The following is a 55822-nucleotide window of genomic DNA, read 5'->3' as shown; positions in this document are numbered from 1 at the left end:
GAAACCCTGAAGAGAACCTCCATCCTCTCCCTGACGGATTCCTTTACCTGTCTCTGGGAGCGGACCGAGACGAAGCTCCCTATGGACATGGAGAGGGCCCCCGCGACCCCAACGATAAGACCGCTTATCCCCACCAGATGAGGGTTCCCCGGGTAGACCGCGGAGAGACCGGTAACAGCGCCGAGAATCTCGACGAGGCCGTCGTTCATGCCGAGGATCAGATCACGCGTGTTCTCAACGTGGAAGCGTTTCTCCTCCTCCCTGAAGAACTTCTCGTGCTCGAGTTCCTCCAGAACAATCCGTTTTAGGGATTCCCTCTCCTCCTCCGTGAGCTCTCCAGAGTAGGTCGTCAGGTATTTTAGGTACTTCTGAACGGCGCTGTTTTCTCCCATCTCGAGGAGGGAAGCCACGGCACCCGGTCCAAGAACCTTCCTGAGCAGTCTAACCCAGAAAACCGTGAGCCCTTTTACGGAAGGCCTTGGCACCTTTCCCCCGCGCCTCTTTACGAAATCGTGCCAGAACCGGGCATGGCTGGATTCCATGCGCGAGAGCCGCATAAACTCGTTCCTCACCTTCTCGTCCCGCTCAAACTTCGCAAGCTTCGCATAGAGTACCGAATCGGCGTACTCATCCCTGTAAAATTCCCGGGCGAGGGCTATCATATCCTTCATCCCCGCTCCCCCGAGATGGTTCGAGACGGAGGTTATAAAGTCATCCCCCCATGGCTTTGAGGACCTCCCGGAAGGGTGCGTCCGTCTTCAGGGCCGTGGGCGAGAAATGGGTCCTCGTGGCGCGGTAGCCGAGTTCCCTGAGGGTTTCAATGATCCCCTCCAGCCTGCCAACCTCGAGGCCGTTCCTTCTCGCGAGGGCGTGGGTGTCGTAGAGGAAGGGCACGTCCAGTTCCTCCACGAGGGTCTTGAGGAAGGGAAGGGTCTTTTTGTGGGACAGAACTTTATCACGGGCCCTTTTCAGCATTTCACGGGTGAAATCTTCGTCCTTCAGCGGACCGAGCCACAGGGGACCATGGGGCCCGGGTTTCCCCGGCAGCGTTCCGGTCAGGTATTCAAACTCCCCGCTGGCATCCTGCCACAGGTAGCCGAGGCTGGAAAGGCTCTCATCGGATTTTCTGGCACCGCTCTTGAGCTTTAGAAAAGCGCGGAAGTAGTGGTCCCGGTAATAGGCGAGCAGAACGTCCACACCGAGGTCGTATTTAGCGGCGTACCTGACGGCCGTTCCTATGAGGATCCTGAGACCTGCCTCGTGGCACAGCTCCCCCCTTATGGGCTCCGCAAGGTACTTCCTGCGGCAGGCGTTTCTGTAGGCCCCGCAGAGAACTCCGGCGTCGGTTGCCGTGAGGGCTACAACGCCCCTCCTCTTCACGCTCCTCAGGGCGTTATCGAGGAACCACACCGGCGATCCGAAGGGATCGATGTCTATGAAATCGAAGTACCGGAACTTCCCTGCCATGAGCCCGTTCGCATCGCCGAGATTCACCACGACCCTTTTCTCCCCGAGGAAGTGAACCCTTCCTTTCCCGGCCCAGCTTCCCTCCAGCCCGAGGTTCGTCCAGACGTTCTTCAGTATGAGGTTGAACGCTTCACCGCTTATGTCGTTGAGCCAGATCTCTTCAGCAGGGGTTTCGAGGGCGTAGCGGATTCCCCTTATGCCCGTCGCGGAGAAGGCATCGAGGACCCTTTTCGGCTCCAAGATATCAACGGCCAGAACGCTCAGGTCCCGGTTCAGGGCCATGACCGGGTTATAGAAAACGGGGGCGTCGTAAATTCTCTCAGCATCGGGAACAAGGATCTCCGCGAGGCCCTCCTTCAGCTTACGAAATCCCATCCTCCCACCGTGGGAAGGAGAGCTGAGGGGTTTAAAGGATTTACCCGCGGACCTAAAGGAACTGCTGCAGGTCGTCGTCTATCTCCAGCACCCTGCGGAGCTCCCGTATCTTAATGAAGTTGATCCTCTCCTGGAGCAGGGCAACGTCGCTCTTGTAGGGTGAGGCCTTCTGAATGAAGAGGGTGTTGTCGTCCAGAACGTAGGTGAACCTGCTCGCGCTGTCGTCTATCCAGACGAAGGGCTCATCCGGATGAAGTTCGCGCAGTGTGGCAAACTTCTCGAGCATGTCCCGGGTTCCGTTGAAGGTTATGACCTCATCGAACTCGTCGTACCAGTTGGTCTTCTTCATGAAGATGACCTTTCCCCCGGGGTAGGTGTGCTCACCCGAGAAGCTTATAACCCTCCTGCCGCGCCTCCTCAGTTCCTTAACCAGTTCTCTGGCAAAGGGCAGGTCCCTTATGTAGCGTGGCATCAGCTTGTAGTACTCATGGATCGTCCCCTGGGCGACGAGCTCGTGGATAACGGTAAGGTGCCTGTAGGTGAGCCTGCCCTTGATGAAGAGGAAGAGGGCCTGATAGTAATCGTCGTAGAGATCGCTCTCTATCACCGCGGGCAGGGTTTTCTCTATGGCTATCCTGAGGGCCTTTTCAACCGCCCCGGTGCTGTCCACGAGGGTGCCGTCAAAATCAAAAAGGTACACCGTCATCTCCGGTCCCGTGGTGTTTCCTCAGCGCGGTTTATATCCCTTCCGGCCCGGCCCCGAAAGGGTTTTATTGCACCCGGCTTAGTAGAACCGGTGATCGTATGAGGATCGAAAGACTTCGGGAATTCATAGCCGGGAAGGAACTCGACGGGGCACTCATAACGGGAAGGGAGAACCTGTTCTACTTTTCAGGGAGCGCCCCCGTCCTCGGCGGTTACCTCGTTGTCACCCCGGACGATGCCCTCTTCATCGTTCCAGAGCTCGAGTACGAGGAGGCAAGGGAAACCTCGAGGGTTCCCGTGGAGAAGTTCAAGACGGGAAAGGAACTCTACGAGAAGCTCTCCTCCCTCAACCTGAAAAAGCTCGGGATCGAGGGGAAAACAAGCTTTTCAACGCTTCAGACCCTCAGGGAGAAGGTGGGGGTGAGGGAGTTTACCTCCATAGACGAGGTCGTGAGGGACCTCAGGATAATAAAAGAACCCGAAGAGATCGAGGCCATAAAGGCCGCCTGCGAGATAGCCGACATGGCGATGATGGCGGCGCTCGAGGAGGTACGCGAGGGCAGGCGGGAGAGAGAAGTGGCGGCCAGAATGGAGTACGTAATGAAGATGAACGGGGCCGAGAAGCCGGCCTTCGACACGATAGTAGCGAGCGGTCCTCGTTCGGCCCTGCCCCACGGGATTGCCGGCGACAGAAGGATCGAACGGGGCGATCTGGTGGTCATAGACGAGGGGGCACTCTACAGGCACTACAACTCCGACATGACCAGAACGATAGTCGCCGGCAGTCCGAACGAGAAGCAAAAAGACATCTACTACGCCGTCCTCGAAGCCCAGAAAAAGGGCGTTGAGATGGCCAGACCCGGAGCTAAAGCAAAGGACGTTGACGGGGCCGTCAGGGAGGTCATAGCCGAATACGGCTACGGAGATTACTTCATCCACTCAACCGGGCACGGCGTTGGACTGGAGATCCACGAGTGGCCAAGGGTAAGCCAGCAGGACGATACGGAGCTCAGGCCGGGGATGGTGATAACCGTGGAACCCGGGATATACCTCCCCGGCTTCGGCGGGGTGAGGATAGAGGACACGGTACTGATCACAAGGGAAGGCCCGGTAAGGCTGACCAAAACTGAGAGGGAGCTCATCTGAGGACCTCTCCATGGGCGACCCGGGGGTGGAAGGGTGCAGATAATCCATCAGGACGTCAAGGAGGGCAGGGTGAAGGTCAGGGCGGAGACCCTCGACGATCTCTGGCACCTCTACCACATCATAGACCCCGGGGACAGGGTTTACGCCAAAACCCTCAGGAAAAAGGCCCAGCGCTCGGATTCCCTCAGGGCCGAGAAGGTGGAGGTCGTTCCCGTCTTCCTCGGGGTCAGGGCCGAGAAGGTGAACTTCCATAGGTTCGCCAACCAGCTGAGGGTTACGGGGCCGATAGTGTACGCCTCGAGGGAGGACGTTCCCCTCGGTAAGTACCACACCATAACCGTCGAGGAGGGAACGGTCGTAACGATAGAAAAGGAGCGCTGGAGGGAACACCATCTGGAAAGGCTCAGGGAGGCGGTTCAGGCATCCAGAAGGGCCCGCGTTATGGTGGTGGTCATCGACTACGGGGAGGCCGACATGGCCGTCATCAGGGCCTACGGCGTTGAGATGCTCAAGGGGATACGCCACAACCTCGGGGGGAAGATGTACGGCACCGACCGCGAGGGAGAGGAGAAGAGGTTCTTCCACGAGGTGGCAAGGGCCATAGAGGAGGTGATGGAGCGCGAGGGTATCGAGAGGGTCATCGTGGCGGGCCCCGGCTTCGTTAAGGAGGACTTCCACGCCTTCCTGCGGGAGAAGTACCCGGCGCTGGCAGGGAAGGTTGTGCTCGAGGACACCAGTGTAACCGGAAGAACGGGGATATACGAGGTTATCAGGCGCGGAACCGTTGAAAAGGTTTATCACGAGAACCGCGTGGCCAAAGAGGTCAGGCTCGTCGAGAAGGTGCTCGAGAACGTGGCGAAGAACAACGGTCTCTCTGCCTACGGTCTGAGAGAGGTCGAAGAGGCCGTTAACTACGGTGCGGTGGAGACGCTACTCGTCCTTGACGAGCTCCTCAAGGGTGAGAACAGGGAGAGGATCGAGGAGATAATGGAGGCCGTCAGGCATTCGAGGGGAGAGGTCGTCGTGGTAAGCTCGGAGCACGAAGGGGGGGAGAAGTTGAGGGCCCTCGGAGGGCTCGCGGCCCTCTTAAGGTTCAAAGTCCGGTGAAGGCCGGGCGTAGAGTTCAACGTAGGGGTCGCCCTCGAACCGGGGAAACGGCCTCTCCGAGCCGTCCTCCATCAAAAGACGCTCCCTTCCCTCCGTGAACTCCCCGATGTCGAAGGCCTCGATTCCGTTTTTACGCAGTTCCGCGATCAGGGGGGCCGAGTTTTCCGGAGGGGTTATGGCTATCAGCGTTCCACTCGAGGAAACGCTCCAGGGCTCGAGATCGTAAAACTCCAGAACCTTCCTGACGAGGGGATCGAGCTTTAATTCGGAGGCTTTTACCAGAAAGCCAAGGCCGGAGTTGTCCGCTATCTCGTGCAGGGCCGTTAGACCACCTTCGGTCGCGTCGTGCATTCCCCTGACGAAGGGTCTGGCCGTTAGCGCATCGGGAACCACGGTTTCAAGTCTGTACATGGATCTGAGTCTCGAAAGCTCCCCGGGTTTTAGGACTCTCCTAAGCTCTCCCCTGAAGTGGGAAGCCGAAACCGCGAACTCGAGGGCGACCTTAGCTGTGACAATTATCCTGTCGCCGGGCCTCGCGAGGGGAAGCTTCAGCTCCTCCTTTCTAACCGTCCCCATCGCGGTGGTCGTTGCGGTGGGCTCGTTAAGGGACGGGTAAACCCCCGTGTGGCCACCCACTATGGAGCTTCCGTACCTCCTGCACTCGGAGTTCAGCTCTTCCATGGTCCTCTTCAGAAAAGCCTCCGGAGTTCCCGGGGGAAGGAGGAGATCGACGACGAGCCACCGCGGCCTCGCACCGAAAACGGCAACGTCACCCGAGGCGAAGTGGTAGGTGAAGAAGCCAAAGCCCTCTTCGGGAACGCCGAGGGTCGGATCCGTGGCCACTATCAGGTAGTTCTCACCGTCGTATTCGAGAACCGCGGAGTCGAACCCTTCCCTCGGCCCGTAGATTATCCTCTCATCCTCCATCCCGAGGTTGGGCAGCACAACCTCCCTCAAAAGGTCGTTCCTCAACTTTCCGGGCGGGAGCTTCATTTTAAACCCTCCTGAAACGGGAAACGATCCTTTCCGCTTCCTCCAGCGTTTCGCCATCGCAGTTCCAGCACATGATCTCAAAACTCGGGACCCTGACGCTCATACGGACCTTTCTCCTCCGGGCGAGTCTGCTTATCTCGTGGTTAACCCTGTAGGAGAGGTCCATCAGTTCCACACTCACCGTCTCCTCCCCCTCTATGTACTGGAGGGGACAGCCCTCGCGCCACTGCCTCCTTCTGCCGTGTTCGTACATGCGGTAGGGCCTTACGCCGGCCTCTTCCGCGAGTTCCTCAACCTCCCGGGCGGTGTACCCTATCAGGGGCCTAAAGATCGGGAGGCCCATCTTCGGCAGCTCGCAGAGCCTCGGCTCCCTGCAGCGGTCGAGCAACGCGCCCACGACCTTGTCGTTAGCGTTGTCCCCCTTGGCGATGACCTCGAACCCGTTGTTGAGGGCGAACCACTTCGCGTTCCAGAGCATGACCCTCTTACAGTTTATACAGACGGGCCCCTTCCTCCCAACGGCCTCACGCAGAAGACCGTCGGTGATGTCTATGAGGAAATGGTCAACGCCGAGCCTTCGGGTGAAGCCCATTGCCCGGCTGAGGGGTTCCCTCCAGCTCCAGCGGTGAAAGAAGGTCAGGGCCGAAACGTCAAGCCCCGCCTCCCTAAGGAGGTACAGAGCGAGAGAGCTGTCCTTCCCCCCGGAGAAAAGGATGAGGACCCTCTTACGATGCAGTCCGGTTTTCTCCGAGAACTTCACTACCTCCTCAACGGCCCGTTCGATCATACGGGAAGCTTGGAGTGAGAGCTTAAAAACCTGAGCTCGAGGCCCCGGAGATGCCTTCGAACCGGGAACATTCTATATTCAAACTTTCAAGTCAAGTTAGGCTCACTAAAACTTTTTAAAGTTTTCATGCCATAGAACATTGAATTAGAATAACCTAACGGTGATGATCATGATAGTACCTTTAAGCACGATGAAACCCGGCGAGAGGGGGGTCGTCGTTAACATTCTCAAGGGAGAACTCGCCCGGCAGAGGCTCACCTCCATTGGCATCGTCCCGGGGGCGACGGTTCAGGTGCTCGAATCCTACCCGTGGGGTCCCGTGATAATCTCCACCGGCGGCGTTAGGGTCGCCGTGGGCAAGGGGCTCGCCAGCGGGGTCATGGTGAGGAAGTTATAGGAGTGAGGATTATGATGAAGGTGGTCGCACTCGCCGGCAACCCCAACGTTGGTAAAACCACCATCTTCAATTCCCTGACCGGGCTGAGACAGCACGTTGGTAACTGGCCCGGGGTGACGGTGGAGAAGAAGGAGGGCGTGATGGTTCACGGAGATGAGAAGTTTCTGGTGGTGGACCTCCCCGGGATATACTCCCTGACGGCACACTCCGTTGACGAGCTCGTTGCGAGGGACTTCCTCCTCGGGGGAAACGCCGACGTGGTTGTGGATGTTGTCGATTCAACCGCACTCATGAGGAACCTCTTCCTGACGATGGAGATCCTCGAGATGGGGCTGAAGAACGTCATAATAGCACTCAACAAGATCGATCTTGCGGAGAAGAGGGGGATCCGGATAGACGTCAAGAGGATGGAGGAACTGCTCGGCGTCCCGGTGGTTCCCCTCAACGCCAAGGAAGGGGTCGGCATAGAGGAACTGAAGGAGAAGATAGCCCTCATGGCCCACGGGAAGATCGAAACGCGCCCCCGGATCCCGACCTACGATCCCGAGGTCGAGAGGGAGATAGAACACGTAACCCTTGTCCTCAGGGACACCCCCCTTGCCGAGAGGTACAGCCTCCGCTGGCTCGCGGTGAAACTCCTTCAGCGTGATGGGGACGTCATGAAACTCGTTCTCAAACACCTCGGAAAGGAAAAGCTCGACGAGATAATGGGGCACATCTCGGAGGTTGAGGAACGCTACAAAAGGGCGATGGATCTTATCATAGCGAGCCAGAAGTACGAGTTCATAGACGGCCTCATGCACGGCTTTGTAAGGTATTCAAAGGAGCAGGGGAGGTCCTTCAGCGATCGGCTGGACAGCTTCCTCACGCACCCCGTCTACGGCCTGCTCGCACTCTTCGGGGTGTTCTACGTTATCTTCAAGTTCGTCTTCGTCCTTGGCCTGCCCCTTCAGGAGCTGCTGGATGACGCGTTCTCGGCCTTCGGTGAATGGCTGGCCCTCATGATCTCCAGTGAGATGCTCCGCGGTCTTATCGTCGATGGAATAATCGCTGGCGTCGGCTCTGTCCTGAGCTTCTTCCCCCTCGTGTTCCTCCTCTTCTTCGCCCTCTCCGTACTGGAGGACATCGGCTACATGGCGAGGGCGGCCGTGGTGATGGAGCGCATCATGAGGAAGTTCGGCCTCCCGGGGAAGGCCTTCATGCCCCTCATACTGGCCTTCGGCTGCAACGTTCCAGCGGTTATGGCGACGAGAACCCTCGAAGACGAGAGGGACAGGCTGGTCACCATGCTCGTTAACCCGCTCATCCCCTGCAGTGCCAGACTGAGCGTCATAAGCTTCATAGCCGGTGCGTTCTTTTCGAAAAATCAGGCCCTCGTGGCGGTCGGGATATACGCCATCGCGATCATGCTCGCACTCGCGGTGGCGTGGTTGCTCAGCAGGTTCGTCATTAAGGGGGAGGAGAGTCCCTTCGTCATAGAACTGCCCGAGTACCTGATACCATCGTGGAAAACGGTGACGATCCATTCATGGGAGCGGAGCAAGGAGTTCATCAAAAAGGCGGGAACGATAATCCTGCTCGGCTCGGTCATCGTATGGTACATGAGCGCCTACCCCGTTCCGATAGGCACCGGGGGGAGTTACGCCGAGAGGCTGGGGGCATTGTTCGAACCCTACATGAAACTTATGGGGCTTGACTGGAAGGCGGCTGTTAGCCTGCTCTTCGGTATCATAGCCAAGGAGAACGTGATATCGACCTACGGGATAATATACGGCAACACCGATGCGATGGTAGGAGCTATGACGCCTCTGCAGGCCTTCGTGCTGGCGCTCGTCACGACCCTCTACGTACCCTGCATAGCGACGATAGGGGCCATAAGGGCGGAGAGCAACTGGAAATGGGCGGCCTTCGCCGTCATCTACATGACGGCCCTCGCGAGCCTCGTGGGGATCGTCGTCTGGAACCTTGGAACCGCTCTGGGCTACTGAGGTGAAAACGTGCTTGAAAGGATACTCGAACTCATAAAAGCTGGAAAGAACGTCGACGAGATCTCCAGGGAGCTCTCCATATCCCGGGAAGAGGTGGAGGGTGCCTTGAAGATCCTCGAGAGCATGGGCTACGTCGAACGGGTTGAACTCGGAAGTCCGGCCTGCGAGACCTGCCCCCTCAAAAGCGTCTGCCCCGGTTCCTGTTTCAGGTTTAAGGGCAAGGTGTACGCTCCCCTGGAGTTTCACCCCGGGAGAAAGAAGGAAGGTGGCAAGGAGTAGGGAATATTTAATGGCCGTAAAATATATAAGTCCGGAGGCGCAGTGTTAAACGGTGATGTTATGAAGGCGGTTATTCTCGCCGGCGGTTTTGGAACGAGGTTAAGGCCGCTCTCCTCCACGAGACCTAAGCCAATGATCCCGGTCCTTGGAAAGCCCAACCTCCAGTACCTCCTCGAAAGGCTGGAGAAGGTGGAGGAAATCGACGAGGTCATCCTGTCCGTTCACTACATGCGCGGTGAGATAAGGGAGTTCATCGATGAGAAAATGGCGGACTATCCAAAGGGCTACGCTTCGTTAGCGACCCGATGCCCCTCGAAACGGGGGGAGCCCTGAAGAACGTCGAAGGGTACGTGGACGGGGATTTCCTCGTGATCTACGGTGACGTATTCACGAACTTCGACTTCGGGGAGCTGATAAAGGCCCACGGAGAAAAGGGCGGTCTGATAACCGTGGGCCTCACCAAGGTCTACGATCCGGAGCGCTACGGTGTCGCGGAGACGGACGAGGAGGGCAGAATAGTCCACTTCGAGGAGAAACCCCACAGGCCCGGAACCAACCTCGTGGATGCGGGAATCTACGTCGTGAACAGGAAGGTACTCGAGGAGATTCCCGCCGGAAAGGAGGTCTACTTCGAGCGTGAGATCCTTCCGAAGTACGTGGCGAAGGGGGAAGTCTACGGCTACAGGATCCCGCGCGATTACTACTGGGTTGACCTCGGAACGCCGGAGGACCTTTTCTACGCTCACCAGATAGCCCTCAACGAAATTGCCCGGGACGACGGTTACATGACCATAAAAGAGACGGCTCAGGTCCCCGAGGACGTTGAGATTCAGGGGCCGGTTTACATAGACGAAGGGGCAAAAATCGGACACGGCGTTAAGATAAAGGCCTACACCTACATCGGCCCCAACGTTATACTGGAAGACGGTGCCTACGTAAAACGGTCCATACTAACGGGCAACGACGTAGTTAAGGAGCGCGCCGAGCTCAAGGACGTTATCCTTGGGGAGGGCGTGGTAGTTGGAAGGAACGTCATACTAAAGGAAAACGCCGTCCTTGGCGACTACTCGAGGGTTAAGGACAACCTCGTCATATACGGCGCCAAGGTCCTGCCTTGGAAGAAGGTTGAGGAGTACGAGGCCTACATCAAAATAAAGCTGGATCCAACGAAGGTCAGGCCCGGCCTTACCCCCGAACGCTGTCCCCTCGGCCTGCCCGAGTGCATCTACACCAAGTTCAAGGCCATAGCGGGGGAGAAACCGCCCTGCGACGAGTGCATCGAGAACCAGTGGCTCTTTTGATCGGCTCTTTTGAGCCTTTTTTAATAATTCAGCCTCGGGTTGTACTCGAGGAGCATGAGGCCGTTTTTAAATATCCTTATGGTGCCGCTCTCGGAGAGGGTTATGGCCACCGCCTTCGTAAGCCGGGTTATGGCCGCGGCCGCTATGTGCCTGCTCCCGAGTCCCGCCGGAAGCATCAGCTCGCCCGGCTTCACCTCAGCCTCGAGGTACCTACCGGCTGCCACTATCCTTCCGTCATCCCTGACCACGAAGGCCCCGTCGAGCTGGGCGAACTCCTTTATGATCTCCTTACTGTTCCTGTCGAGGACGTTTATCCTGTGTCCCTTGAAGGGGTTGGGTATGAGCTGATGGGAGTGCCTGAGCACCCTCCTTGAATCCCCGAGGGTGAAGATCGTTCCAACGGAAAGACCCTCCCTGCCCTCGACGCTCAGCTCTATCGCTATATCAAGGAGCCTCTGAAGAACGTTCTGATTCTCGGCGAAAAAACCTTTCATGGCAGATATCCTGTTCTCAACGGTCTTTACTCCTATAAGCTCCGGAGTAACGTAAACGAAGGGATCCCCCTCGGCCAGTATTTCCTGCTCGATCAGAAAGGCCGAGATCAGGTTCAGGGCGTTGTTTATGTCGAGGCTTCTGGGAATGGAGACCCTCTTAACCCTCTCATCCTCAACATCGAAGGAAGATCCAACTATCACAACCGTAACGTCCACGTCCGGAACGTCCTCAGCCTTTAAATCCTCGAAGATAACGAGGGCCCTGCCGTTGATAGCTCTGACTATCTCCACGGCAGCCTTTATCAGAACGGAAAGCGTTTCCTCACCCATGACCATCGCCGTTGATTATTCCTCCACCTTATAAACCCTGCCCTCAAAAACGTTAAAAGAATCATCCCCTATTCCTTCCGGTGAGGACATGAAGGTGATAGTGGCCATCACGGGTGCGAGCGGTTCTATCTACGGCCTCAGGCTCATCCAGGTTCTGAAGGAGCTCGGCCATGAGGTCGTTACGATGGCCTCCAGAACGGGACTCAGGGTTACGAAGTACGAGACCGGTATGGATTTTCACCCCGATTACGGGGAGGACGATCTTTTCGCCCCCGTGGCCTCGGGCTCGAACCCCTTCGATGCCATGGTGGTGGCCCCGTGCTCGATGAAGACACTCGCCGCGATAGCGAACGGTTATGCAGATAACCTGATAACCCGAACGGCCGACGTGGCCCTGAAGGAGCGCAGAAAGCTCGTTCTGCTCGTCAGGGAGACCCCCCTGAACCTGATACACCTGAAGAACATGGTGAAGATCACCGAAGCGGGGGGTATAGTTATGCCAGCATCTCCGGGATTTTACATAAAACCCAAAACTTTGGACGATATGGTAAACTTTATAATCGGAAAGATCCTAGATACCATTGGAATCAACAACGATGTTTACCCCCGGTGGAGGAGTTAACATGACCCAGCTTGACGACCTCGATAGGGCCATCATCCGCGTCCTGAAGCAGGATGCGAGGTTAACCATCTCCCAGATAGCCCAGAAACTCGACAGGCCGGAATCGACGATCCATTTCAGGATTAAAAAACTGCAGGAGAAGGGGGTAATCGATAGGTACACCATAGTTCTCGGGGACAGCTTCAGGCCGAGGAACCTCGCCCTCGTCTACATACAGGCCGAGACCCCCGTGATCGAGGAGTTCCTCGAGAGGTACGTTAGGTACGTGATGAGAACCCTTTCCATGCTCCCGAACGTCATGGCCGTGGCCAGAAGCGGAAAGGACGGGGTGGTGGCGCTCATTGGGGAGGATTCCCCCGAAAGGTTAAACCGCTTCATCGACGAGACCATCAGAACCCTCCCAACGCTCAAAAGGGTCGAGGTTTTCGAGCTGGACGAGTTCGCGAAGGGAGGCGACCTTGCGGGCTTCCTCGTGGGGGTTTGAATGGAAATCGAAGTTAAGTTCCGCGTCAACTTCGAGGAGATCAGGAGGGCAATAGAGTCCTTAGGGGCAACTTTCGTGAGGGAAGAACTTCAGGAGGACCTCTACTTCTCGATCCCCCTCCCGGAACTCCTCAGGGTAAGGCGGATACGTAACCTCGACCGCTCTTTTCTAACCTACAAACGCATAAACGATCCGGGAAGGAACGAGGAGTTCGAAGAGATAGAGGTCGAAGTTTCGGACTTCGAGAAGACCCGCCTGATCCTTAAACGCCTCGGCTTCGGGGAGGAGCTATGGGTCCGGAAGAGGCGCCTCGTCTACAGGCTCGGGGAGGTCACCTTCGAGCTTAACGAGGTCGAAGGCCTCGGGGCCTTTCTCGACATAGAGGTGATCTCCGGGGATGCTGACGAAGCGAAGGGAAGGATATGGGATGTAGCCGGAAAACTCGGGCTCGGAAGGGAGGACGTTGAGCCGAGGCTCTACCGGGAGCTCCTCCGTGAGGCCGGGAAAAGGGTTAAATAATTCGACCACACAGAATTACACGGGGATCGCAATGGGATCCAACCGCGGACAGGGTTCCCTCGAGTACCTTTTCATGATAGCGGTCGCTCTGGTGATGGTTCTGGTAGAGTACTCGCCCTGAGCTACGCCAACCTGAGCGACGAATCACAGGTCATGGAATTCTCAAAGCTGGTGTGCAAATACGCGGAGGAGTACAACCTCTCCGAGGTTTACCTCGCCGACCTAAGCCTTCAGAGGATAGGTCTCGACCCTTGTGCCCAAAAAACGCCCGGCGAGGCGGCCGGAGAGACAGCAGACGGAGCGTCAGGTGAAGAAAATAAAATCTGCGGGCCGGCCCTTTTTCTCCTCCTGACCCTACTCGGCCCCTTCATCTCGCGGTGGCGACTATCCTGATTATATCGTTGAACTCAAGCTCATAATCCTCCCCAATCCTCCTGTGGGTTTTTGCGTTGACGGCGTAGAGGAAGGTCCTCCCGAGGTCGGTGTGGACCTTAAAAGCCAGATCCCTCGGCGTTGAACCCTTCTTCATTAGATAAACGTGGGGGAGAACGTTGCCGAAACCGTCGGTGAGCTTATGCTCGTCCTCAACGGGGTAGACCGGCACAAGGTTCAGGAGCTCGAAGGTTGCCCTGTTTATCACCTCCTGGACTCCCGTGGAGCCAAACCTTTCGAGGACCCTCTCCTTTATGAGTTGAAGGGCCTTCTCCTGCCTTCCGCTCAGGGGCTTTAGGATCCTGAAGTCGCTCGAACCCGGCACGTAGTCTATGAACCCGGCCTTTGCGGCCTTCCTCAGGGTCAGCTCCGCCGCTGCGCTCGTCGGGACGACTATGTATCCCCTGCTCTTCCCCTTCCTTATCAGGCGCTCTATCTGGGCGTCCGCAACAGCATCAGCCTTGTTGGCCGCTATTATTATCGGCTTGTTTATCTTCCTGAGCTCGCGAACGAAGGCGAACAGGTCCTCGTCGCTCCACCCGGTCGGATCATCTTTCAGACCGAGCCTGTGAATCGCCTCGAAGGCATCCTCCTCCGTAACGCCTATGCCCGTGAGCTGGTCGGCTATCGCCTGGGCGAGTTTCAGGCGCTGCAATCTTACGCGCTTTGCGAACTTCTCCCAGTTATTCCTCAGGATGCCGTATATCCAGTGCTCTATCTCCTTCTCGAGGAACTCTATGTCCTTCACGGGATCGTGGTGCTCAACGGGGTTTCCCTCTTCATCGGTTTTGCCGGTCGCATCCACCACGTGGATTAAAGCGGAGGCCATCCTCAGGTCATCGAGGAACTTATTACCGAGACCGCGCCCTTCGTGAGCCCCCGGCACGAGGCCCGCAACGTCTATCACCTTTATTGGAATCAGGGCCTTTCCGTCCCTGTATTCGTAGTTCTGCGGGTTCGGCCTGCAGCCGAGTTCCCTGCAGGGATGCTCGGTTATCACATAGCTCACGCCGACGTTGGCCTCAATGGTCGTGAAGGGGTAATTCGCAATCTGAACGTCGAGGAGCGTCGCGGCCGCAAAAAACGTCGATTTTCCAACGTTTGGCTTTCCAACGAGGCCTATCTCCATGACCACCACCGGGCTAATTTAAGGGGAGGGTTTTAAGGAGTTTCGGCGCTGAAGGGCAAGCTCCACGGCCCTCTCAGCCACCACATCAAGGGGATCGATGAGGGGGACGCTCAGGTCCCCGGGCCTCAGGACGACGCTTACCTCGGTACAGCCGGCTATGATACCATCGACACGCCTCTCGAGCCTTTTCGCAACCTTCAGTAGAAGCTCCCTCCCAAGCTCAAGGTTTCCGGCCTTTACGCCTTCGTATATCCCCCTCATCACGAGTTCCTGATCCTCCTTCCCGGGAACCGCCACCCCAACACCCCTCTCGAGGAGCGCGCGGTGATAGATGAGGCCCTTGATCGTTCCGTCGGTGGCGAGGAGACCGACCTTTTTCAGGCCCATGGCCTTCACGCGCTCCCCCGTTTCCTCCACCATGCTGACGAGGGGGATCCCGATGGCCTTCTGGATGGTATCGGCAAAGAAGTGGGCCGTGTTGCAGGGCATTATTATGAAATGGGCCCCCCATCTTTCGAGTTTTCTGGCGGAATCAACGAGCTCGGGCCTCGGATCCTCTCCCTTCCCGAGGATGAAGGCCGTCCTGTCGGGGATCTTGGGGTTGCTGTAGATCAACACCCTCGGGTGGTCCTGATCTCTCTTCGCCGGGGTTTTCTCAACTATTCTCCTGAAGAGCTCCACCGTCGCCATGGGGCCCATGCCACCGAGGATTCCGATCACCCTTTCGGACATTATCATTCCTCCAGCCACACCGAGTCGTCCCCGCGGTAGTTGAGCTTGACCACGAAGAGCCTGAAGGGTTCATCGCTCCCGTTGACGACCCAGTGAACGGTCTTTGGCTTTACGAGGAAGACATCACCGGGCTTCGCAACGTACTCAACCTCGCCTATCCCGAGCCGCGCCTCGCCGCCGATTATGCAGAACAGCTCGTACTGGTGGAGGTGATAGTGCTTCCCAACCCTCTGCCCCGGCTTCACCTCCACTATCTGGGCGTAGCTTCCCGGAGGCAGCTCTCCCTCGAAGAGGGGCAGCTTCCGGTAGGTTCCCCTGTCGATCATTTCCCTTACGGTTCCCCTCATCCGCAACCCCCTCGGGAGTTGTCCTTAGGGTTGAAAAGGTTTTTTATTTCGACGCCCATCGAAATGCCCAAAAAATTTTATAGTAACGCACCGAGGGAGGAAGGGGTGTTTTTCATGGAGGCACTGGAAAAGGCCCTCCGCTGGGCGGAGGAGAATCTGAAGGCAGACTATGTAGAACTCCGCTACGAGGACCTGAAGAAGACCACTCTGGGACTGAAGGACGGGGTTTTCACGAGCTTCACAGGAAAGCTCCAGAGGGGAGTCGCCATAAGGGTTCTTGCGGACGGCGCATGGGGGTTTGCCTCGACCAGCGAACTTGAGAACCTCGAGAAAAAGATCGAAGAGGCTTACAGACTGGCGAAGGCCGCTGCAGAAACCAGAAAGGAGAAAATAGAGCTGGCCGAGGTGAAGCCCGTCGAGGATTTCGTGAAGAGCAGGATGCGGATCAAACCGGGGGAGGTCGACGTCGGGGACAAGGTGCGCCACCTCCGGGAACTGGAGGGGCTCCTCAGGGAGGACGCCGCGGTTAAGAGCGTTCAGGTAAGGTACGAGGACGGGGCCGGGAAGAAGGTGCTCCTGACGAGCGAGGGAACGAGGATAGAGTGGGATTACAACTACCTCTATCAGGGAACCTACGTGACCGGAAAGGCCGACGGGAAGCTGGCAATGGCGAGGGACAGCATAGGGGCCGTTGACCACGGCTGGGAGCTGATGACGGATGTGGAGCCGAACGAGAAGGTCGCGGAGAGGATCCTGAGGAAGATGCACAGCCAGCTGAAGGGGGTGGCCCCGAAGCGCGGGGAGTTCCCGATAGTCGCTGGGCCGATAGTGGTGGGCATCATCGCCCACGAAGCACTCGGTCATCTGGCCGAAGCGGACCTGACGGTGAACTCACCCTTCAAGGACCTCATAGGGAAGGAGATAGCACCTGAATACGTCACCATGAGCGAGAGGCACGTCGAAGGCGGCTTCGGAAACGACAGATACGACGACGAGGGCGTTCCCGTCAGGGACATTCACATAATCGAGAACGGAATCCTGAAGGAGATAATGCTCAACCGCGAGTACGCCCACAGGTGGAACATGGAGCCAAACGGCCACGCGAGGGCCGAGAGCTACCACTACCCGCCCATAATCAGGATGAGGAACACTATCTTCGAGCCCGGTGACATGTCCTTCGAGGAGCTCATCGAGGACGTGAAGTTCGGTTACTACGTCGTGGACTTCCGCGGGGGACAGGCCCAGCTCAACAGCGCCTTTCAGGTCGGAATTCAGGAGGGGTACGTCATCAGGAACGGCGAGGTTGCGGAGCCCATAAGGGACACGTCCATAACCGGAGTTGCGATAGATGCCCTCAAGAAGATCTCCGGAGTCGGCAGGGACTTCGGCCTCGAGGTCGGTTTCTGCGGAAAGGGGCAGACGGCCTTCGTGAGCTCCGGCGGACCGCACATGCGCTTCGACGGGGGCATACTGATAGGGTGAGGTGGTGAAGATGGAGGAACTCCTGAGGTACGGCGAGAAGTTTTTCGACGAGGTTGAGATAGCCGTTTACCGTTCAAGGGAACTCAGCGCGAGCGTCGAGCTCAACGAGATCTCGATGGCCTCCACGGAGAGCGGGGCCGTGACAACGATCCGCGGGATAAAGGACAAAAAACTCGGTCTGGCCGTCGTTGACAGCGACGATCCCGGGAGGATCAGGGAGGCCATCGAGAGGGCTGCCAGAATGGCACGGCTCAACAGTCCGGACGAGAAGTGGGTTTCCCTTCCGGAGCCCGGGAAGTACCGCGAGGCGCCGGAGACGAACCCGGAACTGAAGGATGCATCTCCCGAAGAGCTCGTGGGGATGCTCGTTAATGCCGTAAAGCTCGTCCACGAGAAGGACCCCCATTCGGTGGTTGCCGGGGGAGAGGGCGGAGTATCGTGGAGGGAAAGCCTCGTGGTCAACTCGCACGGGGTTGAAGTTCACCAGGAGGGCGGTGCGGCGTTCCTCTTCCTCGAGCTCGTCGGGAGGAAAAACGGCTCCGTAACGCCGGGCATCTTCGATCTGGACGCGAGGAGGGACCTCAATCTGGACGTTGAGGGGCTCGTGGAAAGGGCAGTCCAAAAGGTCCGGTGGGCCTACAGCGTGAAACCGAGCGGGAACGAGGAGGTTCCCATAGTGCTCGGCCCGTGGGCGATCGCGGAACTCTTCAGCTACGCCCTCCTTCCGGCCTTCAGCGGTGAGAGGCTCGTAAAGGGAACGACGCCTCTGGCGAACAGGGTCGGGGAAAGGATAGCGGGCGAGGTGATAAACCTCTACGACGATCCCCTCCACGAGCTGGCCCTGAACCCGACGATAGGCGATGGAGAAGGAGTGCCGACGAGGAAGAACGTTCTGATCGAAAGGGGGACCTTCAGGGACTTCGTCTGGGACAACTACTGGGCCAAAGTGCACGAAAGGGAGAGCACGGGGAACGGAAAACGCGATCTGAGAAGCGGGGGTATAAACATAGGCTTCCACAACGTGGTGATCGAAAGCGGGAAGCGCCCCTTCGAGGAGATGATATCGGAAATCGAGCACGGCTACTTCGTGGACGGCTTTCAGGGGGCCCACTCGAGCAATCCCGACAACGGAAACTTCGCCGTGACCGCAAACCCCGCCTTCCTCATCGAGGACGGGGAAATCAAGGGCTCCAGCGTCTTCCTAATGGCGGGCAACGTTTACGAACTGCTCAAAGGGGCGAGCGAAGTCTCGAAGGAGCAGGTCGTGATACCCTTCATGACCACGATGGTGGCCCCCTTCGTAAGGTTCGAGAACGTGAAGATAGCCGGCAAGTGACTCCCCTTTAACTTTTTTGAAAGCTACTTCCAGACCCTGAAGTCTATAGCCACGTTGAACTGCCTCGGTGCATAGGGGCGGACCTTCCTTCTTTCGAGCACCTCAACCCCGAACCCGAGCTCCTCCGCGGTGGCCCTTATCCTCTCCTCGTGTTCCGAGAAGAGGTCCTCCTCCGGGCCGAAGCCGTAGTAATGCACCACCCCGCCGTCCCTGACGCTCAGCATGGCCTCCCTCAAAAAGCGGCCCGCGAACTTCGGAAGGTTCATTATGACCCTGTCCGCAACGACCTTTCCGGCAACCTTCCGGACGTCTCCGAGAACGGGCACGACGTTGTTGAGGCGGTTGAGCCTCACGTTCTCCTCGAGGTAGCGGACGGCCCACGGGTTCAGGTCGCAGGCGAAGACGAGTTTGACCTTCTTCGCGAGGAGTATCGAGTAGGGCCCCACCCCGGCGAACATGTCAAAAACGACCTCACCGGGGCGGGATTTTCTGAAGATCCTCATCCTTTCCGTTGCCAGACGGGGGGAAAAGTAAACCCTCGTAACGTCCAGCTTCAGCCTTATCCCGTTCTCCCGGTGGAGCGTTTCGGTTCTCCTCTCGCCGGCGAGGTGCAGGAGCTTCCTAACCCTGTATTCGCCCGAAACGTTGCCCCCCTTGGCCAGAACGACCTTTATGTGGCGGTGAACCCTTAGAATGGCCTCGCCTATAGCCCTCCCGTACCCCTTCAGCTCCTCCGGGATTTCAACTATGGCCACGTCCCCGATGACGTCGAACGAACCCGGAAGCAACCTCCTGAGACTTTCCGGGACCTCAACAACCTCGCGGTAGCTGTGGGGCCTCGGTTCAACCCTCTTAAAGTCTGTTTCGATGAGCTGAAAGCCCTCCACGGGTTCCGTAACCGGAAAAAGCACGAAACCGGCTTCCCGTTTAACGGCGTAACCTCTGGCCAGAACCCCGAGTTCCATCAGTTTTCTGCGGGTTTTTTCGGCCTCTTTCCTTGGAACCCTAACGGCGAGCATCGGGGGAAGTTTGGGGAGGGATTTAAAAAGGCTACCGCAACCCCTCCAGCGGGATAACGAAAGATTTTTAAACGCCCCGCTTCCCTTAGTATCGAGCCCCGGTGGTGTAGCCCGGTCAAACATGCGGGCCTTTCGAGCCCGCGCCCCGGGTTCAAATCCCGGCCGGGGCACCAGAACTTTTCGATGTCCACCACCGGAATTCCAGCATTCTTTGCACTTGTGTCAAAGTCTCTGAACGCTTCTCCAATTCCCTTCAAAAGTTTGGCGAGCTTTTGTTTCCTCATCCTTTGGTTCAAGAACATCATTTCCATGGGGCATGAGTGATATTCCAGCGAGCGATAGGGAGGGAAGCCATCGTTCCGGTTTACGAGACCGTGGAAGACGGCGTTGACGCAATCCACGCCCTCACAAAATACGGAAAACACTTACAAAACTAAATCTCTAATTGTCATTTTATCCCAAATTTTTCAGAGCATTGTCGATTATCTATAGTGGTAAATAGAAACATTTTTTAAGATCGCTCGTCTTTTATGAGTTGGATAAAATATCCAAATAGGTGGGAAAGATGGCCGAAAAAGTGACGGGTGATCAGGACGTCATTGATGAGTACGCGAGGTGGAGCAGCCTCGATGTTCTGGAAAACGCAAACAGGTATCCCGGACCCACGGGATTCTTTGCCTACGTGATGGAGAACGCACTCACGGATTATCTAAGGCTCATACCAAAGGAGTACCTGAAGCACCATTACGGGGGCGACATATACATTCACAAACTGCCCCACAGCCTGTACATCCCGTACTGTACTGGACATAGTGTTGCCAGGGTTCTTGAAAAAGGTTTGAGGACACCCACGGTAAGCTCAAGACCCGCGAGGCACTTCGACGCCTTTGTGGACCAGATAGCCAACTACCTCGTAACCATGCAGCACTACTTTTCGGGGGCTCAGGCCCTCTCAAGCGTGGAATGGTACGCAGGGCCATTTATGAGAGGGGACAACCTGAAAGAGAAGGCAATAAAGCAGCAGGTGCAAAGACTCGTGTTCAATCTCAATTACCCTTCAAGAACGGGCATGCAAACACCTTTTACTAACTTTACCGTAACACTGGACGCCCCAAAGAAAATGCTGGATGGGGATTACGCATTCTATGAAGGCAGAAAAACCGCCCCTCTGGGGGATTACACGGAAGAAGCAAAAAGGTTCATCATCGTGCTGGCGAAAGTTTTGAAGGAGGGCGATGCAAAAGGCCAGCCCTTCACGTTTCCCATACCAACCCTGATGACGACCGCAGGGATGATATGGGATGATCCGGAGGTCTTCGAGGCCATTTTCACAACGGCCGCAAAGCGTGGAAGCTTTTACTGGCTTAACACGAACGTCGTTGATCCGGACGCAAGCTATGCCATGTGCTGCAGGCTAACGATAGACAAGAACGATCTTTCTCTGGCCTTTGGAATAAACGAAAAGAAAGTTGAGGAAGAAGCAATTGAAAAGCTTGAGCGCCAGCGTTTCGGGGGCCTCTGGGCGATGCCCGATGCCACGGGTTCGATAAACGTCACCACCATAAACCTCCCGAGGCTGGCACTCAGGGCGAGAGATGATGATAACTTCTGGGAGGAGTACGAAAGGATCCTCTCGATGGTACGGGGGGTAACGGACTGGTTCCGTGGACGTTACATAAGGCTGATAACCAATTATCCCCAGTTGTACAACATGATACTGGAGTACCTCGGAGAGTTTCCGGCAAGCCATTTCAATACCGTTGGACTTCTGGGACTTCCAGAAGCTGCTGCAATATACCTCAACAATCCTTCCCTGTGGTTTGAGGGAACGAGAAAGGAATGGAAGGAAGCCGCAGGGCTTATGAGGAGAATGGTAGAATTCGCCACGGGGAAGACCCGGAGGTGGATGCAGGAGAGTGGCACGCCCTGGAACGTGGAGGAGGTTCCGGGGGAAAGCGCCGCAGCAAAGCTTGCTATAAAGGACTTAAGGGAGTTTCCGGAGCTGGTGAATTTCCTTGGCGATAAGGAGAATCCGATCTACTCAACGAGCATAGCCCCCTACTACGGGGCGCTTGAGCTCGCCGATAGAATAAAAGTGGAGAGCATGGTTCAGCGCAGCTTCACAGGTGGGGTCATGATGCATATATTCCTCGGGGAGGAACCCGACCCGGAAGCCCTCGCAAAGCTCACAAAGAGACTCATGAGAACGGAGCTCGTTTACTGGAGCTACACCCCAGCCATAACTGTGTGCAACAGATGTGGATACTCCACAACGGGCCTTTACACGCATTGTCCCCGTTGCGGAAGCGAAGATGTTGAGGTATGGAGCAGGATAATCGGTTATTATCGGCCCTTGAAAAACTGGAATCCCTACAGGAAGAAGGAATTCTGGACCCGGAGGCACTACTCCTCCTGATTCAGGGGGTGACAGCATGCTTACGGCGGGATGGAAGACCGTCAGCATGATAGACGTTCACGGCAGGGTCACGTTTACCCTATGGCTCTGCGGGTGCAATCTGAAGTGCCCCTTCTGCCACAACTGGAGAATCGCCGAGAAGGTTGGATGCAGTACTATGGATGAGGATAAATTCCTTGAGGATCTAAGGGAAACCCTACCCCTGATTGATTATCTTCATATAACGGGTGGGGAACCGCTCCTCCAGTGGAGGGAGCTAAGGGGGTTGCTGGGAGAGGTTAAGGAACTCGGGGTGAAGGTCAGCCTGAACACGAACGGGACACTCGTGAAACCTCTGGAAAAACTGATAAGTGAAAATCTAATCGATCACGTGGCAACAGACTTAAAATCCCCTCCCGCCCACCTCTACGGCCTCTCAAAGGAGACCAGCATGAGACTCTGGGGGCTCTTCCTTAAAAGCCTTGACCTTATATCGGAGCATCGAATTCCACTGGAGCTCAGAATCCCCGTGCCGAGGGAATTTCCAATGGAAGAAGTCTTGGGCTATATTGATGAGGCTCTATCCCACATTCATGGATACACTGACTTCCATGTAATCCTAAATCCCCTGATAGGCGTCCCCGTGGTATCTCCTAGGAATGGAGAGTGGTGTCGCCTTCATTGCTTTCCTGAGGAGGAGCTTGAAGTTATAAGCAAACATTTAGAGTGTGCTGGGGTGCGTCCGGTGCTAAATCAAAGCCTCCAGATACCGAAAAATTTTTAAATCATTTAAAAGGTTAAGAGAATTACGAGCTTCGGTTATCTCACCTTCATTATTGTCACAGAGCCCATGTTATAAACCGGGTAGGCAACGCATGACATATCCACCGTTCCCCACTTCCGGATGACGAATTGATCAACGACTATGTACTTAACGCCGTATTCCTTTATTACCGACTCCTTCTCCCCGCAGTTTCCCGTGAACAATATTCCAAGGTCACGCCTTCGTTTTTCGTTGTTGATGAACACGTTACCGTGTCCGTAGAGAGTTGCAATAATCGGCCTGCCCGTCATGGCGTTTAGCATCATCCCCGCCTCCTCGCTGGTTGCCACAACGTCGTCGCGCCCGGTGTTCAGGAAAATCCAGCGGGCGGTTTCCGGGAAGTGCTCCGGGGGATAATAAAGATCGAAGTCCATCTCCGATACCCTTACGAATTTATCACCCTCCACAGAGCCCCAGAAGTTCAACGCCCCGGCAACTGGAAGCACACCCAGAAGGGTGCCGAGAACTACGGCCTTAACGTGCTTATTGGAAAGATCAACCCCTGAGATGCCGTAGGAAGAGAGCAGAACGTAGGAGTAGGGGAGAAGTCCGGTAAATCTGGACGACCAGAGCTCGATTCCAAAAACCTTCAGGAGTATGGGTGAGAGTCTCGCGACCCAGATCAGGGAAATCAAGATCAGGAGTTCATTGGCGTAAGGATCCCTCCTTCTGGCCCACCTCAACAGCCCAATTCCAACAAAAGGGAGGAGATAAAGGGAGGGAACCAAACTCCGGATCTTTTTCTCGGGCGTATCAGTTTCCCAGAACCTGTATATGTCCTCTATCCGGGGCGGATTCTGGGCATGGAGCCCTGCGTTGAGGACGAACGGCAGGAAAACAAGGTGGGCAACGATGAAGAGGACTAAATACCCTTTATCGCGTTTGATCAAAAACATAACCAGAGGAAGGCCCGCCAGAGGAAGAACGAACGCGTAGTGCGTCCAGAAAGCCAACCCCATCACGAGACCCGACAGCCAGTACCTCGACCGCGCGAGGAGCAGGAACGATAGGAGGCCGAGCAGGGGGGCGAGTTCCTTCGGGTTTGGGTAGATATGGGCGGTTAGGAGCACGAAGGAAAGGGCCATCGCCCCGATTCCAGCCAGCTCCCCCCATAGAACTCTGGCCACGTAGAAAACAACGAGAAACATGGAGAGCGTGAGGATTGCCTGAAGGAGTATCATGCTCTCCTCCACCGGGATTCCTAGGATCCGTGAGATCCCGGCCACCGTTAAGTGGTACAGGAAGGGGTACCAGTTCGGGGGAACGTTGTAGGTCTGGTCGAGGAGGGGATTTCGTCCAAGGAGGATTCCCCTCGAGATCGCGGTATGGACGAGGGTGTCTCCTCCTATGATATAACCCGGAGGGGTCTTTCTCGTTAAAAAGTACGGGAAGGTTACAATAACGGCCAAGCCGAGGAGATAGAGGGGCGCTACCTTTAATGTCCCTGCCTTCAGACCCGTGGAGCCTCCGGTCTCATGTGTCATCATATAACTACCGGAGGCGTCGAGGTATTAAAACCTGACCCCGACCATGCAAAAACTTCTAAACCTCACTCCAGATCCCAACGAGCTCAGGAATCGCAATACTATGAAGGTAACTTAGAATTAAATCTAAATCAATCCCTCCTTAGAAATTGTGAATCAACACACCCACACTGTGCCTATTAGCACCCTACACGTGATAATTAGCACACTTGATACCCCTTCATTAGTTGCTTGTCACCCGGAGACATCTCTCGCCGTGACATTCAAATACGAGGCACAGTTACACCAATGAGAATTTAATTGCGTAGATTTCATGGTAATAGAAAACTTTAAATACTTGCCGGTTTAGTAAATAAAGAAATTGGTATTATCTCCAAGGAAAAGCTTTACGAATTAGAAAAGAAGATTGGATACCCGGCCCTAAAGCACTTGAGGGCATGTAGTATGGATGAAAAGTGGGGGAGAGGGTGCATTAGATCTTAAAGGAAGTTTGACTAAAGCGCTGATGAACTTTCCAAGGTTGGAAAATTCAGAACCCCTTTAATTAAGACCCTCTAAGAAGGTGGTATGGATGGGTGTATTAAAAAAGATTGGAAAGGCTTTGATAGCCGTTGTTATTGTAAGTGTGTTAGTAGTCAGTTTTAGTGTATGTATTGGAGCGGGGACGACTACAAAAACAGTGACTACTACGACATCAACTACAACAGAATATCAAGTTACTAGTTATACTCCAATAGCTAAGGATGGTGCAGTATATCTTAAAGTGACTGTAAAAGGGGAACCCAGAAGCTTGGAGCTCTTGCTTTCCAACCCCGAGGGGAATACTGTTGGTAAAGACTTTATACCCGAAGAAGATCTAGTGGATGGTGTTGAAAGCGTAGAACTTCAAATGGCCGATTATGGAACAACGCCGGAAGCTGGGACATACACACTTTATATCTTTGATTTTATTACTGACGAGTTCATATATTCTAAGAATATAACGTTTGAAGGAGGGGCTAAGATAAGCATTAAGAACGCAGACTTTGAAACAACCTACTTTTTTTGGTAGTGTTGCAATAACAGTCAAGCTTGTGGTAACAAATGATGGAGATTTGCCGGCGATCATCGACGGAGGACTGGTAACAATCGGGAATAGCTCAGAGGAACTTCTATTCTTTTCCGAAGAGATATTACCAAATGATAGCAAAGAACTGACTGATACAATTTATATAGATAAATTAAGCAGGGGCGAACATCCAGTCACAGTAAAGTTATATTCTGGACAAAAGGAACTCGCAGAATATAACACAACGGTAACGGTGGGGTGAGCAGGAGTAGGTGAAGGCATAACAGGAGAAAGCAATCGATTGTTACTAGCACCGGTCTATTTTTTAGCATTCTCTTCTTTTTTCAGTCTTCCAGTTGCTTTGATCTTTGAAATAATGGGGTGGATTAGAAGAAGAAAGGGATAAGTTGAATGGAGGGGTAGGTTATGACCAAAACCGATTTTGGAGATTTTATGATTAAGTCCTTTCTTCGGGGTGGACGCACCTTTATCCTACTCATGTGAGTTCTCAATGCCGTTCACTTTGAAGGTTCTACCCAGTGTGGACAGACATACACCTCTTCCTTAGCAGTATCATCCTGCTTGTCCTTTACTTATATAATTCCTGCCACAACCTACACGAACTTAACAACTTCTTCAACTCCCTTCCTCCTCTTTCTGGGACTCTCATTCCTCAGGGGATAACCGGCTGTTATCAATCCCACGAGATACCACTCCTCCCCCAGCCCCGCCATATTTCTAATCTCCTTTTCAATTCCCTCAAAATTTGCCACACCCATGTAGCACGTTCCCAATCCAAGCTCCACGGCTTTGAGCATCATGTTCTGGATGGCCATAGCAGCGCTTTCAACGCTCCAGATAAATTCTAAAAAATCGAATTTCTCTCCTTTCAGGAACCTAACTTCCCTGTTTATGAAGACACCGATGTAAAGTGGAGCCCTATACATTTTCTCCTCATATATACGTTTCTTTAACTTCTCAATTTTCTCCATGCTCAGACCAAAATTTTGATAGTACTCAACCATGCCCCTTGCCATCAGTTCGTGTATCTTCTCCCTCGCTTCGCTGCTCTTGAATATGACGAAAAGCCAGTTTTCCAGAGCACTGGCGGTTGGAGCCCTTATGGCTGCCTCTATCAGCTCCCTGATCTTCTCCTCTTCCACTTCCCGCTCTTGGTAATACCTCACAGATGTTCGCGTGAAAAGTGCATCCCCCAGTTCCATAGGCATCACAATTGAATCTCGCCTCTTCCCCTGATTAAGATTTCTAAAACCAAAGGTTGCCTGTGGGGGTTATTTCCGTTGAGTGTTTACCATCATTCTATGGAAAACTTAGTATACCCTCAATGCGAAAGAATGTCGGTGGGAAAATGCACGGATGGAGGGAAATTCTTTTAATTTTTGCCGTATATAGTACTGAGGTGAGAATGTGAAAAAAGAGGAAGTTGTTGAGCGCTACTCGAAGGTTTTTCCCAGAGCGGCCCGCGTCACCTATGCCTCCATAGTTGGTGTCAGAGCAAAAAACGCCAAGGTCTGGGATATAGAGGGGAGGGAGTACATAGATTTTTTAGCCGATGCAGCCGTTCAGAACGTGGGACACAACAACGAGAGGGTTGTGGAGGCGATAAAGGAGCAGGCAGAGAGATTGATCCACTTCACCTTCATCTATGGATTTCCAGTTGAGCCACTTCTCCTTGGGGAAAAGCTCAGGGAAATCTCCCCCATAGAGAACGCCAAGATTAGTCTGGGTTTGAGCGGAAGCGATGCAAACGATGGTGCAATAAAGTTTGCACGCGCTTACACAAAAAGAAGGACAATTTTAAGTTATTTGAAGAGCTATTATGGGACAACTTACGGTGCCATGAGCGTTACAGGGCTCGATTTTGAAGTCCGTTCCGTAGTGGGAGAGCTGAGCGATGTACATTACATACCCTACCCCGATTGCTATCGCTGTCCCTTTGGGAAGGAACCGGGAAAATGCCACTTTGAGTGTCTGGAGTTCTTAAAAAGTAAGTTCGAGGGAGAGGTCTACGCCGATGGCGTTGCCGTCCTGTTTGCAGAGCCGGTACAGGGCGATGCGGGTATGATAGTTCCCCCCGAAGGTTACTTTAAGGGATTGAAGCGCATTCTGGACGAACACGGCATTCTGCTGGCCGTCGATGAGGTTCAGAGCGGACTTGGGAGAACGGGTAAATGGTTCGCGATAGAGCACTTCGGCGTTGAGCCGGACATAATAACCCTCGCAAAGCCCCTTGGCGGCGGACTGCCCATAAGCGCCATAATAGGACGCGAGGAGATAATGGACTCCCTGCCGGCGCTGGGGCATGCCTTCACCCTGAGCGGCAACCCCGTGGCCAGCAGGGCGGCCCTTGCGGTTATAGAGGAGATCGAGGAGAAAAACCTGCTAAGAAGGGCGGAGAAGCTGGGAAAACAGGCGAAAAAACGGCTGGAGAAGATGAAAGAGGAGCACGAGCTCATAGGGGACGTCCGCGGTCTCGGTCTCATGATAGGGGTCGATCTGGTGAAGGACAGGGAGAGCAAAGAGAGGGCATTTAAAGAAGCCAAAAAAGTGGTCTGGAGGGCTTATGAGCTCGGATTGATCCTTGCATTCCTGCACGGAAATGTTTTGAGGATAGAACCTCCTCTAACGATTGAAGAAGAGGTCCTGGAGGAGGGTTTGAACAGGCTTGAAAACGCAATAAGGGATGTAGAGGAAGGAAGGGTTGGTGACGAAGTCCTAAAGCATGTTCAGGGCTGGTAGATCCTATGTTCTTCTTTTTTGGTGATTAGGGGCATCAAAATAAGAAGCCTCAATGGGAGCGATTCATTTGCCGGCCATCATCCCCCAGACCATGCAAAAACTTTTAAGCCTCACCCCAAGCCCCAACCGATGACCATGAAGACCCTCGCCGATGTTTTCAGGGAAACTCTGAAGGAGAAAGGTATAAGCAGCTTTGGGGTTCTTTCAAAGCGTTTCAGGGGGTCGAAGAACCCGCTTCAGGAAGTTGCACTGGAGATCATCAACGGCAAGGGGGCCATATTCCGCCTCCCCGAGAAGACCGCCCACGCTTGGGACCTTAAAGGCAACCGGGTGGGGGGGTCATGCTACGCCTACGCCCCGATGTGCATGGGGGAGAAGTTCGAGATGGTTTTATCCCCGGAGGAACTCCGCTCAAAACTCCCCGAATGGCCCTTCTTTATAATAGACCTCTCCCTCTGGGATAGACACACCAGCAGGGAGAAGGGAAAGCTCTGCCTCCAGATAATCCAGAGCTACGGACTCTTAAAGGATCACTTCACGGGGAGGGAGCTGACGGTCGCCCCCGCCGGGGAGGAGTTCAGGAGGATGTTCCGCGGCCCTCTGGACAGGATAACAACCTACGAGGGGCCGGTGGCCGGGTTCCTAAAGGAGAAAGGCATCGGCGAGGTCGTGCTCCTCGACCCATGGGCGGACGAGGTTTTAACAGGTGAGGATTTCGAGGTCGGGGCCTTCGTGGTGGGGGGCATAGTGGACACCTCGGGGAAGAAGAGGGGAACCACCCCGGAAATAGGCCGAGAACTGGAGGGGGCCGGGATAAAGGTCCGCAGACGGAAGATAGTCCTTAAGGGCGACGTCATCGGCGTTCCCGACAGGATAAACAGGATCATAGGGATACTCCTCGGAATGATGGTCGATGGCATGTCGATGGACGAGGCCGTTTACGAGTTTCAGGAGCCGCGGCACGCGCGCTGGCGCCTCAGGAAGGAGCTTCCAAAGAGGGCGATCCGCTACAGGATCAACGGCAAAACCTACAGGGTTGTTGAGAAGGAGCTCTTCGAGAGCTACTCGAACTGGCTCAAGATAAGGTGGGAGGACTTCGTGAAGGTTCTCAGGGAGCTCGACCTGATAGCCCTCGAAAGGAAGAGGATACACCGCCTGAACCGGATATCCGTCCCGAGGGTGATAAAAGGAAAACTCCACCGGGTCATACTCCTGAAGAAGGCCGCGATGCTCTGTTACAACTGTTGAAAGAAAAAAGTCAGAAGAACACGATAACGGCGTCTCCAACGACCGCCGTCTCAACCTCCTCTCCCTCGCTGAAGACCGCCCTCCTGATGACGACGTCTTCCTTTCCGAGCTGAACCTTCTCCCCATCGACCTCGAACTCAACCTTTCCGCTCTCTTTGAGGGCCTTTGCGACCTCTTCGGCGTTCTCCCTGAGGTAAGCCGTTATCCCGGGCACGAGCCTTCCGTACCTCGGTCCCACGGTCCTGAAGTTGGGCTTTATCTCCGTGATGCGCTCCTCGAGTTCGGGCTCGCCCCTCACTATCTCGAGCCTCTCGATGTTCATGGTCCCGGCTACGTCCCTCTCGATGCTCTTCAGGGCATCGTAGCTTTCGGTGGCGTAGATGACCACGTGGTTGAGTCTGGCGTTCAGGGGCAGGCCGTGGCCGTTCTTGTAGCGCCTCATGGCACCGATCACTTCCCGGGCCAGTTCTCCGAGCTTTTCGGCCTCCTCGCTCACCCTATTCGCATCGTACTTCGGCCACTCGAGGAGGTGCACACTTCTAGAGCCAGCGTGCCTCCTGAACATCTCCTGATAGATCTCCTCCGTTATGTGGGGCACAAGCGGAGCAAGAAGGAGCATCACGTTGTAGAGCAGCTCGTAGAGCGCCGCCTTCGCCCTCAGTTTGCTCCCCTCATCGTCCCCGTAGAGGCGGTACTTTATCATCTCTATGTAGTCATCCGCCACCTCGTGCCAGACGAAGTTAATCAGCTCCCTCGTGAGCAGGTTGAAGCGGTAGCGTTCCATCTCCTCCGTGGCGAACCCGATGATGCGGTGGAGCCTGCTCAGGATCCAGCGGTCGAGGGGCTCGAGCTCTTCAGGAGCACTTTCGGGGTCGAAGTCGCTCAGGTGCCTCTCGGCGAAGCGATAGATGTTCCAGACCTTCTGGAGGAAGCGGTAGTTGTAATCGACCGTTTCCCACTTGAAGGGATGATCCTCACCGGGCGGGGCGAGGGCGGTCCAGAGCCTCAGGGCATCGGCCCCGTACTTCGGGATGACCTCGTCTGGAGAAACGACGTTGCCGTAGCTCTTGCTCATCTTCCTGCCGTCCGGACCGGCCACCATTCCGTTGATGAGGACGTTATCCCACGGCTTCTCCCCCGTCAGGATGTAGGTCCTGAAGATGGTGTAGAAGGCCCACGTCCTTATTATGTCCGTTCCCTGAGGCCTCAGGGCGGTGGGGAAGTTGTGCTCAAACCAGCGCTTTGCCTCCCCGTCCCCTTTGAGGGCATCGTGCCACCTCGTTATTATCAACGGAGTTATGCTCGAATCCACCCAGCAGTCGAGGACGTCCTTTACGGGCTCGAGTTCGGCACCGCAGACAGGACACCTTTCCACGGGGGGCTCATCGAAGCGCGGGTCAACGGGTAGGTCCTCCTCTCTCGCCGGAACGACGTGGCCGTTCCTGCAGACCCAGAAGGGAAGCGGTGTCCCGAAGACGCGCTGCCTGCTTATGACCCAGTCCCAGTCCATCGACTCGGCCCAGTCCTTGAGGCGGAGGAACATGTCCTCGGGATACCAGTTTATCTCCCCGGCGACTTTTACAACCTCATCCGTAAAGTCCCTCACCTTTACGAACCACTGGATCTTCGGAAGGAGCTCTATCGGGGCCATGCAGGAGCTCCTCTCCGTGTGCCTCAGAACGCGGTGCTGGATCTTCTTTCTGTCGTAGAGCAGGCCCATCCTCTCGAGGTCCCTGACTATGGCCTTTCTCGCCTCCTCAGTTTTCAGGCCGCTGTAGGGCCCGGCGTTCTCGTTCATCGTCCCGTCTTCGTTGATGGCTATGATGACGGGCAGACCGTAACGCTTCTGCCAGACGACGTCCTGCTCGTCGCCGTAGGTACAGTTGTAAACCGCACCCGTCCCGAACTCGGGATCCACGTCTTCATCCGCAAGAACGGGCACTTCCCTCTCGAATATCGGCAGCTTCACCCTCTTGCCGACCACGTCTTTATACCTCTCGTCCTCCGGGTGGACGAAAACAGCTACACAGGCCGGCATGAGCTCGGGTCTCGTCGTGGCTATGGGAACGTGTCCAGAACCGTCGGCAAGGGGGAGTTTGATGTAGTAGAGGTAACCCTCCTCCTCGACGTAACCGACCTCGGCCTTGGCGAGGCTCGTCCTGCACCGCGGGCACCAGTAAACGGGGTGCTTGTCGCGGTAGAGCATGCCCCTGCGGTAGAACTCGAGGAGCGACTTCTGAACCGCGGCCTTGTAATAGTCATCCATCGTGTGATACTCCAGATCCCAGTCCGCGGAGTAGCCTATCCTTATGAACTGGTTTCTCATGGCCTCGATGGCCTGATGGGTCCACTCGACGCACTTCCTGAGGAACTTCTCGGGCTCGTCCTTGCTGATTCCAAACTCCTTCTCCACCTTAAGCTCCGTCGGAAGGCCGTGGTTGTCGAATCCCTGCGGGAAGAGGACGTTATAGCCCCTCATCCTCTTGTACCTGGCCACTATGTCTATCCACGTGTGGCTAAGGACGTGGCCAAGGTGAAGGGTTCCGCTCGTGAACGGCGGGGGCGTGTCTATGGCGTAGCTCGGCCTCTTCTCATCCAGCTCGTAGCGGTATACCTTCTCCTCCAGCCAGAACTTTTGCCACTTGGTCTCGATCTTCTCCGGCTCGTAGGTCTTTGGAAGCATGGCTATCACCTTTAAGATGGGCTACAATCGGGAAGGGCTTTTAAAAACCTTGGCAGAACTAACCGGGGAACACCGGGGATGAACTCAGACCTCAAAACCGGGGTCACGGTGGACGATAGGCACCACCGGGGTATGAAAACGCCCGGTGACTTAAAAAGTTTGGGGTCACTGAAAGCCCAGCTCCCTGAAGGCCTCGATGAGCCTCTCGTTCTCTTCCCTCTTCCTCACGGAAAAACGGACGAAGCCGGGCAACCCGAAGCTCCCGCAGTCCCTCACGAGGATGCCCCTTCTTTTCATGGCCTCAACGAACCTTTCCGAGTTTCCGACCCATTTGACGAAGAAGTTGGCGTCGCTCTTCACACCCAGGGCTTTTTCAAGCCTGCTCTTTTCCCGCCATAGGAGCGGCATCGTTCTTCTGAGGTGCTCGAAGCCGTCCTCGAGGAGGAACTCGAGGAAGGCAACCCCCGTGGAGCCTATGCCCCACGGCATCCTTACGCTTCTGAAGGCCTCCCTGAAGCCCACGACGTAGCCGACCCTTATCCCGGGAAGGCCGTAGCTCTTGGTGAAGGTCCTGAGTTTTATCAGGTTCTCCCCCTCCGGGCTTTCCGGCCTTTGAACGAAGTCTATGAAGGCCTCGTCAAGAACCAAAAGGGCGTTTTTATCCTCAACGGCATCGAGGAGTGGTTTAAGGTCTTTGAGGCGGTAGAACCTCCCGTCGGGATTGTTCGGGTTGCAGAAGAAGACCACAGAGTGGCCATCAACGAGCCCCGCCAGTTCCCCGGGATCGTTGGGCCCTTTCACGACCTCTACCCCGAAGATCCTCGCGATCCTCTCGTACTCGCCGTAAGTGTGGCGGGGAATTACCGCCCTCCTGAAGTTCCCGCGGGCAAAGGAAAGGATTCCAAGGAGGTAGAGGGCCTCAGTTATGCCCGCCGTTACCGTTAGGGGCTCTCCTATAAGTCCCTCGAGTTCATCCTCGAGGCGCTCGTGGTAGGTATAGCGGTCGCTGAGCGTTTTGGCCCGTTCGAACATCCCGTCGAGCCACTCCGGCCTGTAGGGGTTCAGAGAGGCGGAGAAGTCGAGCAGGCCCTCTTCCCTCGCGCCACCGTGGTAGGTGGAGAACTTCACGGGCTCAAGCATGGAAACACCCCCGTTGCGATCGTTAAAGCGACGGCAATTATCCATTCGGCAACCACAAGCCGGTAAACCCTCAAAGCCCGCCTTATATCTTCATCGTCCGGCTCCCTTCCCGGAAAGGTGTAAACGCCCGGCTTCTCGAGCATAACGCCCAGAACCGCGCTCATGGCAGCAATGGGCTTGTCCGAGTTTATCTTAAACCGGGCAAGGCGGTGGTATTTGATGACCCTTCGTCCCCCGAGGGGCACGTAGAGGAGAACCGTCAGCCGGGCGGGGATGAAGTTCAGAAGGTCGTCCAGCCTCGCGGAGAACTTTCCAAAGTACTCGTAGCGCTCGTTTCTGTAGCCGAGCATGGCATCGAGCGTGTTAACCGCGCGGTAAACCACGGCCCCGGGGAGGCCGAAGAGGAGGAAGTAGAAGAGCGGTGCAACCACGGAATCGTTGAGGTTCTCGGCGAGGCTCTCTATGGCCGCAGAGTTGAGGTGAACCCAGTCAAGATTTGAGGTGTCCCTGCTCACTATCATGGAAACCGCCCTCCTCTTCTCCTCGAGGTTCTCCGTTACGGTTCTCGAGACGTGCTCGTGGAGGCTCCTTAGGGCAAAGGAACTCTTGAGGAGGTAAACCGCGAGGAGGTAGTTGAGTGGAGAGGGAACGTACGCCGGGAGGAAGGAGAGGAAAAAGGCGAAGGTTACAACCGAGATCGCCACGAGCGTCCCGGCGAGGAAATCGATTAAGGGGCCCCTCCTTCCATAGCGGGAGTCGAAAAATCCCGCCAGTTTCCCGAACCACACCACCGGATGGAGCGGAGAAGGTGGCTCCCCGAGGAGAAGGTCCCAGAGCAGTGCGGGGATGAAAATCGCTAAGGCCTCCATTCACCAAAGGCCTCCTTAACAGGTGAGTAATCATCGAGGATGGCCTCTTCCGGCCCCCTGATTCCCCTCCGCACGTACCATGCGGGATGTTTGAGGTAGGTGAAATCGAAGCCGAGCCTTTTCAGGGCCTTTTCCGCGGTTCTTCCTATGGCGAAAATCGACCCGGGTTCCACCGCTTCAAGCTCCCTCCTCAGGAGTTCGAGCTCGCCCTCACCGAAGCCCCTCAGCCTGTTCTCCGGGGGGTTGCACTTCACCACGTTGGTCAGGTAGACGAAATCGGGGTTAACCCCGAGGGAGAACAGGGTTTTCCTGAGGAGGTCGCCGGAGGCGTCCCCGTAGAAGGGTATCCCCGTCCTTCCGCAGCCCTTCCTCCCCGGGGCCTCGCCCACGAGGACAATTCCGGAACCCGGCCGGCCGCTGGAGAAGGGCAGCCCCCTGAACCTGCCTATCCGGAGCTGATACCTGTAGTACTCCTCCCGGCAGAAGGATACCGGCTCCCTGAGGAGTTCCAGATAGAGGTCCTTTAGATTTTCGGCGGTTCTTCTATCCCGGTCGTTGATGACCAGAAAGCGTTCCTCAGGGTTGTATATCGTTCTCGCGTAGGTTCCGTAGGTCTTCTCGTCCAGCGCCAGAAGGTCCCTCCAGTCGCGGAGAAGGAACGGCATGACCCTGAGGTTGCCGGGGTTCAAATACACCTCTCCCATCCTTTTGAGCTTTTTGAACTCGAGGAGCATAATGGATAAAAAGTCCACCCCCTTTATATGTCTGGTGGTTAAATGGTATCGGGTGAGGGTTCAAAGGGGGTCGCCTTCTTCTCGGGAGGCAAGGACGGGCTTTACGCAACCCATCTAGCCGAAAAGAAAGGAATAGCTGTTCCTTACCTCCTCGTCCTCAAGACAACCATCGGCCTCTCGCCACACTACGAGAACCTGAGCGAACTTAAAAAGCTCGCCGGGGCGATGGGAAAGAAACTCCTCGTTTTTGACATGAGGAAGGGGAGCGAGGCTCTGGCGGATTTCATGGCTTCCCTCGGTGTGGATTACCTGATAGCGGGCGATGTACTGCTCGAGGACCACCTCGAGTGGGTCAAAACGCTGGCCGAAGGGGCTGGCTTAAAAGTCCTTGAACCGCTCTGGGGCAGGGACACCCTCGAGCTCGCGGGGGAGATGCTCGATGGGGGGTTTGAATACGCCATAATCGCCGTCAGGAAGGGGAAACTTTCCGGGAGATGGCTCGGCTACACCTTCCGCTCCGCCGAGGATCTGGAACGCTTTCTCGAGGCCAACCCTAAGATAGATCCGGTCGGGGAGTTCGGCGAGTTCCACACGGTCGTTCTGAGGTGTCCGCTCTTCGAGGGAAGCTTTGGGCTGAGGCCCCTGAAGGTGGAGGAAAGCGAGAGGTACACGTGGCTGAGGTTCGGGCTGGTGAGACGATGACCGCGGAAATCCTGAGGAAGCTTGAATCCATGGGAATAACCCTCGAGGGGATGATAGGCACTGCTTTAGAGCTCTACACGGGCGAAAACGCAGATAAGTTTAGGGAACCGCTGAGGGAGACGATGCTCCGCTACCTCGAGGATATAAACGTCCGTTCCCTCCTTGCGGCGGCGCTGCTCCTCGAGGAGAACTTTCACGTCGAGGGCGACCCCGTGATTCTTGTGGCTGACGAGCTCATAGGGATAGACATAGCGGAGTACATAGGCGGGAAGATGGCGCTCTTCAACTTCTTCAACTACGACACCAAAAAGCCGGGTATTCTGGCCGATCTACCGCCCTTTCTGGACGATGCCATCGGCGGCTTCATAGCCGGGTGCATGACGAGGCTCTTCGAAGGTGGCGACGAATGAGGGACCTTATCCCCTTCTTCACGAGGATACCCATCTCCGGAAACTTCGAAAGGATCCAGGAAGAACTCTGGGCCCTTCCGCTGCTCGCCATCGTAACATCGGCGCTCCCGACGGTGGTGCTCTACCTGAGGATCCCGCCGGAAAGCCTCTTCGCGGTTCTCGGACTCTACCTGACGATCGGTCTGCTGCACCTCGACGGCTTAGCCGACTGGGCCGATGGAATAATGGCCAAAGGCGACCGGGAGAGGAAGTTAAGGGCCATGAAGGACCTGAACACCGGGATAGCGGGTATCTTCGCCGTGGTGATGGTCCTGCTCCTGCAGGTTTACTCCCTTCCATTGATCCCCTTCTACGGCCTCTATCTGGCCGAGTTGAACTCCAAGTTCGCCATGCTTCTCGCCCTTGCAACGAAGAGGCCCCTCGGGGAAGGGCTGGGGGCGTATTTCATGGAAGGGATGGAGAAAAAGCGGCTCGTTCTTGGAATAATTCTCTACGCCCTTCTGTTCCTTCCGCTTGTCCTTTACGAGCCCCGCTCCATGGCCTCGCTCGCGGGCCTTTTGGCCGGTGGTTACGTCATAAGGCTGTCCCTCAAAAACTTCGGAGGTCTGAACGGGGACTGCATCGGGGCCGTGGCGGAGGTATCACGGACCGGAGCGTTGATGGGGATGGCCCTTGCGTGGGCTTACCTATGATAGTCTTGAAAGTTCTGGGCCCTCTGGTTGTCAGGCATCCGTATCTTCCCCATTCGTATTGAAGCTCCAGTTATCCATCGAAAGACCCTGAAGTGGTTCTGCTTGGCGGTCCATGTACATTCAATGTTCAGGTTGTCGTATCTAATTCGGTAGACCGAAAGCTTTATATACTCAAAACAACCGTGACAGATATGACATTCCAAACAGAAGGTGCGAACAATGATGAACGGAATGCCTCTGGCATCTCTAACGCATAGGAAAAAAGGTGTGGTAGTTGGTTTTAGAAGGTGAGGAAGATGTTTAAGAAAATATTATATCCGACAGATTTTTCCGAGGATGCGGAAAAGGCGCTGGAATACGTAAAAAAATTGAAGGAAGCGGGAACCGAAGAGGTTGTGATACTCCATGTCATAGACCTTGTCTATCTGGAAGCCTATGAAGATGTTTATTCACTTGAGGGTATGGATACGGAGCAAATAATGGAAAAAATAAAGGATGAAACAATGAAGAAACTGAAAGGGATAGAAGAAAACCTCCGTTCTCATGGACTGAAAACAAAGCTCTCAGTAAGGATGGGAAAGCCCTGTGCGGAGATAGTGAAGGCGGCAGAAGAGGAAAATGTCTCCCTCATAGTCCTTGGTTCCACAGGCAAAGGGACCGTCTCGGAAGTAGTTGAACGCTTGCTTGGTTCAACCGTTGAAAATGTGGTAGCTCATGCCAAAACGCCGGTTTTAGTGGTGAGGTGATAAGGATGAGTCGCTTAGTGAAGTTAAAGGACCATCTGGATAGATTCCTGATCCTGTACGTTACCATTGCCATGATAGTCGGGTTCGTTACAGGAAGGCACATCAATCCAGAAGAGTACTCCAGTACGTTCAAGACATTGAACATGATCGTGGTCATCAGTATGATTTATCCGATGATGATCACTCTTAATATTGAAGCCACTGGGAGAGGCCGCAAAATCTGGAAAGCAGATATTGATAGCTCTGATAATAGGCCTCGTCTTTGCCCCGCTGCTAATCTTTGGCCTGAATTTGCTATTCCATATAAATCCAACCCTATCCCTCGGTCTCACCCTCGCCATGGTCGTCCCATGTTCGTCAATGGCGATCGCTTACACGGGTCTATCCGACGGCAACCTGGAACTGGCTACCATTGTTGTTGCCCTGAGTTTCACACTCGCAATCGTAACGGTTCCGGGCTGGCTAAAAGTGTTCGCAAGTAGCTATCATCTTACCATTTCCGCATGGCTTTTGATAAAGACAATAATCATCGTCGTGTTTATACCCTTGTTCTTTGGCTATCTCACAAGAGTTGCTCTCTTGAGAAAGATGGGAGTTGAGGGCTTTGAAAAGATAAGGCCCCTGTTCCCTTCCATATCGATACTGGGTATGTTCGCAATAGTGACCCTTATATTCTATGGAAAAGGCAAAGCTCGTGGCCGCCAAGCCAGGTGCGGTGGGAATTGCAATGGTACCTCTGGCATTATACTATGCCATCACACTTTTGTTTTTGACGTTCTTTGATAAGAAAATAGGGCTAAGTTACGAGGACCATATGAGTATAGTTTTCACGTCCGTTGGGAAAAACGAAGGAACGGCAATGGCAATCGCCATGACTGCAGGAACGGGGTTAATGGCAATTCCCCCTGCAATAACACCAATACTGCAAATACCCTTCCTCGTTGGCTACCTAAAACTTGCACGGAAAATAAAAGAGTGGTGGAAGGAATAGAGACGAGAACCGAATGTTTTTCCAATTTAACTCTTCGTTTACTCTTTTTCAAAGGGGTCTGATGAGAGAAGGTAGGGATTGGTAGGGGGATAAGTTCTGCCGCAGGGGATATAATAATGGTGGACAAAGGAAGATGGGAGGGATGCCTGACCTAAGAACACGCCCGATTCTGTAGCAAGGGCTGCTTTAACCCCCGGCATGGAAAATAATTAAATACAGTTTTCACAATTAATTGTTAACAACGATATTTGAATCATCGAATGCGGTGAGAAGAAATGGTGACGAGGAGGGTTGAAGAATATGTAGAGACGATTTATGAAGTGGTTGAGAAGAAAGGTTACGCCAGAGTAAAGGACGTTTCACAGCTCCTTGGCGTGGGGGCCTCCACGGTCTCGGAAATGTTCAGGAAACTAAGTGAGGAAGGGTATGTAAACTATGAAAAATACGGAGGGGTGACGCTCACAGAAAAGGGAAAGAAACTGGCGATCGAACTATCGAAAAAACATAAAGCACTGCGAGAATTCCTCATCATACTCGGCATTGACGAGGAAATCGCTGACAGAGAGGCATGCATAATTGAGCACGCGGTGAGCCGCGAAGTTACAGACAGGATTGCAAAGTTTGTCAAGTTCATGAAAACCCGCAAGGATCCATTATGCCTAAAAAAATTTAAAGAGTACTATGAAACGGGCAAACTACCGGAATGCCCTAAACGTAAATCAGAATAAACCGGTTCAGGGGTCTCCCATGATAGTCATAATGGCCGGCGGGCGGTCGAGCAGGATGGGGACCGAAAAACCCGTCCTGAAAGTTGGCAAAGTTCCGATGCTCCTGAGGGTTTACGGGGAAGCCGAAAAGGTGGACGATAGCGTAGTTGCCCTCTCGAGGAACACCCCTAAGACGAGGGGGCTGTGTCTCAGCGAGGGGCTTCCCTTCCTGGAAACGCCCGGGAGGGGCTACGTCGAGGACATCGCCTACATCCTCCGCGAGCTCGGACCGTTCCTCAGCGTCTCGGCGGACCTGCCCTTCGTAAAGGGGAGCGATTTTCAGGCCCTGAAGGGGGCCTTCGATGGAAGGACGAGCCTGACCGGGGTTCTTCCTCTTAGTATAATTCCGAAGGACCTGAAACCCCTCACCTACAGGGGTTACGCCATAACCGGTTTGAACGTCGTTGGGACCGAAGGGGAGAGGTTCTTTGAGCTGAGCAACCCCCTTCTGGCCCTGAACGTCAACACCCCAAAAGACCTCGAACTCGCCCGGAGGATAGCCGGACTGGTGGGCTAAGACGCCCCAGAGGAGCCTGAAAGCCCCGGGAATTACCTCTGAAGGCCCTCTTCTATGATCCTATCCACATCGAGGTGTCTTTCCACCACCCGGGAAAACCTTTCTATCTCCTCCTCGATGCTCCATTCCCCGATGGAAACCGGCTCCAGGCCCTTCTCCCTCCTGAGGAAGTTGAGGAACCTTTCGGTGAATTCGAGGTTATGGAAGATCCCGTGGAGGTAGGTCCCGAAGGCCCTCTCGCCGATCGCCCCCTCCGGCTCAAAGGTCTTCTTCCCGTTGACGGACCTTATAAAGGAGAAGGGTCTCCTTGAGAAGCTCCTCCCAAAGCGTATCTCGTAGCCCTCAACGGCCATCCCCCCGGCAGGTTCCCACAGGACCTCGGCTGTTAGATGGTTCGTCCTTTTGGTTTCCTCGAAGACCGTTCTGGCCGGTAGCAGGCCGATGCCCCTCACCCTTCCGCGCTTGGATTCCACTTCATCCCTTATCGTCTCACCGAGCATCTGGAAGCCCCCGCAGATCCCCACCACGAAAGAGCCCTCCCGATGCGCCTCCAGTATGGCCTCCTCAAACCCATTCCGCCTGAGCCAGAGGAGGTCCTCAACGGTGTTCTTGCTCCCGGGGAGGATGATGAGGTCTCCCCCGAGCTCCCCGGGGTCGGTGACGTAGTCAACGCCGTTGGCCCATTGGAGGGGCTCGAAGTCGGTGAAGTTGCTTATGTGGGGGAGCTTTACGATCTGTATGTGGAGCTCGCCCTTCACCTTTGGGAACTCCGATAGGGAATCCTCCTCCGGGAGGCGGTGTTCGACGTACGGAATAACCCCGAGGGTCGGCTTCCCGTATCTCTCCTCGAGGTAGTCGAAGCCCGGCTTCAGGAGGGAAGCGTCCCCGCGGAACCTGTTGAAGACGAAGCCCATGAGGGAATCCCTTTCCTCTGGTCTTAGGAGTTCCATCGTGCCCACGATGCTCGCGAAGCTCCCTCCCCGGTCTATGTCCGTGACGAGGATTCCCCGGGCGCTGGCGTGGAGCATTACGCGGGTGTTCGCTATGTCGTAGTCCCTGAGGTTTATCTCCACGGGACTGCCGGCGCCCTCGATCAGGACCACATCGTGCTCCTCCTTGAGGCGATCGAGAACCTCCATGGCCTTCCCGAAGAGCTCCTCCTTGCGTGAGAGCATGTAATCGCGCGCTGAGGCGCTGCCGATGGGCTTTCCCATGAAGACGACCTGACTCCTCATTCCCCCTTCCGGCTTCAGGAGAATCGGGTTGAACCTCACGCTCGGCTTCTTCCGGCAGGCCAGCGCCTGAAGGTACTGGGCGCGGCTTATCTCGCCCCCCTCGATGCTCGGGGCGGAGTTGAGGCTCATGTTCTGGCTCTTGAAGGGAACCACATCGTAGCCCCTGTTAGAGAGTATCCGGCACAGGGCCGTTACGAGGAGGGATTTGCCGGCTCCGGAGGAAGTTCCCAGAACCATAAGGGCCTTTCCCACTTCACCCACCGGAGAAAGTCGGGGAAAGAGTATATAAACCCTTGGATAAAACGTCCATCGGTGATAACATGGACAGCCTCTTCCTTCTCGTCATCGGAAACACCGAAGTAAGCACCGTCCCCGGAATAAGCGTTGCCGGGGCCACGCCGGAACTTACGAAGCTCACTCCAGTGGCTGATGCGGAGTATCTCTTCCACGAGAAGCCCCTGACGATCGATGAGATCCCCGTAACCCCGGAGGGGCACCCGACCCCGGCGATAATCACCAAGGCCGCGAGGGAACTCTCCAGCTTCCCCCTTCTGGTGGTGAGGGGTGGGACCTACTTAGCTCCCAGCGTTCCGCACGTGCACATCAGCGACGCCGTTGGAAGGGACTTCAGGAGGGAACCGGCCCTGCCGGAGTTCGGGGAGATAATCGAGAGGGCGAAGCTCCTCGGGAGGGAACTCGAAAGGCTACCCGTTGAGGAGCTTGTAATAGGGGAGTCCACCCCGGGGGGGACGACGACCGCTCAGGCCCTTCTCCGGGCCCTCGGCTACGGGGCGAGAACCTCCTCGGCCTCTCCAAACAACCCGCAGGAGCTCAAGGAGAGGGTCATCAGCGAGGCCTTCGCAAGGCTTGGGATAAAGGCCGGGGACCTTAAGGACAACCCGCTCGAAGCCCTGAGGCAGTTCGGGGATCCGATGATGGCCACCGTTCTCGGCCTGTCCCTCGGCTTCAGGAGAAACGTGACCCTTGCCGGTGGAACCCAGATGCTGGCCATCGCGGCGCTCCTCAAAGCCCTCGGTGAGGGCCTGAGCAGGTTCATGATAGCGACGACGAAATGGGTTGTGATGGACAGAAGCGCCACCTTCATCGAAACGGCGAAGGAGATAGGGATAATCACCTACGCGGCCGATCTGGACTTTTCAGGGAGCAGGTTCAAGGGCCTGAGGGACTACGAGAGGGGCTACGTCAAGGAGGGCGTGGGAGCCGGAGGGGCGACGTGGCTCGCCGTGAAATCGGGCTTTTCGCCGAAGGAGGTCTCGAAGAAGGTCGAAGAGCTCTACGAAAGGCTCATGAAGCTCAAGGGAACCTCAGGATAGTTTATCTCCCACTCCTCTTTTCCTCCCACTTCCGAAGGCTCTCCTCGAGTGCCCTCCTGACGGCCCTTCCGATATTAACCCCCAGAGGGGTGGCCGTTCCGGCCCATTCCTTCTCCCCCTCGAAGCTGAAAACCCCGATACCGTCGCTCGTTGTTCCGGTGGCGTTGTAGCCGAGTTTTAGAAGGGTGTAGGTCTTTGCCTCGGTTGCCGTCATTATGGCGTTGGCCATCGCACCGACGGTCAGACCGTCCTCTATCACTATGGCCATGTTTATAGTTCCGGGCTTCCAAGGGGGAGGTTCCTCGCCGGCTATGGCGGGGTTGGTTATTCCCGCGGTCACGTAGGCGGTAACGCTCCCGCTTCTGGCCGTGGAAAGGATTTCCCTGACCTTGGCCGCCGTCATGAAGCCCACGAAGTTTTCGAGTTTCTGCTCCCTTTCAAAGGCCGCACAGTCCCTCCTGTAGTCTCCGGAGTAGTTTTTGGGAACCATCATGAAGAAGAAGCCGCTGGCTCTGGTTAATCCTCCCCTGTGCGGTGCGTTGCTCAGGGCGAGCATCGGCCGTTCGAAGGGTCTTATGAAGTGCTGGAACTCCATGAGTGCACCTCAACCGGCGGGAATATAACGCTTGCCCCTACTAAAAGGTTATTAAGTTCGCGACCAAGTTCGACCGGTGGTAGTATGGGCGTTGAAGAGCACAGGAGGAAAGCCCCTAAAAAGTTCAGATTCGCGGTTGTAACGGTCAGCGACACTGCGAGCAGGGGCGAAAAGGAGGACACGAGCGGAAAGTTCCTCGTCAGGGAACTTGAAGATGCCGGTCACGAAAGGGTTCTCTACAGGGTTGTTCCAGACGAGAAGATGGAGATAATAGGCGCGGTGGTCGATGCCTTCAGGAAGGGGGCGGACGTTGTGGTTACCTCGGGGGGAACCGGAATAACCACCAGAGACGTTACGGTCGAGAGCCTCAGACCCCTGTTCGATAAGGAACTGGTCGGCTTCGGCGAGGTCTTCAGGCTGCTCAGCTACGAGGAAATCGGAACCGCGGCCATTCTAAGCCGGGCGACCGCTGGAATCGTAAGGAGCTCCGGAAGGGTTATGGCGGTGTTCTGCCTGCCCGGAAGCCTCGGGGCGGCAAAGACCGGGATAAAGATCATACTCAGGGAAGCGGGTCACGTTCTGAAGCACGGGGGGGAGTGAGATGAAGGAGTTCAAACGCTTAATAGCCTACCGCGAGGCCCTAAGTCTTCTGCTCAACGACCTGAAGGAAATCCCCGATGGCGAAGAGGTCGAACTCGAAAAGGCCCTCGGAAGGGTGCTCGCTGAAGACGTGGTTTCCCCCATCGCCAGCCCTCCCTTCGACAGGTCAGCCGTCGACGGCTACGCGGTGAGGGCCGAGGACACGTTTCAGGCGAGGGAGTACAGACCCGTCGAGCTGAGGGTCGTTGACGAGATCACCGCCGGGGAGGAGAGCCGGGAAAGGGTCGAACCCGGAACGGCCGTAAAGCTCACGACGGGCTCCAAAATGCCCGAAGGAGCGAACGCGGTCCTGATGCAGGAGATGGCCGAGCGCGAGGGGAACGTCATACGGGTTCTCAGGCCGGTCGCACCGGGCCAGAACGTGTCCTTCGCCGGGGAGGACGTCGGAAAGGGAGAGACCGTCCTGAGGAAGGGTCAGGTTCTCAGACCTCAGGATCTGGCACTCCTCAAAAATCTGGGCTTTAAGAGGGTGAGGGTGAAGAGAAAGCCCCGCGTCGGGATAATAGTAACCGGCAACGAGCTGGTGGAGGAGTTCGACGAGAAGGCGCTTCAGTCCGGGAAGATCCTCGAGAGCAACTCCATCATGCTGGAAGGCCTCGTGAGGCAGTACTTCGGCGAACCGGTTTTCTACGGCGTTCTTCCGGACGACGAGGGGGCAATAAGAGAAACCCTCGAGAGGGCGAAGCGGGAGAACGACCTCGTTCTTATCACCGGTGGATCGGCTTTCGGGGATACCGACTTTGCCCACCGCTTCATCAGGCTCCTTTTCCACGGAACCACGATAAAACCGGGAAGACCGATGGGCTACGGCGAGAGGGTCTTCGTGATGAGCGGTTACCCAGTGGGCGCCTTCGTCCAGTTCCACCTCTACGTGAAGCACGCCCTTGCAAAGCTCACCGGAGTCAGGGACTACGAGGTCAAGGTACGGGGGAAGCTCGCGGAACGGGTTTCGAGCCAGCTCGGACGCTACGAGTTCGTTAGGGTCCGCTACGAGAACGGCATCGTAAGACCCCTGAAGAAGAGGGGAAGCGGGCTGATAAGTTCCCTGACGGAGAGCAACGCCTACCTCGAGATACCCGAGGACAGCGAGGGCTACCTTGAAGGTGAAACCGTGGAGGTAGTGCTCTACTAAATCGGGAACTATGGCCCGCCCTTAACCCCCGCCCTCATCGGTGCCCTTCGGCGAACTCGGACGGGTTAACCCGGGCGGGCCGTCCTGTACTCGGCCCGGGTTTCCCGCGGTCATCGTGCTCCGTAACGCGGAAGGCCCTCCCGCGGGGACCTCGCTGGGGCCGAGCTGTAGCCCCCACATCGCCCCCCGGTTCATTGTCCCCGGGGTCCTCGCGCGGGGGCATTGATGGATGGGCGGAGGAATATATAAAGGTGTCCCACCACGGAGCGGGTTTTGGGGCTTTTCTTTTCCGCCACTGGATGGCGCAGAGACCATTTGCCTGTCTTGTTAGGATATTCAACGCACAGCACTAAAAACAAGAAAGGAAAGGGCCAATCCCACGGCAAGAGATATCAAAGCGGCCAAAATTAGTTTTGCAAGATCTTTTAAATCCCCAATATAGGTTACGTTCTCAAGCCCCACCAACTTTATGGATAGTGGAGAAACAGCATACGTCAGTAAGATAGCCAGCACAAACGGAAACGCATCGCTCTCGAGAGTTCCACCTTTTAGGAGATAGACCACCATGCCAATCCCAAGTAAAACGTATCCCGTCATGTATGCCCTCTCGGAATACTCCTCTGCACCTGCAATACCCCCAAAGGCGAGTTTTTTTACAGCATACCCCAGAACGAACCAGAAGACAAGCCACAACAACGGTGTAACACTGGAGTATTCAATCGTTGCATAAACGGCAACACCACCAAAAAACAAAAGTATAAACAGCCGAAGGACAATACCCCCCAGTTCTTTCATGCCACATCACCCCCGCTGATGGATACGGTAAGCCACCCCTCCTACACAGCCAACACACGCTAATATAACTTTATCCGGCCTCTATGTAGATCCCAACGGGCACTTTGGTATCACATGCCCCCACGTGGTAGGTGTAACGGCTAACACCCATGTAGATGGACTCAGGAACATTTTCACCCGTACCCGACCATTCTCCATAGTTCTGCATCCCGCCGTAAACCTCGAAGGAAGTTGAAGATGCGTAGTGTATCCCGGCGCTCAATCCCGCGGCCCATGGGGGGACGGCGCCACCGCTCAGAGCCACGGCGAGAGCCCCAACGGGAGCCCCGATGCCAAAATCCACCGAACAGGAGCCGGAAGCGTCCGAGATCAGGCGGAAGAGGGGTTCTGAATCGTTAACTCCGAGTGTCGTTGCGTAGCTCATCTGAGTCCCGCTTAGAAGGGGCTCCATAATTCCCGGATCCGGGAGATCGTCAGCACTCCCTCCTACGATCCTATCCCCTTCGGTTTTTACGCCATTAAAGCCCTCTTGAATCCTCTCATTACCCGTGGGGACGCAGTTTTCAAGACTCGCCGTGCAGTAGTATTCCCTCTGGTGCAGGTGGTAGGGCTTTGCGTAAATGTAGATGTGTCCTCTCTGTTCAGGCCCGAGCAGGAGGCCCTCGGTGAAGTAGAACCTGTTTGAGATGGAGTAGAAGTCATCCCCATAGATGTCAAGGCGCGGGGTCTCTTTTTCCGAAATTTTGTAGCCGTACGCCACGGTAAGCCCAAACCCCGTGATGTAGTCATGTACAATATCGACCCATGCATTAACAATCCCCGAGCGGGAGTGTTTGTTGTTGACGATCAGCACGGGAACCCTTACGTAGTCGGAAGGCACCCACGAGAGGCCCCAGTCGGTCTTCCAGTAATAGAACCGCCCGCTGGAGCCCTGAGTCGAAACGTTTCCGGGAAGATCCCCCTCGCTAAGGTTGAACTTCACGACCTTCTTAAATCCCTTTTCGATCTCCTCCGTGTTGTAGTTGACCACGGCAAAGCCCCTATAAACTTTGCCGGCTTCATGGTCAACAACCCATGTGGATATCACGAAGGCAGAGCCGATCCCCTTCGGATACTCCTTCCTCCACTTTGAGAGCATCCCCCGAAGTTTCCCATCGCTCAGGGGTATTTTAAGGGCGTTCCCGGAATCCCAGAACCTGAGGTAGCCCGGCTTTTTTAGGGTCACATAGACAATTGTTTCGTAAACTTCCTCTGTTGGCATCAGCGCATCCACCTGAACCTGAACCTCAACGTTCCCGGAGATCTCCGTAAGGGGGCGGTTTCTCTCATCGACCAGCACAAACTCGACGCCGGGATTTCGTTGCATATAAGCCAGCACCGGGAGTGAAGCGACAATCACCAACACCCCAAACAATAATCCAATCGATTTCCGGGAAAGTTCCACATTGCAACGCCCAGTAATAAAAATATCAAAAGACCATATAAACCTTACGCTTACGAAGGGCTAAACGAACATGCTCTTCAGCACGTCAGCGCAGCCGCAGTTTCTCTCCTCCGGGATCTTCGGTATCGCCCTCTTGAGAAGCTCCTGAACCTTATAGTTGTTTTCATTCATAACCTTCAGCACTTCCTGGGCATCTACGGGCTTATCGGCCCATACGTCGTAATCAGTAACGGTCGCAATGTTGGCGTAGCACATTCCAAGCTCCCTCGCGAGGTTTATCTCTGGCACGAGGGTCATGCCGATGATGTGGGCGTACTGCCTGAACATGAAGCTCTCGGCCCTCGTCGAGAACCTCGGGCCCTCGATGCAGACGTAGGTACCCTTCTCGTGTACGGGGAAGCCGAGTTCCTTAGCGGTTTCGTAGAATATTCCCCTCAGCTCGGGGCAGAAGGGATCGGCCATCGAAACGTGGGCCACCCTCGGACCGTCATAAAAGGTGTACTCGCGCTTTTTCGTGAAGTCGATGAACTGATCGGTTATAACTATATCTCCGGGCCTGTACTCCTCCCTAAGGGAACCTACGGCGGTTATCCCGATAACGCGCTCGACGCCGAGTTCTTTCAGGGCCCAGATGTTCGCCCTGTAGGGGACCTCGTGGGGCGGGAACTCGTGGTGCTTCCCGTGTCTCGGTATGAAGGCAACCTCAACGCCCTCGACCTCGCCAATCTCCACCGGGGCCGAAGGCCTTCCGTAGGGCGTGTGTATCTTTATCCTCTCTCTGGGCTCGAAGACGCCGTAAACGCCGGAACCTCCTATTATTCCTATCTTTGGCATGGACATCACCGTGTCAAGATAAACCCCGAATTATTTAAGGATTGCCTTTAAGCTGGCAGGCAGGCGATAGCTTCGATTCTTAATCGGCCACAAAGCCGGAAAGTCCCTGAACAGGGAAATAAGCGTCCGGGAGCATCTAATTTTCTTTCAATCCCCGGCGTTTTAATCCCGATCCCCGTGTTTGGGTTCAGCCTTACTGTTTTCAAGGGAGAAACGCCACTCTATGCCATGATATACGAATTTATAACCAGGGATGCCTATGAGGGGATTCCCGGAGAGGGTGCGTACCTGAACGGAAGGAAGATACATGTTAGACCCCTGAATGAAAGACTTATTGCCCTGGATTTATACACGAGAGGAAGGGGAAGTGGAATCTTAACAAAAATCAAGAGAACCCGGCTCTTGGGTGCAGTTGCCGTGGAGCTGGCATACCTGGCGAAGGGGAGCATAGATGGAGTCGTGGACATAAGGAACTATGTCAGGCCAACGGATATAGCGGCTAGCTATAATATGCAAGTGTGAACACTATTACGAGGGTTCTCTCTACGGTAAGATGCCATGAGCCTTCATCCATCACCCATCCAGCAGTAATTTTCCACTCCTGCTTTCCCGTTGTTTCCGGGGACACCGTAAACTCGAATCCCGGCTCTATTTTGATAGTTTTTACTGTTCCATAACTTCCCCAACTGCAAAAGTCATGATTCCATCTTGCCACATCTACACCAAAATCACTGTGATCTGTTATTTCACATATGTAATTGCCCGAGTAACTCCATGAAAGATCTGGACTTACTGAACCCCAACCAAGACTCACCCCCACACTTGCCCCAACATTTGAAATTGAAGTCGGATCGTAATCCCTCAGTTCATAAATATCCGTGTATTTTTTAAGGGAATACGTGTTCTCCAGATAATCATTTTTAAAGTAAGACCATCCCAATTCACGCCCGGATATGATTTGAGTTGTTGCCCGCACTGCCCATAAATCCATATCACTCCAAGGATCATCGGTATAGTACATTAACCTGTGTTCAATGTTCAGTCTACCGAATGGTTTCCATGCATCATAGGAACTCCAGCTTATATAACTATTCGTCACCCAGTTGCCCCCGGTACTTAAGGCTTCAAAAGCGGCAGTCCTTAACATCCCTGGGGTTAAGTTTCCGGCATACCCCTTTATATAAATTCTACACTTTCCGTTCGGAAGTTTTTTCATGAGTTTGTAGGCATAAACCTTGGTTCTAACTAACTTTCCGCGGGAGTCTGAATAATAAAAGTCCACTGAGGGGCAATTCATCTTTAAGAGAGTTCGCCTCATCTGGTAAAGGGCATCCTCTCCAATGGTTACAATGACAAATCCCCTCTTCAATGCTTCACCCAGATCAACCTCATTCTCATTGAGACTTCGGTTTATGATAATAATCCCCTCTTCTCCGGATAATGCTTTGAAGCCATTCAGAGTAGATACCTTATTAAACCCGGCTTTCTGAACAATGGCCGCCACTTCTGGCGATCCAACGTAATATACAGCCGGCGTTGTGTTTGAAGCTCTCATGTTCACTCCTTCCAATGTTGTGCTTGAAGTTCTTATATCCATCACTCCTAAAATTAATAACCCCAATAGCAAACTCAAGAATTTCCTCCACATTGTGGAACCTCCTTGTAGATTATGCATTGATACGTTAAACTTTAATGTTTATAAATTTTTTCATTGGTATGTTGAAATTCAATGTTTATAAATTTTTTGGGTCATAGTAAGTATACTACGGATGAGCAGTAGGATATTTTAGGGCTTTACTGGGCTTGTATAATAATTCAGAAATCGCGTAATAAGAGTTTATCACCGTTTTCTCTTTTACTATCTGTTTCTTTTTGATCTGTTTCTTTTTGTGATCTTCTGGGTCGGCTTATCACGGAAGGGGGTTGAATGGAATACTCCAAGAGCAGCACTTTTCATGCTTTTTGGACTCCTTATCATGATCCTCATAACAATGTATGTGGGAAGGGCTTCCAAAGAAGCGCTAATTAAAAGCAACAATTTTAACCATACGCTGCCGGGATAAGCCTTGGCAGGTTTAATTTCCATATTTCAGAAAAAGGGGGAAATGTCTTCGCGGGATTCAGATTTAGGAGCCAAAAGACCATCGGAGACTTTCTTATTTTGAGGTTATAAGTTCTGCAGCATAATAAATGAAGAATTGCATTGTCATGGAGTAGGTTACAGGTATGAAGTAGTACTTGTAGAAGAGAACCCATGAAACCAGAACCCAGGATAAGTGGTAAAGGAACAAGCATTTGATACTAAGGTCCTTGAGTAAAGCAGAGGCCATTGTCTTTAATGGGCTTAAGTTGCTTCTAAGCAGTATTATGAAAACAAACAGCAGGAACATGGAGGACACCAGATAAAAACCCACCAAGTGACCATTTAAGTAAGGGTACACTTTTAACCACAGTACCAAGAGGCACACCTTTAACCACAGTGCCAAGATTAACAGGACACCGGGAGGAATGACCACCAGCCCCTCAAGGAACTCTTCTTTGGAAGAAGCTTTAGAAAGTTTGTACGTCATTAGTAGTATCATACTAACACCCGCAAACGTATAAGCCCACCAGCCCGAATATGAATTTGCAGTAAAATCAGCCCACCAGTACGGATATGAAATTTCAGTAAAATAGAAGGACATCACCGCGATCACAAGTTCAATGAAAATTGTAAGGTGGAAAAGCAATCGAGTGTCCGGGAGTCTGTTTAAATCCACCACATCACCCCCACAGGCTGATCCCTGAACTGAACTCCTCCCTCAAGTCCACGAACAGCAGGTACATACCGAGCGCCGCTACCAGCGAACCGACCGCCAGACCCCAGTTGTTCTCGTAAACACCGAGCATGAAGAAAGGTCCTAAAATCATCACCAAAAATAGCGGCGTGACACGCCATATTCTCGACTCGCCGTTCGAAGCCAGCCGTCCCTTGCAGAGTCCATAATCGGTTAGTAGAACGAAGGTGTGGAGGGCAGCCAGCATCATCAGGAGATAAATTGCTTTGACGACTCCTATAAAAAAGGCGCTGGCGAATATTGTAATCAGATCCGCCCCCAGGATAATGTGAATTAACCCCGGATACTCCTCTTCGGGATAACGAAGTACCATCCACAGGACGATCGCCCAAACGTAAAGCCCTGAAAGGCTCATACTCACGAAGACAAGGACTCTTCCAACGTCCCTGATGGACACGTACAAAAGGAAAAGGGAAGCGAGGTAAACAACAAGACCCCTTAACCTCATGCACACACCCCCTCACGGTATTCCAGTGTGTTCATAGATAAAACCCCGAATGTAAATCCAAACACTGCTCCCAGCAAGGCTCCTGTGTTAGAGTTCCAACGTTATCCCCCATCTGAGGGGGTTGGGACCCTAACATAGTCTGAAATCACCAACATTACGGGCGCCAAATCAGCTAACGTTGATGCAACCCCCACTATTTCCCCCAACATACCGGCCACCTCGATTGCCAGCCGACCAGACTGTTTAGCCACTTCCTCAAGAGTACACACCACCCTCGAGCTCCACCGGCCGGGCAGTCAAAGCAACCTAAAGCTGTGAGTACTATACCGTGAGACGCTTATGGTTCCGATCTTCGAATCCCACAGCTTACCATCCTCCAGCACCTCAATGCGCCACCCGTGACCCCCGGCCTGAGCAGTCCACGTCAAAGTCACCAGCTCTGAGCTCCCTCCACCAAGCCATAGGTTCTCCCTCGACTTTTCGTTACCGTCGATGAAAAGCTTTACAGTCACATTCTTCGACACGGAAAATGGGTTCTTAATCATCACGTCAAAATTCACGATGTCTCCTGAGACCGGTGTTTCGGGCGAGACATCAACTCCAGCTATCCTGACGGTACGACTATCCACCTTAACTCTTCCGCTGAAGCTTTTGGAGATACCATTTCCAAAGTCGCACTTACCACTGTACCCGAAGGTTCCCGGACTGGAATAGCTAACATTTCCTATTCGTTCGACAACATATCCAGACGCTCCCACGCCGATTTCCTTGTTTAACCGCACGGTACCCACCTGAGTGCCCGTCTCCGGGTAAGTTGCCACGAGGGTGCATGTTCCGGTTACAGGCTTACGATTATAGTTGTAAACAATCACCGTGAAGGGCACACTATCACCCTCATTAATCTCGACTTCACCCGGAATACTAACGGATATCTTGTTTGGGTCAATTGCATCCTCCAGTTTTATGGTGGCGGAGTATTCCCTGATGATCTCCATCTCCTGTTTTCTTCCCGTTGAATTATTCGTCGGTACGGGCCCCGGGCTTGAGGTGTAGGTTATTTTGACCACTCCCATAACCTGAATTTCACCGCTCCCAGAAATGAACTCGCTCTCCCCGCTTGTTATTATGCCACCCTCTCCGGGAGAGAGAAAGGCCATGGATTTTGAATCCTCCAAGTAGGCCCCTTTGAACTTTACGCTAATATTGGATACTGCATTGTTCTCAACATGGTAGTGAACTACGACCCTATACATCGCAAACTTATACATTCCATAGGCGGTGCCTTTGTGGGTAACCTCAACTTCAACGTCATCAACCCGGAATATGCCCCAGGAACTCTGAGGATCGAGGGCAAGCCTTTCAATTTCGTCCGCGATCTTTGTTGAGCCTGAGTCCGAAGAGGAACCATCTTTTATCGGTCTGGTCGTGACTTCACTTGAGACCCTAACCACTTTAAGGGCGTTCTTTAACTCCGCAACTTTCTGGTTGAGCATTCTATCAATCTCAGCGTTACCATTCCCATAATTTCTGGCCTTCACGAGGGTGTAAACGTTCCCAATGAGCTCGTAGGCCTTAAGTGCATCGGGCCAGTAGTAGGTTGTGGTGTTGACCACTTCTTCGGTACCTGTTATACGGGTAAGGGTCACCGTGAACATTAGGCCGCCGTTCTCAGTTTGTTCCACGTTTGTAACCTTGCCTGTTAATGATGTCAACCGGTCAGTCCCGGGACTGTAGAGAAGCATCCTGTTTTCTCCGGATGAATTTCCCAACATTAAGAGATAAACATAATCTCTCAAACTTTTAATGGCAGTTTCCATGTTTTCATAGTCCTGCTGGGAGTACTCCCTGTAAAAAGACACCCACCGAACTGCCATGAGGGGGTTAATTAACCTATCCTCACTGTTCGTTGTCGGGGCTTCAATGGGCCGGGTCCACTTCCACATCTCCAGCGCCCAGGATTCGTAATGGTTATACTTGAAGCCGACTCTAATGAAGCTCGTTGAGAGGTCCTCCAAAAAGGAGGTCATGTTAAAACCTTCCGTAATGTTTTCACCGTTCTGAACAATATAATCCTCCAGAGCACGAATTTGTTCATCAGTCCACCCCTGCTCTTTAAGAGCATTAACGGTCTCCGGAGGCAGGCCGTTCTCGCTGATGTTCAGGGACATTTCACGCAGTTCTTCGGCAGAATAATAAGTCTTAACTCCCGATGATTTGAGTTCTTCCAAAGCCTGCCAGGTTAAGGCCGAAAGGTTTGCCGCGTTCTCTGCACCGAGGCGGGAATTCTGAACCAGATCTGGAGCAAGACCGAGGTTGCCGATTTCGACTCCGACAACAAGCTCTGCTTCCCTGTTTAAGATATCCCAGAACTCAGTGTACGCGCTGGTGGTTCCTGTGGATGTGCCACTCGCCCCCACCACAGGGGTGAAAATGGGCGTACCCACAACAGCTCCGGCCAGAAGTGCTATCAACCACACCCCAACCAGCCGCTCCATCATTACCACCCTTCCGATTAACATAATCCTTCACGAGAGTAATAGGTGCCGTATAAATATTTTTCGTTTCAGTAATCCACATAAAATTCCAGAGGTAACAAGTTTTTAGCAGAGAAATACAATCTATAGGTTGAAGTTTCCAAAATAATTTAAAGAGTGAAGGCTCCGGGAGCCATCGTTAAGGCCGAAGGGTCCCGGCGAAGACCTGCCATACGAGGAGGGTTTTGGATACCAGGCTCAGGATGATGTAAACCTTTTCCCCGTACAGGTAATCCGCCCACTTCCCCACCTTTTTGTACTGCAGGACCATGTTTATTGGGAAGAGGTTGAATAAGACCGCTATGCTAACGAATATCCATATTACGAAGCTGGGCGGGTGGGACCTCAGCATGGTCATGAATATGACCACCCATGGGATCAGACCGGTGATTGATCCAAATATAAAGGGGGTCCAGTTCACCTTCTCTGTGTACTGGTTCAAGTGCTCCATGTCGTAGCCGAAGAATATCATGGCCACGTTCAGGAAGAACATCATTATAAGGGCGCCTATGTCCGAGATTCCGACGAGCATGGCTATTATCACGATCATTATCGAAGCCGTTACGGAGTATTCAGCCCACCTGTAGGGGTTGATCCCCTTTGAGAGGTTCTTCTTGTACCTCTCGAACAGCAGCGTGGATACCATAAAGTGGGCGAAAAAGGTTAAAAAGGGAAAGAGAGCTATCAGGTAGGCGAGATTCACCTGAAAGAGGTTCTCTGTCACGTTCACCAGGCTTCTCGTTGCCTCATCATACCTCAGGTAACCCCTCGTTACGGTAATCGTGAACCCCGTTGAAAGAAGCAGTATCAGTACACCCTGAATCAAATGGAAAGCCGCTGCAAACAGGTTCAACTTTTTAAGTTGTTGAAATTTTTCATCCTCCATTTTTACTTCCACCCAATTTCTATGGTCGGTATTTTCCCTTAGGAATATATAAATTTTCCTCGTTTCGACATCTTCTTCATGACTCTGTCGCCACCGTTCTCCCAACAGTTCAACATGTAATTTAAGGAATTATCCGCCCTACCTTCTCATACCCCTTCTCCGTGTAAAGAAGTAAAGAACAGGGCAGATCATCTTCAACCTTTTACCCCCTTTCTAAATTTCTCTACAACATCTTTGAAAACCCCCACAAACTATTATCAACCACACCCCAACCAGCCGCCTAATCATTACCATCTAATCAGATTAATATAATCACCTATGAACGTAATAGGTTATCAGTATAAATATTTTCCTTTTAGTACTGCTAAAATTGTCTCTTGATGTAATTCTACGGGACTTATTCTCCCAGAGATGTTGCTAAATAGATCCGGGTAATACCACAGTTATCTGATAGTTATGATTATTCAGTACCGTAACACTTATATACTATAGGATCAATATCAGTCATAAATGATCATAATAATAAAGATATGATCAAGATCGATTAGGTGAGGACCATGTTTGCAGAAGAGCGAAGAGCCAAAATCTTGGAGCTTCTACGGAGGCACAAGAGTATGACTGTTTCTGAGTTATCTAAAATACTCAATGTTTCCAAACCCACAATAAGGAGAGATTTGGTATTTTTAGAAAGTAAAGGACAGATAATTCGGACTCATGGGGGGGCTATCGCAATAGAATATCTTTCTTATGAACCCACGTTCTTTGAGAAAGAGTCTCTTGAGAAATCTGCCAAAGAGGAAATTGGGAAATTAGTTAATAATCTCGTGAAGGATGGGGACATTATAGTCTTGGATTCTGGAACGACTACATTGGAGATAGCCAGAAACCTTGAAGATAAAAACATTACGGTAATCACGAATTCTCCACTTATAGTAAGGGAACTTTCTATGCATAGAAACATGGAAGTGATACTTATAGGAGGAACTCTTAAAAAAGAGACACTTGCTTTGGTGGGCCCAATAGCAGAGAATACCTTGTCTAAGCTAAATGCAGATATGGCTTTCGTTGGTGCCAATGGTATTACATTAGACGCCATAACAACCACAAACTTGATGGAAGCTGAAATTAAGAGGATAATGATTAAAATTGCCTCGACATCATATATTGTGGCAGACCATTCGAAGTTTGGCAGAACTGCTTTTGTGAAAATTGCAGAACCAAAGGAGATTTCTGCGATAATAACAGACTCTGGAATTGATCCTGAGTGGATCATGGCGTTCAAAGAACGGAAAATTCAACTTATAACACCGGGAGGTGCCAGCAGATGATACTTTCTGTTGCAATGAATCCTGCTATTGACAAGACATTTTTTGTTGAGGAACTAAAACTTGGAGCAACTAATAGAGCCGTGAATGTCGCCATGAGCATTGGAGGGAAAGGCATTAATGTAGCCAAAAATGCTCGAGCACTTGGAGCAGAAGTTACAGTTGTGGGGTTTATTGGAGAGAAACGCAGGTTTGTGTTTGAAGACTATCTTTCATCTTTGAAAATAAAACATGATTTTGTAGTTATTCCCCAAGTGGACGTTAGGGAGAACATAAAATTGAT

General features: G+C 53.8%; 57 protein-coding genes, 1 tRNA gene and 1 pseudogene (2 of these 59 cut by a window edge). 33 read left to right on the top strand and 26 right to left on the bottom strand.

The features are described from left to right. The 3 genes in view from A3L12_RS05095 to A3L12_RS05085 are tightly spaced (at most 52 nt apart) and all read right to left on the bottom strand, a layout consistent with a single transcriptional unit that may run on beyond the window. On the bottom strand, positions 1 to 671 hold the 5' portion of the coding sequence (locus tag A3L12_RS05095; protein ID WP_088882610.1) for a VIT1/CCC1 transporter family protein. 424 nt of this gene lie to the left of the window's left edge; only the first 671 of its 1095 coding nucleotides appear in the window; its start codon is at positions 669 to 671; its stop codon lies off the left edge, out of view. 40 nt (positions 672 to 711) lie between these two features. Continuing rightward, a complete protein-coding gene (locus tag A3L12_RS05090; RefSeq protein ID WP_088882609.1) occupies positions 712 to 1842 on the bottom strand; it encodes a tRNA (guanine(10)-N(2))-dimethyltransferase in 1131 nt (376 codons plus the stop codon). A gap of 52 nt (positions 1843 to 1894) precedes the next feature. After that, positions 1895 to 2548, bottom strand: coding sequence for an HAD family hydrolase (locus A3L12_RS05085; protein ID WP_088882608.1), 654 nt, complete (start codon positions 2546 to 2548; stop codon positions 1895 to 1897). Positions 2549 to 2646: 98 nt separating this feature from the next. Here A3L12_RS05085 and A3L12_RS05080 point away from each other — a divergent pair, with 98 nt between their 5' ends. Continuing rightward, positions 2647 to 3693, top strand: a complete 1047-nt coding sequence (locus A3L12_RS05080) for a Xaa-Pro peptidase family protein (protein WP_088882607.1) — start codon at positions 2647 to 2649, stop codon at positions 3691 to 3693. 33 nt (positions 3694 to 3726) lie between these two features. Beyond that, on the top strand, positions 3727 to 4800 hold the full coding sequence (locus A3L12_RS05075; RefSeq protein WP_088882606.1) for an mRNA surveillance protein pelota: 1074 nt from the start codon (positions 3727 to 3729) through the stop codon (positions 4798 to 4800). Here A3L12_RS05075 and A3L12_RS05070 read toward each other — a convergent pair. Next, positions 4780 to 5793 carry an AIR synthase family protein gene (locus tag A3L12_RS05070; RefSeq protein WP_088882605.1) on the bottom strand — a complete coding sequence of 338 codons (1014 nt, stop codon included), beginning with the start codon at positions 5791 to 5793 and terminating at the stop codon, positions 4780 to 4782. The genes A3L12_RS05075 and A3L12_RS05070 overlap by 21 nt on opposite strands. 1 nt (position 5794) lies before the next feature. Beyond that, positions 5795 to 6580: a 7-cyano-7-deazaguanine synthase gene (locus tag A3L12_RS05065; protein ID WP_088882604.1), complete on the bottom strand. Its 786-nt coding sequence runs from the start codon at positions 6578 to 6580 to the stop codon at positions 5795 to 5797. 163 nt (positions 6581 to 6743) lie between these two features. Here A3L12_RS05065 and A3L12_RS05060 point away from each other — a divergent pair, with 163 nt between their 5' ends. The 4 genes and pseudogenes from A3L12_RS05060 (at position 6744) to A3L12_RS05045 (ending at position 10545) form a co-directional block, all read left to right on the top strand. Then, a complete protein-coding gene (locus A3L12_RS05060; protein ID WP_335755169.1) occupies positions 6744 to 6977 on the top strand; it encodes a FeoA family protein in 234 nt (77 codons plus the stop codon). 11 nt (positions 6978 to 6988) lie between these two features. Next, positions 6989 to 8965: a ferrous iron transport protein B gene (gene feoB / locus A3L12_RS05055; protein ID WP_088882602.1), complete on the top strand. Its 1977-nt coding sequence runs from the start codon at positions 6989 to 6991 to the stop codon at positions 8963 to 8965. 9 nt (positions 8966 to 8974) lie between these two features. Next, entirely contained in the window at positions 8975 to 9244 is a 270-nt protein-coding gene (locus A3L12_RS05050) for a helix-turn-helix domain-containing protein (protein ID WP_088882601.1), read from the top strand. Between the two features lie 60 nt (positions 9245 to 9304). Beyond that, positions 9305 to 10545: pseudogene (locus A3L12_RS05045) on the top strand (sugar phosphate nucleotidyltransferase). Positions 10546 to 10565: 20 nt separating this feature from the next. On the opposite strand, the gene A3L12_RS05040 reads toward A3L12_RS05045, so the two are convergent. Continuing rightward, complete coding sequence (locus tag A3L12_RS05040; RefSeq protein WP_088883223.1) at positions 10566 to 11369, bottom strand: diadenylate cyclase; 804 nt, start codon at positions 11367 to 11369, stop codon at positions 10566 to 10568. Between the two features lie 88 nt (positions 11370 to 11457). On the opposite strand from A3L12_RS05040, the gene A3L12_RS05035 reads away from it, so the two are divergent. The 5 genes from A3L12_RS05035 to A3L12_RS08295 are packed head-to-tail and all read left to right on the top strand — an operon-like array spanning position 11458 to position 13387. After that, the gene (locus tag A3L12_RS05035) at positions 11458 to 11991 is read left to right on the top strand and encodes a UbiX family flavin prenyltransferase (protein ID WP_088882600.1); all 534 of its coding nucleotides are present in this window, start codon (positions 11458 to 11460) and stop codon (positions 11989 to 11991) included. Position 11992: 1 nt separating this feature from the next. Then, complete coding sequence (locus A3L12_RS05030) at positions 11993 to 12475, top strand: Lrp/AsnC family transcriptional regulator (RefSeq protein ID WP_088882599.1); 483 nt, start codon at positions 11993 to 11995, stop codon at positions 12473 to 12475. Continuing rightward, the gene (gene cyaB / locus A3L12_RS05025) at positions 12476 to 12994 is read left to right on the top strand and encodes a class IV adenylate cyclase (protein ID WP_088882598.1); all 519 of its coding nucleotides are present in this window, start codon (positions 12476 to 12478) and stop codon (positions 12992 to 12994) included. Positions 12995 to 13025: 31 nt separating this feature from the next. Continuing rightward, on the top strand, positions 13026 to 13115 hold the full coding sequence (locus A3L12_RS05020) for a class III signal peptide-containing protein (RefSeq protein ID WP_088882597.1): 90 nt from the start codon (positions 13026 to 13028) through the stop codon (positions 13113 to 13115). A 50-nt stretch (positions 13116 to 13165) separates the two neighbouring features. Continuing rightward, complete coding sequence (locus A3L12_RS08295; protein ID WP_157726702.1) at positions 13166 to 13387, top strand: hypothetical protein; 222 nt, start codon at positions 13166 to 13168, stop codon at positions 13385 to 13387. On the opposite strand, the gene A3L12_RS05015 is transcribed toward A3L12_RS08295, so the two are convergent. The 3 genes from A3L12_RS05015 to A3L12_RS05005 are packed head-to-tail and all read right to left on the bottom strand — an operon-like array spanning position 13362 to position 15634. Then, entirely contained in the window at positions 13362 to 14555 is a 1194-nt protein-coding gene (locus A3L12_RS05015) for a redox-regulated ATPase YchF (RefSeq protein ID WP_088882596.1), read from the bottom strand. The two genes, A3L12_RS08295 and A3L12_RS05015, sit on opposite strands and share 26 nt — an antisense overlap. A gap of 18 nt (positions 14556 to 14573) precedes the next feature. After that, entirely contained in the window at positions 14574 to 15287 is a 714-nt protein-coding gene (locus tag A3L12_RS05010; RefSeq protein WP_088882595.1) for an aspartate racemase, read from the bottom strand. Positions 15288 to 15289: 2 nt separating this feature from the next. Next, positions 15290 to 15634, bottom strand: a complete 345-nt coding sequence (locus tag A3L12_RS05005; RefSeq protein ID WP_088882594.1) for a cupin domain-containing protein — start codon at positions 15632 to 15634, stop codon at positions 15290 to 15292. 114 nt (positions 15635 to 15748) lie between these two features. Between A3L12_RS05005 and A3L12_RS05000 the strand changes: the two genes are divergently transcribed. Both A3L12_RS05000 and A3L12_RS04995 read left to right on the top strand, forming a co-directional pair. Further along, complete coding sequence (locus tag A3L12_RS05000; RefSeq protein ID WP_088882593.1) at positions 15749 to 17116, top strand: TldD/PmbA family protein; 1368 nt, start codon at positions 15749 to 15751, stop codon at positions 17114 to 17116. Between the two features lie 10 nt (positions 17117 to 17126). Beyond that, a complete protein-coding gene (locus A3L12_RS04995; protein ID WP_088882592.1) occupies positions 17127 to 18452 on the top strand; it encodes a TldD/PmbA family protein in 1326 nt (441 codons plus the stop codon). Between the two features lie 23 nt (positions 18453 to 18475). Here the strand turns inward: A3L12_RS04995 and A3L12_RS04990 are convergent, their stop codons facing one another. Beyond that, positions 18476 to 19471 carry a class I SAM-dependent methyltransferase family protein gene (locus A3L12_RS04990; RefSeq protein WP_088882591.1) on the bottom strand — a complete coding sequence of 332 codons (996 nt, stop codon included), beginning with the start codon at positions 19469 to 19471 and terminating at the stop codon, positions 18476 to 18478. Between the two features lie 95 nt (positions 19472 to 19566). On the opposite strand from A3L12_RS04990, the gene A3L12_RS04985 reads away from it, so the two are divergent. The 3 genes from A3L12_RS04985 (at position 19567) to A3L12_RS04975 (ending at position 22650) form a co-directional block, all read left to right on the top strand. Further along, positions 19567 to 19644 (top strand) — tRNA-Glu (locus tag A3L12_RS04985). A 392-nt stretch (positions 19645 to 20036) separates the two neighbouring features. Next, positions 20037 to 21887, top strand: a complete 1851-nt coding sequence (locus tag A3L12_RS04980; RefSeq protein WP_088882590.1) for an anaerobic ribonucleoside triphosphate reductase — start codon at positions 20037 to 20039, stop codon at positions 21885 to 21887. A gap of 46 nt (positions 21888 to 21933) precedes the next feature. After that, positions 21934 to 22650, top strand: a complete 717-nt coding sequence (locus A3L12_RS04975) for an anaerobic ribonucleoside-triphosphate reductase activating protein (protein ID WP_335755168.1) — start codon at positions 21934 to 21936, stop codon at positions 22648 to 22650. Between the two features lie 35 nt (positions 22651 to 22685). Here A3L12_RS04975 and A3L12_RS04970 read toward each other — a convergent pair whose 3' ends face one another. Beyond that, positions 22686 to 24176, bottom strand: a complete 1491-nt coding sequence (locus A3L12_RS04970) for a transporter (RefSeq protein ID WP_232462866.1) — start codon at positions 24174 to 24176, stop codon at positions 22686 to 22688. Positions 24177 to 24735: 559 nt separating this feature from the next. On the opposite strand from A3L12_RS04970, the gene A3L12_RS04965 reads away from it, so the two are divergent. After that, on the top strand, positions 24736 to 25224 hold the full coding sequence (locus A3L12_RS04965; RefSeq protein WP_157726701.1) for a hypothetical protein: 489 nt from the start codon (positions 24736 to 24738) through the stop codon (positions 25222 to 25224). Between the two features lie 611 nt (positions 25225 to 25835). On the opposite strand, the gene A3L12_RS04960 is transcribed toward A3L12_RS04965, so the two are convergent. Beyond that, on the bottom strand, positions 25836 to 26444 hold the full coding sequence (locus A3L12_RS04960) for a nitroreductase family protein (RefSeq protein WP_088882587.1): 609 nt from the start codon (positions 26442 to 26444) through the stop codon (positions 25836 to 25838). A 205-nt stretch (positions 26445 to 26649) separates the two neighbouring features. Here A3L12_RS04960 and A3L12_RS04955 point away from each other — a divergent pair, with 205 nt between their 5' ends. Both A3L12_RS04955 and trm10 read left to right on the top strand, forming a co-directional pair. Further along, the gene (locus A3L12_RS04955; RefSeq protein ID WP_088882586.1) at positions 26650 to 27981 is read left to right on the top strand and encodes a leucine/methionine racemase; all 1332 of its coding nucleotides are present in this window, start codon (positions 26650 to 26652) and stop codon (positions 27979 to 27981) included. A gap of 135 nt (positions 27982 to 28116) precedes the next feature. Then, positions 28117 to 29229 carry a tRNA (guanine(9)-/adenine(9)-N1)-methyltransferase gene (gene trm10, locus A3L12_RS04950; protein ID WP_088882585.1) on the top strand — a complete coding sequence of 371 codons (1113 nt, stop codon included), beginning with the start codon at positions 28117 to 28119 and terminating at the stop codon, positions 29227 to 29229. Between the two features lie 10 nt (positions 29230 to 29239). Here trm10 and A3L12_RS04945 read toward each other — a convergent pair whose 3' ends face one another. The 4 genes from A3L12_RS04945 to A3L12_RS04930 form a co-directional block, all read right to left on the bottom strand. Beyond that, positions 29240 to 31912 (bottom strand): valine--tRNA ligase, encoded by a 2673-nt coding sequence (locus A3L12_RS04945; RefSeq protein ID WP_088882584.1) that lies wholly within the window; start codon positions 31910 to 31912, stop codon positions 29240 to 29242. Positions 31913 to 32077: 165 nt separating this feature from the next. Then, positions 32078 to 33052, bottom strand: coding sequence for an aminotransferase class I/II-fold pyridoxal phosphate-dependent enzyme (locus A3L12_RS04940; protein WP_088882583.1), 975 nt, complete (start codon positions 33050 to 33052; stop codon positions 32078 to 32080). Further along, on the bottom strand, positions 33037 to 33921 hold the full coding sequence (gene cbiB, locus A3L12_RS04935; RefSeq protein ID WP_088882582.1) for an adenosylcobinamide-phosphate synthase CbiB: 885 nt from the start codon (positions 33919 to 33921) through the stop codon (positions 33037 to 33039). The genes A3L12_RS04940 and cbiB overlap by 16 nt, the downstream gene beginning before the upstream one ends. Continuing rightward, positions 33909 to 34655 carry a uracil-DNA glycosylase family protein gene (locus A3L12_RS04930; RefSeq protein WP_088882581.1) on the bottom strand — a complete coding sequence of 249 codons (747 nt, stop codon included), beginning with the start codon at positions 34653 to 34655 and terminating at the stop codon, positions 33909 to 33911. The genes cbiB and A3L12_RS04930 overlap by 13 nt, the downstream gene beginning before the upstream one ends. 42 nt (positions 34656 to 34697) lie before the next feature. On the opposite strand from A3L12_RS04930, the gene A3L12_RS04925 reads away from it, so the two are divergent. From A3L12_RS04925 to A3L12_RS04895, 8 genes are all read left to right on the top strand, one after another. Continuing rightward, positions 34698 to 35357, top strand: a complete 660-nt coding sequence (locus A3L12_RS04925; RefSeq protein WP_088882580.1) for an ATP pyrophosphatase — start codon at positions 34698 to 34700, stop codon at positions 35355 to 35357. Next, complete coding sequence (cobZ, locus tag A3L12_RS04920) at positions 35354 to 35767, top strand: alpha-ribazole phosphatase CobZ (RefSeq protein ID WP_088882579.1); 414 nt, start codon at positions 35354 to 35356, stop codon at positions 35765 to 35767. The genes A3L12_RS04925 and cobZ overlap by 4 nt, the downstream gene beginning before the upstream one ends. Further along, entirely contained in the window at positions 35764 to 36459 is a 696-nt protein-coding gene (gene cobS, locus A3L12_RS04915) for an adenosylcobinamide-GDP ribazoletransferase (RefSeq protein WP_088882578.1), read from the top strand. Before cobZ ends, cobS begins: the two co-directional genes overlap by 4 nt. Before the next feature lie 296 nt (positions 36460 to 36755). Continuing rightward, positions 36756 to 37205, top strand: a complete 450-nt coding sequence (locus A3L12_RS04910; protein ID WP_088882577.1) for a universal stress protein — start codon at positions 36756 to 36758, stop codon at positions 37203 to 37205. A 192-nt stretch (positions 37206 to 37397) separates the two neighbouring features. Further along, complete coding sequence (locus A3L12_RS08500; protein WP_198300026.1) at positions 37398 to 37988, top strand: bile acid:sodium symporter; 591 nt, start codon at positions 37398 to 37400, stop codon at positions 37986 to 37988. Further along, on the top strand, positions 37882 to 38196 hold the full coding sequence (locus tag A3L12_RS08350; RefSeq protein WP_198300080.1) for a hypothetical protein: 315 nt from the start codon (positions 37882 to 37884) through the stop codon (positions 38194 to 38196). Before A3L12_RS08500 ends, A3L12_RS08350 begins: the two co-directional genes overlap by 107 nt. Before the next feature lie 275 nt (positions 38197 to 38471). Further along, entirely contained in the window at positions 38472 to 38924 is a 453-nt protein-coding gene (locus A3L12_RS04900) for a metal-dependent transcriptional regulator (protein WP_088882576.1), read from the top strand. Between the two features lie 19 nt (positions 38925 to 38943). Further along, positions 38944 to 39480 carry an NTP transferase domain-containing protein gene (locus A3L12_RS04895; protein WP_088882575.1) on the top strand — a complete coding sequence of 179 codons (537 nt, stop codon included), beginning with the start codon at positions 38944 to 38946 and terminating at the stop codon, positions 39478 to 39480. A gap of 32 nt (positions 39481 to 39512) precedes the next feature. Here the strand turns inward: A3L12_RS04895 and A3L12_RS04890 are convergent, their stop codons facing one another. Next, positions 39513 to 40967: a cobyric acid synthase gene (locus A3L12_RS04890; protein WP_088882574.1), complete on the bottom strand. Its 1455-nt coding sequence runs from the start codon at positions 40965 to 40967 to the stop codon at positions 39513 to 39515. A 68-nt stretch (positions 40968 to 41035) separates the two neighbouring features. On the opposite strand from A3L12_RS04890, the gene cobT reads away from it, so the two are divergent. Continuing rightward, entirely contained in the window at positions 41036 to 42049 is a 1014-nt protein-coding gene (gene cobT / locus A3L12_RS04885; protein ID WP_088882573.1) for a nicotinate mononucleotide-dependent phosphoribosyltransferase CobT, read from the top strand. Position 42050: 1 nt separating this feature from the next. Here cobT and A3L12_RS04880 read toward each other — a convergent pair whose 3' ends face one another. Further along, positions 42051 to 42644 (bottom strand): adenosylcobinamide amidohydrolase, encoded by a 594-nt coding sequence (locus tag A3L12_RS04880; RefSeq protein ID WP_088882572.1) that lies wholly within the window; start codon positions 42642 to 42644, stop codon positions 42051 to 42053. Between the two features lie 84 nt (positions 42645 to 42728). Between A3L12_RS04880 and A3L12_RS04875 the strand changes: the two genes are divergently transcribed. Together A3L12_RS04875 and glp are read left to right on the top strand one after the other, a co-directional pair. Then, on the top strand, positions 42729 to 43244 hold the full coding sequence (locus A3L12_RS04875) for a molybdenum cofactor biosynthesis protein B (protein WP_088882571.1): 516 nt from the start codon (positions 42729 to 42731) through the stop codon (positions 43242 to 43244). A 1-nt stretch (position 43245) separates the two neighbouring features. Further along, entirely contained in the window at positions 43246 to 44436 is a 1191-nt protein-coding gene (gene glp / locus A3L12_RS04870) for a gephyrin-like molybdotransferase Glp (RefSeq protein ID WP_088882570.1), read from the top strand. Between the two features lie 336 nt (positions 44437 to 44772). Here glp and A3L12_RS04865 read toward each other — a convergent pair whose 3' ends face one another. The 3 genes from A3L12_RS04865 to A3L12_RS04855 all read right to left on the bottom strand — a co-directional run bounded on the left by A3L12_RS04865 (position 44773) and on the right by A3L12_RS04855 (position 47509). Then, positions 44773 to 45231, bottom strand: coding sequence for a hypothetical protein (locus A3L12_RS04865; RefSeq protein ID WP_088882569.1), 459 nt, complete (start codon positions 45229 to 45231; stop codon positions 44773 to 44775). A 70-nt stretch (positions 45232 to 45301) separates the two neighbouring features. After that, positions 45302 to 46630 (bottom strand): hypothetical protein, encoded by a 1329-nt coding sequence (locus tag A3L12_RS04860; protein WP_232462916.1) that lies wholly within the window; start codon positions 46628 to 46630, stop codon positions 45302 to 45304. Positions 46631 to 46735: 105 nt separating this feature from the next. Continuing rightward, positions 46736 to 47509 carry an S-methyl-5'-thioadenosine phosphorylase gene (locus A3L12_RS04855; RefSeq protein ID WP_088882568.1) on the bottom strand — a complete coding sequence of 258 codons (774 nt, stop codon included), beginning with the start codon at positions 47507 to 47509 and terminating at the stop codon, positions 46736 to 46738. A 228-nt stretch (positions 47510 to 47737) separates the two neighbouring features. Here A3L12_RS04855 and A3L12_RS04850 point away from each other — a divergent pair, with 228 nt between their 5' ends. Beyond that, positions 47738 to 48031 (top strand): hypothetical protein, encoded by a 294-nt coding sequence (locus A3L12_RS04850; RefSeq protein WP_335755167.1) that lies wholly within the window; start codon positions 47738 to 47740, stop codon positions 48029 to 48031. On the opposite strand, the gene A3L12_RS04845 is transcribed toward A3L12_RS04850, so the two are convergent. The 5 genes from A3L12_RS04845 to heR all read right to left on the bottom strand — a co-directional run bounded on the left by A3L12_RS04845 (position 48009) and on the right by heR (position 54154). Further along, positions 48009 to 49106, bottom strand: coding sequence for a hypothetical protein (locus A3L12_RS04845; RefSeq protein ID WP_157726700.1), 1098 nt, complete (start codon positions 49104 to 49106; stop codon positions 48009 to 48011). The genes A3L12_RS04850 and A3L12_RS04845 overlap by 23 nt on opposite strands. A 559-nt stretch (positions 49107 to 49665) precedes the next feature. Continuing rightward, entirely contained in the window at positions 49666 to 50268 is a 603-nt protein-coding gene (locus tag A3L12_RS04835; RefSeq protein ID WP_157726699.1) for a hypothetical protein, read from the bottom strand. 4 nt (positions 50269 to 50272) lie between these two features. Further along, positions 50273 to 50794, bottom strand: a complete 522-nt coding sequence (locus A3L12_RS04830; protein ID WP_088882564.1) for a hypothetical protein — start codon at positions 50792 to 50794, stop codon at positions 50273 to 50275. 296 nt (positions 50795 to 51090) lie between these two features. Beyond that, the gene (locus A3L12_RS04825; protein ID WP_088882563.1) at positions 51091 to 53289 is read right to left on the bottom strand and encodes a hypothetical protein; all 2199 of its coding nucleotides are present in this window, start codon (positions 53287 to 53289) and stop codon (positions 51091 to 51093) included. 178 nt (positions 53290 to 53467) lie between these two features. Then, complete coding sequence (gene heR / locus A3L12_RS04820; protein WP_232462865.1) at positions 53468 to 54154, bottom strand: heliorhodopsin HeR; 687 nt, start codon at positions 54152 to 54154, stop codon at positions 53468 to 53470. Positions 54155 to 54771: 617 nt separating this feature from the next. Here heR and A3L12_RS04815 point away from each other — a divergent pair. Together A3L12_RS04815 and A3L12_RS04810 are read left to right on the top strand one after the other, a co-directional pair. Continuing rightward, positions 54772 to 55542: a DeoR/GlpR family DNA-binding transcription regulator gene (locus A3L12_RS04815; RefSeq protein WP_088882561.1), complete on the top strand. Its 771-nt coding sequence runs from the start codon at positions 54772 to 54774 to the stop codon at positions 55540 to 55542. Continuing rightward, on the top strand, positions 55539 to 55822 hold the 5' portion of the coding sequence (locus tag A3L12_RS04810; protein ID WP_088882560.1) for a 1-phosphofructokinase family hexose kinase. It continues 658 nt past the right edge of the window; the window shows 284 of its 942 coding nt (coding positions 1-284); the start codon lies at positions 55539 to 55541; its stop codon lies off the right edge, out of view. Before A3L12_RS04815 ends, A3L12_RS04810 begins: the two co-directional genes overlap by 4 nt.

Origin of the sequence: Thermococcus sp. P6 (genome assembly GCF_002214525.1) — an archaeon.
Lineage (GTDB): Archaea > Methanobacteriota_B > Thermococci > Thermococcales > Thermococcaceae > Thermococcus.
The sequence above is the reverse complement of the archived record's forward strand: the minus strand, read 5'-3'. Positions and strand labels throughout refer to the sequence as shown.

Coding starts and splice junctions, on each gene's coding strand:
- A3L12_RS05065 (WP_088882604.1), bottom strand. CDS start 6,580: ATGATCGAACGGGCCGTTGAGGAGGTAGTGAAGTTCTCGGAGAAAACC.
- cyaB (WP_088882598.1), top strand. CDS start 12,476: ATGGAAATCGAAGTTAAGTTCCGCGTCAACTTCGAGGAGATCAGGAGG.
- A3L12_RS04925 (WP_088882580.1), top strand. CDS start 34,698: ATGGTATCGGGTGAGGGTTCAAAGGGGGTCGCCTTCTTCTCGGGAGGC.
- A3L12_RS04900 (WP_088882576.1), top strand. CDS start 38,472: ATGGTGACGAGGAGGGTTGAAGAATATGTAGAGACGATTTATGAAGTG.
- A3L12_RS04945 (WP_088882584.1), bottom strand. CDS start 31,912: ATGCTTCCAAAGACCTACGAGCCGGAGAAGATCGAGACCAAGTGGCAA.
- A3L12_RS04910 (WP_088882577.1), top strand. CDS start 36,756: ATGTTTAAGAAAATATTATATCCGACAGATTTTTCCGAGGATGCGGAA.
- A3L12_RS04855 (WP_088882568.1), bottom strand. CDS start 47,509: ATGCCAAAGATAGGAATAATAGGAGGTTCCGGCGTTTACGGCGTCTTC.
- A3L12_RS05015 (WP_088882596.1), bottom strand. CDS start 14,555: ATGGAGATAGGCCTCGTTGGAAAGCCAAACGTTGGAAAATCGACGTTT.
- cobT (WP_088882573.1), top strand. CDS start 41,036: ATGGACAGCCTCTTCCTTCTCGTCATCGGAAACACCGAAGTAAGCACC.
- A3L12_RS05010 (WP_088882595.1), bottom strand. CDS start 15,287: ATGTCCGAAAGGGTGATCGGAATCCTCGGTGGCATGGGCCCCATGGCG.
- A3L12_RS04875 (WP_088882571.1), top strand. CDS start 42,729: ATGGGCGTTGAAGAGCACAGGAGGAAAGCCCCTAAAAAGTTCAGATTC.
- A3L12_RS05090 (WP_088882609.1), bottom strand. CDS start 1,842: ATGGGATTTCGTAAGCTGAAGGAGGGCCTCGCGGAGATCCTTGTTCCC.
- A3L12_RS04960 (WP_088882587.1), bottom strand. CDS start 26,444: ATGGAACTGGGGGATGCACTTTTCACGCGAACATCTGTGAGGTATTAC.
- A3L12_RS04980 (WP_088882590.1), top strand. CDS start 20,037: ATGGCCGAAAAAGTGACGGGTGATCAGGACGTCATTGATGAGTACGCG.
- A3L12_RS08350 (WP_198300080.1), top strand. CDS start 37,882: ATGGAAAAGGCAAAGCTCGTGGCCGCCAAGCCAGGTGCGGTGGGAATT.
- A3L12_RS04880 (WP_088882572.1), bottom strand. CDS start 42,644: ATGGAGTTCCAGCACTTCATAAGACCCTTCGAACGGCCGATGCTCGCC.
- A3L12_RS04930 (WP_088882581.1), bottom strand. CDS start 34,655: ATGCTCCTCGAGTTCAAAAAGCTCAAAAGGATGGGAGAGGTGTATTTG.
- glp (WP_088882570.1), top strand. CDS start 43,246: ATGAAGGAGTTCAAACGCTTAATAGCCTACCGCGAGGCCCTAAGTCTT.
- A3L12_RS04865 (WP_088882569.1), bottom strand. CDS start 45,231: ATGAAAGAACTGGGGGGTATTGTCCTTCGGCTGTTTATACTTTTGTTT.
- A3L12_RS05035 (WP_088882600.1), top strand. CDS start 11,458: ATGAAGGTGATAGTGGCCATCACGGGTGCGAGCGGTTCTATCTACGGC.
- A3L12_RS04825 (WP_088882563.1), bottom strand. CDS start 53,289: ATGGAGCGGCTGGTTGGGGTGTGGTTGATAGCACTTCTGGCCGGAGCT.
- A3L12_RS04830 (WP_088882564.1), bottom strand. CDS start 50,794: ATGAGGTTAAGGGGTCTTGTTGTTTACCTCGCTTCCCTTTTCCTTTTG.
- A3L12_RS04990 (WP_088882591.1), bottom strand. CDS start 19,471: ATGCTCGCCGTTAGGGTTCCAAGGAAAGAGGCCGAAAAAACCCGCAGA.
- A3L12_RS04850 (WP_335755167.1), top strand. CDS start 47,738: ATGATATACGAATTTATAACCAGGGATGCCTATGAGGGGATTCCCGGA.
- A3L12_RS05030 (WP_088882599.1), top strand. CDS start 11,993: ATGACCCAGCTTGACGACCTCGATAGGGCCATCATCCGCGTCCTGAAG.
- A3L12_RS04975 (WP_335755168.1), top strand. CDS start 21,934: ATGATAGACGTTCACGGCAGGGTCACGTTTACCCTATGGCTCTGCGGG.
- A3L12_RS05080 (WP_088882607.1), top strand. CDS start 2,647: ATGAGGATCGAAAGACTTCGGGAATTCATAGCCGGGAAGGAACTCGAC.
- A3L12_RS05000 (WP_088882593.1), top strand. CDS start 15,749: ATGGAGGCACTGGAAAAGGCCCTCCGCTGGGCGGAGGAGAATCTGAAG.
- cobZ (WP_088882579.1), top strand. CDS start 35,354: ATGACCGCGGAAATCCTGAGGAAGCTTGAATCCATGGGAATAACCCTC.
- A3L12_RS04845 (WP_157726700.1), bottom strand. CDS start 49,106: ATGGATATAAGAACTTCAAGCACAACATTGGAAGGAGTGAACATGAGA.
- A3L12_RS04815 (WP_088882561.1), top strand. CDS start 54,772: ATGTTTGCAGAAGAGCGAAGAGCCAAAATCTTGGAGCTTCTACGGAGG.
- A3L12_RS05085 (WP_088882608.1), bottom strand. CDS start 2,548: ATGACGGTGTACCTTTTTGATTTTGACGGCACCCTCGTGGACAGCACC.
- A3L12_RS05020 (WP_088882597.1), top strand. CDS start 13,026: ATGGGATCCAACCGCGGACAGGGTTCCCTCGAGTACCTTTTCATGATA.
- A3L12_RS05060 (WP_335755169.1), top strand. CDS start 6,744: ATGATCATGATAGTACCTTTAAGCACGATGAAACCCGGCGAGAGGGGG.
- A3L12_RS04895 (WP_088882575.1), top strand. CDS start 38,944: ATGATAGTCATAATGGCCGGCGGGCGGTCGAGCAGGATGGGGACCGAA.
- A3L12_RS05005 (WP_088882594.1), bottom strand. CDS start 15,634: ATGAGGGGAACCGTAAGGGAAATGATCGACAGGGGAACCTACCGGAAG.
- A3L12_RS04995 (WP_088882592.1), top strand. CDS start 17,127: ATGGAGGAACTCCTGAGGTACGGCGAGAAGTTTTTCGACGAGGTTGAG.
- trm10 (WP_088882585.1), top strand. CDS start 28,117: ATGAAGACCCTCGCCGATGTTTTCAGGGAAACTCTGAAGGAGAAAGGT.
- A3L12_RS05070 (WP_088882605.1), bottom strand. CDS start 5,793: ATGAAGCTCCCGCCCGGAAAGTTGAGGAACGACCTTTTGAGGGAGGTT.
- feoB (WP_088882602.1), top strand. CDS start 6,989: ATGATGAAGGTGGTCGCACTCGCCGGCAACCCCAACGTTGGTAAAACC.
- A3L12_RS04940 (WP_088882583.1), bottom strand. CDS start 33,052: ATGCTTGAGCCCGTGAAGTTCTCCACCTACCACGGTGGCGCGAGGGAA.
- A3L12_RS04970 (WP_232462866.1), bottom strand. CDS start 24,176: ATGATGACACATGAGACCGGAGGCTCCACGGGTCTGAAGGCAGGGACA.
- cobS (WP_088882578.1), top strand. CDS start 35,764: ATGAGGGACCTTATCCCCTTCTTCACGAGGATACCCATCTCCGGAAAC.
- cbiB (WP_088882582.1), bottom strand. CDS start 33,921: ATGGAGGCCTTAGCGATTTTCATCCCCGCACTGCTCTGGGACCTTCTC.
- A3L12_RS05040 (WP_088883223.1), bottom strand. CDS start 11,369: ATGGGTGAGGAAACGCTTTCCGTTCTGATAAAGGCTGCCGTGGAGATA.